Source organism: Micromonospora sp. NPDC050495 (assembly GCF_040655175.1).
Lineage (GTDB): Bacteria > Actinomycetota > Actinomycetes > Mycobacteriales > Micromonosporaceae > Micromonospora.
Genome location: NZ_JBFAJK010000003.1, coordinates 259820 through 314757, shown reverse-complemented (window position 1 = coordinate 314757; position 54938 = coordinate 259820). Strand labels below are relative to the sequence as shown.

Annotated in this window: 60 protein-coding genes, 4 tRNA genes and 1 pseudogene (2 of these 65 running past the window's edge); 59 read left to right on the top strand and 6 right to left on the bottom strand. The window is 71.3% G+C overall.

The annotated features are described in order from the left end of the window. Positions 1 to 600, top strand: the end of a protein-coding gene (locus AB0I11_RS06695; RefSeq protein ID WP_357314402.1) for a DUF2252 domain-containing protein. Its footprint begins 717 nt before the window's first position; 600 of the gene's 1317 nt are visible here — the last part of the coding sequence; its start codon lies beyond the left edge, outside the window; the stop codon is at positions 598 to 600. A 30-nt stretch (positions 601 to 630) separates the two neighbouring features. Here AB0I11_RS06695 and AB0I11_RS06690 read toward each other — a convergent pair whose 3' ends face one another. Continuing rightward, entirely contained in the window at positions 631 to 1677 is a 1047-nt protein-coding gene (locus AB0I11_RS06690; protein ID WP_357314400.1) for a glucose 1-dehydrogenase, read from the bottom strand. A 118-nt stretch (positions 1678 to 1795) separates the two neighbouring features. Between AB0I11_RS06690 and AB0I11_RS06685 the strand changes: the two genes are divergently transcribed. Further along, positions 1796 to 2608: an NADH-quinone oxidoreductase subunit C gene (locus tag AB0I11_RS06685; RefSeq protein WP_357314398.1), complete on the top strand. Its 813-nt coding sequence runs from the start codon at positions 1796 to 1798 to the stop codon at positions 2606 to 2608. Next, positions 2608 to 3570 (top strand): NADH-quinone oxidoreductase subunit NuoH, encoded by a 963-nt coding sequence (gene nuoH, locus AB0I11_RS06680; protein ID WP_357314396.1) that lies wholly within the window; start codon positions 2608 to 2610, stop codon positions 3568 to 3570. Before AB0I11_RS06685 ends, nuoH begins: the two co-directional genes overlap by 1 nt. Before the next feature lie 117 nt (positions 3571 to 3687). On the opposite strand, the gene AB0I11_RS06675 is transcribed toward nuoH, so the two are convergent. Beyond that, positions 3688 to 4734, bottom strand: a complete 1047-nt coding sequence (locus AB0I11_RS06675; RefSeq protein ID WP_357314393.1) for a glutathione S-transferase C-terminal domain-containing protein — start codon at positions 4732 to 4734, stop codon at positions 3688 to 3690. Positions 4735 to 4823: 89 nt separating this feature from the next. On the opposite strand from AB0I11_RS06675, the gene AB0I11_RS06670 reads away from it, so the two are divergent. Then, positions 4824 to 5246, top strand: a complete 423-nt coding sequence (locus tag AB0I11_RS06670) for an ester cyclase (protein ID WP_357314391.1) — start codon at positions 4824 to 4826, stop codon at positions 5244 to 5246. Here the strand turns inward: AB0I11_RS06670 and AB0I11_RS06665 are convergent. Continuing rightward, positions 5227 to 5802 carry a Uma2 family endonuclease gene (locus AB0I11_RS06665; protein WP_357314389.1) on the bottom strand — a complete coding sequence of 192 codons (576 nt, stop codon included), beginning with the start codon at positions 5800 to 5802 and terminating at the stop codon, positions 5227 to 5229. The genes AB0I11_RS06670 and AB0I11_RS06665 overlap by 20 nt on opposite strands. Positions 5803 to 5954: 152 nt before the next feature. Here AB0I11_RS06665 and AB0I11_RS06660 point away from each other — a divergent pair, with 152 nt between their 5' ends. From AB0I11_RS06660 to htpX, 7 genes are all read left to right on the top strand, one after another. Further along, a complete protein-coding gene (locus AB0I11_RS06660; RefSeq protein ID WP_357314386.1) occupies positions 5955 to 6539 on the top strand; it encodes an NADH-quinone oxidoreductase subunit I in 585 nt (194 codons plus the stop codon). Further along, positions 6536 to 7198, top strand: coding sequence for an NADH-quinone oxidoreductase subunit J (locus tag AB0I11_RS06655; protein WP_357314384.1), 663 nt, complete (start codon positions 6536 to 6538; stop codon positions 7196 to 7198). The genes AB0I11_RS06660 and AB0I11_RS06655 overlap by 4 nt, the downstream gene beginning before the upstream one ends. Further along, positions 7195 to 7617, top strand: coding sequence for an NADH-quinone oxidoreductase subunit NuoK (gene nuoK, locus AB0I11_RS06650; RefSeq protein ID WP_357314382.1), 423 nt, complete (start codon positions 7195 to 7197; stop codon positions 7615 to 7617). The genes AB0I11_RS06655 and nuoK overlap by 4 nt, the downstream gene beginning before the upstream one ends. Next, the gene (locus AB0I11_RS06645) at positions 7614 to 9530 is read left to right on the top strand and encodes an NADH-quinone oxidoreductase subunit L (RefSeq protein ID WP_357314380.1); all 1917 of its coding nucleotides are present in this window, start codon (positions 7614 to 7616) and stop codon (positions 9528 to 9530) included. Before nuoK ends, AB0I11_RS06645 begins: the two co-directional genes overlap by 4 nt. Continuing rightward, positions 9527 to 11032, top strand: a complete 1506-nt coding sequence (locus tag AB0I11_RS06640; protein ID WP_357314378.1) for an NADH-quinone oxidoreductase subunit M — start codon at positions 9527 to 9529, stop codon at positions 11030 to 11032. The genes AB0I11_RS06645 and AB0I11_RS06640 overlap by 4 nt, the downstream gene beginning before the upstream one ends. Positions 11033 to 11078: 46 nt before the next feature. Further along, entirely contained in the window at positions 11079 to 12542 is a 1464-nt protein-coding gene (locus tag AB0I11_RS06635; RefSeq protein ID WP_357314375.1) for a proton-conducting transporter membrane subunit, read from the top strand. Positions 12543 to 12694: 152 nt separating this feature from the next. After that, positions 12695 to 13573 carry a zinc metalloprotease HtpX gene (gene htpX, locus AB0I11_RS06630; protein ID WP_357314373.1) on the top strand — a complete coding sequence of 293 codons (879 nt, stop codon included), beginning with the start codon at positions 12695 to 12697 and terminating at the stop codon, positions 13571 to 13573. 66 nt (positions 13574 to 13639) lie between these two features. Here the strand turns inward: htpX and AB0I11_RS06625 are convergent, their stop codons facing one another. After that, positions 13640 to 14836 carry a hypothetical protein gene (locus AB0I11_RS06625; RefSeq protein WP_357314370.1) on the bottom strand — a complete coding sequence of 399 codons (1197 nt, stop codon included), beginning with the start codon at positions 14834 to 14836 and terminating at the stop codon, positions 13640 to 13642. Positions 14837 to 15108: 272 nt separating this feature from the next. On the opposite strand from AB0I11_RS06625, the gene AB0I11_RS06620 reads away from it, so the two are divergent. After that, positions 15109 to 16368, top strand: a complete 1260-nt coding sequence (locus tag AB0I11_RS06620) for an MFS transporter (protein ID WP_357314368.1) — start codon at positions 15109 to 15111, stop codon at positions 16366 to 16368. Between the two features lie 540 nt (positions 16369 to 16908). Next, positions 16909 to 17472, top strand: a complete 564-nt coding sequence (locus AB0I11_RS06615; protein ID WP_357314366.1) for a dihydrofolate reductase family protein — start codon at positions 16909 to 16911, stop codon at positions 17470 to 17472. A 68-nt stretch (positions 17473 to 17540) separates the two neighbouring features. Here the strand turns inward: AB0I11_RS06615 and AB0I11_RS06610 are convergent, their stop codons facing one another. Continuing rightward, on the bottom strand, positions 17541 to 18035 hold the full coding sequence (locus AB0I11_RS06610) for a YajQ family cyclic di-GMP-binding protein (RefSeq protein ID WP_357314364.1): 495 nt from the start codon (positions 18033 to 18035) through the stop codon (positions 17541 to 17543). 146 nt (positions 18036 to 18181) lie between these two features. Between AB0I11_RS06610 and AB0I11_RS06605 the strand changes: the two genes are divergently transcribed. The 3 genes and pseudogenes from AB0I11_RS06605 to AB0I11_RS06595 form a co-directional block, all read left to right on the top strand. Then, positions 18182 to 18265, top strand: a tRNA-Tyr gene (locus tag AB0I11_RS06605). 731 nt (positions 18266 to 18996) lie between these two features. Then, positions 18997 to 19641: a hypothetical protein gene (locus AB0I11_RS06600; protein ID WP_357314363.1), complete on the top strand. Its 645-nt coding sequence runs from the start codon at positions 18997 to 18999 to the stop codon at positions 19639 to 19641. 136 nt (positions 19642 to 19777) lie between these two features. Next, positions 19778 to 20127, top strand: a pseudogene (locus AB0I11_RS06595) (DoxX family protein); the annotation flags it as partial. Positions 20128 to 20213: 86 nt separating this feature from the next. Here AB0I11_RS06595 and AB0I11_RS06590 read toward each other — a convergent pair. Continuing rightward, positions 20214 to 20657, bottom strand: coding sequence for a DUF5990 family protein (locus AB0I11_RS06590; protein ID WP_357314360.1), 444 nt, complete (start codon positions 20655 to 20657; stop codon positions 20214 to 20216). Positions 20658 to 21114: 457 nt separating this feature from the next. On the opposite strand from AB0I11_RS06590, the gene AB0I11_RS06585 reads away from it, so the two are divergent. The 43 genes from AB0I11_RS06585 to rpsE all read left to right on the top strand — a co-directional run. Then, positions 21115 to 21282, top strand: coding sequence for a hypothetical protein (locus AB0I11_RS06585; RefSeq protein WP_357314358.1), 168 nt, complete (start codon positions 21115 to 21117; stop codon positions 21280 to 21282). 61 nt (positions 21283 to 21343) lie between these two features. Further along, the gene (locus AB0I11_RS06580; protein WP_357314356.1) at positions 21344 to 23872 is read left to right on the top strand and encodes an EAL domain-containing protein; all 2529 of its coding nucleotides are present in this window, start codon (positions 21344 to 21346) and stop codon (positions 23870 to 23872) included. 95 nt (positions 23873 to 23967) lie between these two features. Beyond that, positions 23968 to 24040 (top strand) — tRNA-Thr (locus AB0I11_RS06575). Positions 24041 to 24065: 25 nt separating this feature from the next. Further along, positions 24066 to 24138 (top strand) — tRNA-Met (locus AB0I11_RS06570). Between the two features lie 133 nt (positions 24139 to 24271). After that, positions 24272 to 24439, top strand: coding sequence for a 50S ribosomal protein L33 (gene rpmG / locus AB0I11_RS06565; protein ID WP_013288652.1), 168 nt, complete (start codon positions 24272 to 24274; stop codon positions 24437 to 24439). A gap of 122 nt (positions 24440 to 24561) precedes the next feature. Beyond that, the gene (locus AB0I11_RS06560) at positions 24562 to 25008 is read left to right on the top strand and encodes a MaoC family dehydratase N-terminal domain-containing protein (protein ID WP_357314352.1); all 447 of its coding nucleotides are present in this window, start codon (positions 24562 to 24564) and stop codon (positions 25006 to 25008) included. Between the two features lie 3 nt (positions 25009 to 25011). After that, on the top strand, positions 25012 to 25404 hold the full coding sequence (locus AB0I11_RS06555; protein WP_357314349.1) for a MaoC family dehydratase: 393 nt from the start codon (positions 25012 to 25014) through the stop codon (positions 25402 to 25404). Between the two features lie 128 nt (positions 25405 to 25532). Further along, positions 25533 to 25605, top strand: a tRNA-Trp gene (locus AB0I11_RS06550). 215 nt (positions 25606 to 25820) lie between these two features. Beyond that, positions 25821 to 26228, top strand: coding sequence for a preprotein translocase subunit SecE (gene secE, locus AB0I11_RS06545; protein ID WP_357314345.1), 408 nt, complete (start codon positions 25821 to 25823; stop codon positions 26226 to 26228). Between the two features lie 35 nt (positions 26229 to 26263). Next, positions 26264 to 26986 carry a transcription termination/antitermination protein NusG gene (gene nusG / locus AB0I11_RS06540; protein WP_357314343.1) on the top strand — a complete coding sequence of 241 codons (723 nt, stop codon included), beginning with the start codon at positions 26264 to 26266 and terminating at the stop codon, positions 26984 to 26986. A 184-nt stretch (positions 26987 to 27170) separates the two neighbouring features. Beyond that, the gene (rplK, locus tag AB0I11_RS06535) at positions 27171 to 27602 is read left to right on the top strand and encodes a 50S ribosomal protein L11 (RefSeq protein WP_357314341.1); all 432 of its coding nucleotides are present in this window, start codon (positions 27171 to 27173) and stop codon (positions 27600 to 27602) included. Between the two features lie 82 nt (positions 27603 to 27684). Then, on the top strand, positions 27685 to 28401 hold the full coding sequence (gene rplA / locus AB0I11_RS06530) for a 50S ribosomal protein L1 (protein ID WP_357314339.1): 717 nt from the start codon (positions 27685 to 27687) through the stop codon (positions 28399 to 28401). Positions 28402 to 28481: 80 nt separating this feature from the next. Next, positions 28482 to 29336, top strand: a complete 855-nt coding sequence (locus AB0I11_RS06525) for an ABC transporter ATP-binding protein (protein ID WP_357314336.1) — start codon at positions 28482 to 28484, stop codon at positions 29334 to 29336. Continuing rightward, complete coding sequence (locus tag AB0I11_RS06520) at positions 29333 to 30022, top strand: hypothetical protein (RefSeq protein WP_357314335.1); 690 nt, start codon at positions 29333 to 29335, stop codon at positions 30020 to 30022. Before AB0I11_RS06525 ends, AB0I11_RS06520 begins: the two co-directional genes overlap by 4 nt. Before the next feature lie 426 nt (positions 30023 to 30448). Next, positions 30449 to 30994 (top strand): 50S ribosomal protein L10, encoded by a 546-nt coding sequence (gene rplJ / locus AB0I11_RS06515; RefSeq protein ID WP_357314333.1) that lies wholly within the window; start codon positions 30449 to 30451, stop codon positions 30992 to 30994. Between the two features lie 54 nt (positions 30995 to 31048). Beyond that, positions 31049 to 31435, top strand: coding sequence for a 50S ribosomal protein L7/L12 (gene rplL, locus AB0I11_RS06510; protein ID WP_357314331.1), 387 nt, complete (start codon positions 31049 to 31051; stop codon positions 31433 to 31435). 573 nt (positions 31436 to 32008) lie between these two features. Then, complete coding sequence (locus AB0I11_RS06505) at positions 32009 to 35440, top strand: DNA-directed RNA polymerase subunit beta (RefSeq protein WP_357314329.1); 3432 nt, start codon at positions 32009 to 32011, stop codon at positions 35438 to 35440. 82 nt (positions 35441 to 35522) lie between these two features. Next, positions 35523 to 39410 (top strand): DNA-directed RNA polymerase subunit beta', encoded by a 3888-nt coding sequence (locus AB0I11_RS06500; protein WP_357314326.1) that lies wholly within the window; start codon positions 35523 to 35525, stop codon positions 39408 to 39410. A 156-nt stretch (positions 39411 to 39566) separates the two neighbouring features. After that, complete coding sequence (locus AB0I11_RS06495; protein WP_357314324.1) at positions 39567 to 39935, top strand: hypothetical protein; 369 nt, start codon at positions 39567 to 39569, stop codon at positions 39933 to 39935. Between the two features lie 809 nt (positions 39936 to 40744). Next, positions 40745 to 41125, top strand: coding sequence for a hypothetical protein (locus AB0I11_RS06490; protein WP_357314470.1), 381 nt, complete (start codon positions 40745 to 40747; stop codon positions 41123 to 41125). A gap of 535 nt (positions 41126 to 41660) precedes the next feature. After that, entirely contained in the window at positions 41661 to 42035 is a 375-nt protein-coding gene (rpsL, locus tag AB0I11_RS06485; protein ID WP_007465318.1) for a 30S ribosomal protein S12, read from the top strand. A 1-nt stretch (position 42036) separates the two neighbouring features. Further along, entirely contained in the window at positions 42037 to 42507 is a 471-nt protein-coding gene (gene rpsG / locus AB0I11_RS06480; RefSeq protein WP_357314322.1) for a 30S ribosomal protein S7, read from the top strand. 76 nt (positions 42508 to 42583) lie between these two features. Further along, entirely contained in the window at positions 42584 to 44680 is a 2097-nt protein-coding gene (gene fusA, locus AB0I11_RS06475) for an elongation factor G (RefSeq protein WP_357314320.1), read from the top strand. Between the two features lie 211 nt (positions 44681 to 44891). Beyond that, the gene (tuf, locus tag AB0I11_RS06470) at positions 44892 to 46085 is read left to right on the top strand and encodes an elongation factor Tu (RefSeq protein ID WP_357314318.1); all 1194 of its coding nucleotides are present in this window, start codon (positions 44892 to 44894) and stop codon (positions 46083 to 46085) included. A 357-nt stretch (positions 46086 to 46442) separates the two neighbouring features. Then, the gene (gene rpsJ, locus AB0I11_RS06465) at positions 46443 to 46751 is read left to right on the top strand and encodes a 30S ribosomal protein S10 (protein ID WP_007073037.1); all 309 of its coding nucleotides are present in this window, start codon (positions 46443 to 46445) and stop codon (positions 46749 to 46751) included. 11 nt (positions 46752 to 46762) lie between these two features. Then, positions 46763 to 47428, top strand: coding sequence for a 50S ribosomal protein L3 (rplC, locus tag AB0I11_RS06460; RefSeq protein WP_357314316.1), 666 nt, complete (start codon positions 46763 to 46765; stop codon positions 47426 to 47428). Next, on the top strand, positions 47425 to 48075 hold the full coding sequence (gene rplD / locus AB0I11_RS06455) for a 50S ribosomal protein L4 (protein WP_357314314.1): 651 nt from the start codon (positions 47425 to 47427) through the stop codon (positions 48073 to 48075). Before rplC ends, rplD begins: the two co-directional genes overlap by 4 nt. Further along, positions 48072 to 48374, top strand: a complete 303-nt coding sequence (gene rplW / locus AB0I11_RS06450; protein WP_357314312.1) for a 50S ribosomal protein L23 — start codon at positions 48072 to 48074, stop codon at positions 48372 to 48374. The genes rplD and rplW overlap by 4 nt, the downstream gene beginning before the upstream one ends. A gap of 12 nt (positions 48375 to 48386) precedes the next feature. Next, positions 48387 to 49226: a 50S ribosomal protein L2 gene (gene rplB / locus AB0I11_RS06445; protein ID WP_046567215.1), complete on the top strand. Its 840-nt coding sequence runs from the start codon at positions 48387 to 48389 to the stop codon at positions 49224 to 49226. A 12-nt stretch (positions 49227 to 49238) separates the two neighbouring features. Next, positions 49239 to 49520 carry a 30S ribosomal protein S19 gene (gene rpsS, locus AB0I11_RS06440; protein WP_007073032.1) on the top strand — a complete coding sequence of 94 codons (282 nt, stop codon included), beginning with the start codon at positions 49239 to 49241 and terminating at the stop codon, positions 49518 to 49520. Positions 49521 to 49560: 40 nt separating this feature from the next. Further along, a complete protein-coding gene (gene rplV, locus AB0I11_RS06435) occupies positions 49561 to 50034 on the top strand; it encodes a 50S ribosomal protein L22 (RefSeq protein ID WP_357314309.1) in 474 nt (157 codons plus the stop codon). After that, positions 50034 to 50921: a 30S ribosomal protein S3 gene (rpsC, locus tag AB0I11_RS06430; protein ID WP_357314307.1), complete on the top strand. Its 888-nt coding sequence runs from the start codon at positions 50034 to 50036 to the stop codon at positions 50919 to 50921. Before rplV ends, rpsC begins: the two co-directional genes overlap by 1 nt. A gap of 3 nt (positions 50922 to 50924) precedes the next feature. Continuing rightward, on the top strand, positions 50925 to 51350 hold the full coding sequence (rplP, locus tag AB0I11_RS06425; RefSeq protein ID WP_007465292.1) for a 50S ribosomal protein L16: 426 nt from the start codon (positions 50925 to 50927) through the stop codon (positions 51348 to 51350). Beyond that, positions 51350 to 51586 carry a 50S ribosomal protein L29 gene (rpmC, locus tag AB0I11_RS06420; RefSeq protein ID WP_007073028.1) on the top strand — a complete coding sequence of 79 codons (237 nt, stop codon included), beginning with the start codon at positions 51350 to 51352 and terminating at the stop codon, positions 51584 to 51586. The genes rplP and rpmC overlap by 1 nt, the downstream gene beginning before the upstream one ends. Next, entirely contained in the window at positions 51583 to 51864 is a 282-nt protein-coding gene (rpsQ, locus tag AB0I11_RS06415; protein ID WP_357314303.1) for a 30S ribosomal protein S17, read from the top strand. Before rpmC ends, rpsQ begins: the two co-directional genes overlap by 4 nt. Before the next feature lie 98 nt (positions 51865 to 51962). Further along, positions 51963 to 52331, top strand: a complete 369-nt coding sequence (gene rplN / locus AB0I11_RS06410; RefSeq protein ID WP_007465279.1) for a 50S ribosomal protein L14 — start codon at positions 51963 to 51965, stop codon at positions 52329 to 52331. Then, on the top strand, positions 52328 to 52648 hold the full coding sequence (rplX, locus tag AB0I11_RS06405; protein WP_357314299.1) for a 50S ribosomal protein L24: 321 nt from the start codon (positions 52328 to 52330) through the stop codon (positions 52646 to 52648). The genes rplN and rplX overlap by 4 nt, the downstream gene beginning before the upstream one ends. Further along, entirely contained in the window at positions 52648 to 53217 is a 570-nt protein-coding gene (gene rplE / locus AB0I11_RS06400) for a 50S ribosomal protein L5 (protein WP_357314297.1), read from the top strand. The genes rplX and rplE overlap by 1 nt, the downstream gene beginning before the upstream one ends. A 1-nt stretch (position 53218) precedes the next feature. Beyond that, positions 53219 to 53404 (top strand): type Z 30S ribosomal protein S14, encoded by a 186-nt coding sequence (locus AB0I11_RS06395; protein WP_007073023.1) that lies wholly within the window; start codon positions 53219 to 53221, stop codon positions 53402 to 53404. Positions 53405 to 53500: 96 nt separating this feature from the next. After that, positions 53501 to 53908 (top strand): 30S ribosomal protein S8, encoded by a 408-nt coding sequence (rpsH, locus tag AB0I11_RS06390; RefSeq protein ID WP_067301438.1) that lies wholly within the window; start codon positions 53501 to 53503, stop codon positions 53906 to 53908. A 16-nt stretch (positions 53909 to 53924) separates the two neighbouring features. Beyond that, entirely contained in the window at positions 53925 to 54467 is a 543-nt protein-coding gene (gene rplF / locus AB0I11_RS06385; protein WP_357314295.1) for a 50S ribosomal protein L6, read from the top strand. Further along, positions 54464 to 54853 (top strand): 50S ribosomal protein L18, encoded by a 390-nt coding sequence (gene rplR, locus AB0I11_RS06380; protein ID WP_357314293.1) that lies wholly within the window; start codon positions 54464 to 54466, stop codon positions 54851 to 54853. The genes rplF and rplR overlap by 4 nt, the downstream gene beginning before the upstream one ends. A 33-nt stretch (positions 54854 to 54886) precedes the next feature. Next, positions 54887 to 54938, top strand: the 5' end (the start) of a protein-coding gene (gene rpsE / locus AB0I11_RS06375; protein WP_091262790.1) for a 30S ribosomal protein S5. 563 nt of this gene lie beyond the right edge of the window; 52 of the gene's 615 nt are visible here — the first part of the coding sequence; the start codon lies at positions 54887 to 54889; the stop codon falls past the right edge of the window.

Here is a 54938-nt window from a genome sequence, read left to right as displayed (position 1 = left end):
GTCGCCACCAACATCAAGGACGTGGTGCTCCGCAAGGGCGTGGGCATCGGCTCGGCCGGGCTGCCGTCGTACAACCTCCTCCTGGAGGGGCACACCCAGGCACTGGAGAACGACGTCGTCATCTACATGAAGCAGGCCCAGGTGCCGGCCGTGGCGCGGCACATCGAGGACGAGCGGGTCCGGTCGTACTTCCGGCACCAGGGGCACCGGACGGCCGAGTCGCAGCGGGCGTTGCAGGCGCACGCCGACCCGTGGCTGGGCTTCACCGAGCTGGACGGGGTCGGCCAGCTCGTCGCCGAGGTCTCCCCGTACGCGGCCGACCTGGACTGGTCCGACGTGAACGAGCCGGAGGAGCTGCGCGGCGTGCTCACCGACCTCGGCCGGGCGGTGGCCCGGATGCACTCGGTGGCCGACGACGAGTCCAGCCACGACCTGGTCGACTACTCCACCGAGGAGTCGATCGTCGCCGCCGTCGACGCCGACGCGGACGGGTTCACCGGCTACCTGGTCGACTTCGCGCACGCGTACGGGATCCGGGCGCGCGAGGACCACCAGCTCTTCGTGGACCTGTTCCGCAACGGCCGGCTGCCCGGCATCTGAGCGTCGGGCGGGGCCGCGCCCCGCCCGGCCTCACGGCTCGAACTCCAGCACCACCTTGATGTCCTCGCCGCCGGTGGAGTACGCCTCGGCGTACGACGAGAGCGGCACCCGGCGGGTGATCAGCGAGTCGAGCCAGGCCTGGTCGGCCTGGGTGAGCGCCGCCGCGGCCAGGTCCCAGTGCCGCCGGCCGGCGTTCACCGAGCCGAACACCACGTTGTTCTCCAGCACCAGGGCGCGGTTGAGAGCGCCGGCGTCGAAGTCGAGGCTGCGGCCCCCGCTGGACACCCCGGTCAGGCAGACGATGCCGGTCGGGCCGACCTTGCACATCGCCGCGATCACCACCACCGGTGCCCCGGTGCACTCGACCACCACGTCCGGCTCGAAGTCCAACTCGTCCACGGTCGTGGTGTGGTAGGTGGCGCCGAGGGCCCGGACCAGCTCCGGCTTCGGCCCGGTGGTGTTCCGGTCCAGCACGTGCACCGACAGCCCGCGCTGGGTGGCCAGCAGCGCGGCGAGCAGGCCGATCGGCCCGGCCCCGGTGACCAGCACGCTCTCCGGCTTCCACTCGGCCCGGCGGCCGATCCGCTCGATGTGGTCCCACGCCTTCGCCACCACACTGGTCGGCTCCAGCAGTACGCCCACCGGGGCGAGCGCCCGGTCCATGCCCACGGCGAACTTGGGCTGCACCCGCCACCGCTCCCGGGCGAAGCCCGGCAGCCCCTTGATGCCGTGCTCGGTGTACCGGCCGTTGCGGCACATGTCCCACTGGTCCACCGCGCAGTTCCGGCAGGGCACCGGGTCGGGGTGCCGGACGACGCCGGCCACCAGGTCGCCGGGCTGCAGGGTGCCGGTCGGGTCCTCCAGCACCCGGCCCAGCGACTCGTGTCCCAGCACCAGCCGCTCCTGGCCGGGTGGCGCCTCACCGTAGTGGCCGGCGATGATCTCCTGGTCGGTGCCGCAGATCCCCACCGCGAGGGCCTGGACCAGGATCGCCCCCTCCTCGGCGGCCGGCTCCGGCCAGTCCTCGGTCAGTTGCAGCGAGTCGGCCACCCCTGGGGTCACAGTCACAGCGCGCACGAGACCCATCCTTACCCGGTCCGGCGTCGTCCGCCGGGGAAAGCGGCGGATCCCGGCCGGCCCGGTGGGCCCGGCTCGCCCGGGCGGGCCCGGCCGGGCAGGCCCTAGGATCAGCGGCATGACTCCGGACCAGGTCGGCCAGCGGGTGCTCGCGCTGCTCGCCCCCGTCGAGGTCGCCGCGTCGGTCTCCGGCGGCCAGGGGTACGCCCGGGCCACCGTCGACGTACCCCCGTCGAGCTGGCGGGACGCGGTGCGCGCGGTCCGCGACGACGCCGAGCTGGACCTCGACTTCTTCGACTGGCTGTCGGCGGTGGACGAGTTGGTCGACGGCTTCGACGTGGTGGCCCACCTGTGGTCCACCCGGGCCCGGCACGGGCTGCTGCTGCGCACCCGGGTGCCCCGCGCGGCGCCCACGGTGGCGTCGGTCGTCGACCTCTTTCCCGGCGCGGGCTGGCACGAGCGCGAGACGTACGAGATGTTCGGCATCGGGTTCGACGGGCACGGCGAGCTGCGCCCGCTGCTGCTGCCGGCGGAGTTCGAGGGACATCCGCTGCGCAAGGAGTTCGTGCTCGCCTCCCGGGTGGCGAAGCCCTGGCCGGGCGCCAAGGAGCCGGGCGAGTCCGAGGCCGGCGGCGGCCGCCGCCCGATCCGGCCGCCGGGCGTACCGGCGCCGGGGGAGTGGGGCACGACCCCCACGCCGGCCGGCGCGGCCGGGGTGGGCGAGGGCCCGCGCGGCGGTACGCCCGCCCGCCCGGCCCGGGAACGTCCCGCGCGTCCCGCCCCGGGCGACCGTCCCGCGCGCCCGGCCTCGGGCGACCGTCCCGCGGACGCGGCGGAGCGGCCCGTGCGGCCCACGCCGGGTGAGCGCCCGACCGGCCCGGCTCGGCAGGAGCCGGCCGGGGAGGCCGGGCCCGAGGCGGAGGAGTCCTGATGCCCGCCTGGTTGGAGGTGGTGCTGCGGGTGGCGGGCGTGTTGGTCGCCTTCCTCGTCCTGCCGCTGATCGTCGGCCAGACCGAGCACAAGGTCATGGCGCACATGCAGGGCCGGCTCGGCCCGATGTACGCGGGTGGCTTCCACGGCTGGGCGCAGCTCGTCGCCGACGGGATCAAGTTCGTGCAGAAGGAGGACGTCACGCCGCGCGACGCGGACCGGCCGGTGTTCCGGCTGGCGCCCGCGGTGGCGCTGGTGCCGTACCTGCTCGCCCTGCTGGTGATCCCGCTCGGTCCGGGCGACCTGGTCGGGCAGCCGCTGGACATCGGGCTCTTCTTCGTGCTGGCCGTGGTCGGCATCGGGGTGCTCGCGGTGCTCATGTCGGCGTGGGCCTCGGCCAACAAGTACAGCCTGCTCGGTGGGCTGCGCGGCGCCGCCCAGCTGCTCGGCTACGAGCTGCCGCTGGTGCTGGCCGCCGCCTCGGTGGCGATGGCCGCCGGCACGCTCAGCCTCTCCGGCATCGTCGAGGCGTGGCGGCCGTGGTGGCTGCTCTGGCAGGCGCCGGCCATGGTGATCTTCTTCGTCGCCGGGTTGGCCGAGATCCGGCGGCCGCCGTTCGACATGCCGGTGGCCGACTCCGAGCTGGTCTTCGGCTACATGACCGAATACACCGGCCTGCGTTTCGCGTTCTTCCTGCTCGCCGAGTACGTCGGCATCGTGGTGATCTCGGCGTTGACCACCGTGCTCTTCCTCGGCGGCTGGCAGGGCCCGTTCGCCGACGCCCAGCTCGGCTGGCTCTGGACCCTGATCAAGGTGTTCGCCGTCGCGTTCGTGATCATCTGGCTCCGGGTCAGCTATCCGCGCCTGCGCGAGGACCAGCTCCAGCGCCTCTGCTGGCTGGTCCTGGTCCCCCTCGCCCTGGCCCAGCTCGTCCTCACCGCCGCCGTCCGCCTGGCGATGTAGGCGGTCCCCGCCGTCCGGCTGGCGTCGCGAGGGCGGTCCCCGCCGTCCGGCTGGCGTCGCGAGGGCGGTCCCCGCCGTGCGCGTTCGGCAGCGGCGGGGACCGCCCGACCCGTGGTCTCAGCGCAGCGGCGTGTGCGCCGGGTCGACCCGTTCGGCGGGTGGGGGCGGCGGGGGCGGGGTGCCGTCGCCGAACGGGCGGCCGCCGAGCTGCTCCCGCCCGTGCGGGGTGAGCCAGTTGGACAGGTCGGGGCCGAGCGGCACCACACCGGTCGGGTTGATGTCCCGGTGCACCTCGTAGTAGTGCCGCTTGATGTGGTCGAAGTCGATCGTGTCGCCGAAGCCCGGGGTCTGGAACAGGTCCCGGGCGTACGCCCACAGCACCGGCATCTCGCTGAGCTTCTGCCGGTTGCACTTGAAGTGCCCGTGGTAGACCGGGTCGAAGCGGACCAGCGTGGTGAACAGCCGCACGTCCGCCTCGGTGATCGTGTCGCCGACCAGGTAACGCTGCCCGGCCAGCCGCTCGCTCAGCCAGTCCAGCCGGTCGAAGAGCCGGTGGTACGCCCGCTCGTACGCCTCCTGGTGGCCGGCGAAGCCGCACCGGTAGACCCCGTTGTTCACGTCGGCGAAGACCACCGCGTTGACCTCGTCGATCTCGTCGCGCAGCGGTTCCGGGTAGAGGTCCGGCGCGCCCGGCCGGTGGTACTGCGTCCACTCGGTGGACAGGTCCAGGCTCATCTGCGCGTAGTCGTTGGTGACCACCTGCCCGGTCGGCACGTCCACCAGCGCCGGCACGGTGATGCCCCGCTCGTACCCGGGGAACCGTCGGAAGTAGGCGTCGGCCAGCCGCTCGATGCCGAGCACCGGGTCCCGGCCGTCCGGGTCGAGGTCGAAGGTCCAGCTCCGCTTGTCGTGGGTCGGGCCGGCCACCGCCATCGAGATGGCGTCCTCCAGCCCGAGCAGCCGGCGGACGATGATCAACCGGTTCGCCCACGGGCAGGCGCGGCTCACCGCCAGCCGGTAGCGGCCCGGCTCCACCGGCCAGCCGTCGCGCCCGTCGGCGGTGATCCGGGTGGCGATGTAGCGCTGGTCCCGGGTGAACTCGCCGCCGGGCTCGACGTACTTGCCGCCGGTCCGGTCGAGGATCTCGTCGCCCTTGTCGCTCACGCCGCCTCCCGAGGTTGTCGTCGGCTCCCATCATGGCCGCTGTCGCGACCGCCGGCAGGCCGAGTGGGCCGGCCGGCTACGCTGCCGCGGTGACCGACCTGGAGGCGGCGGCCCGACGCTTCATCGCCGACGTGTGGAACGCCGGCCGCGAGGAGAGCGCGTACGACCTGGTCGCCGGGGACTGCCCAGGGCTGGGCGGGACCGGGCCGGCCGCCGCGCTGGCCTGGCACCGGGAGCGGCGGGCGGCCTTCCCCGATCTCCGCTACAAGATCGTCGAGCTGGTCGCCGCCGGTGACCGGGTGGCCGTGCACTGGCGGGCCGCCGGCACCCAGGCCGGCCAGTTCGGCCCGGTGCCGCCGACCGGCCGGGTGGTCAGCTACTCGGGCGCGTCGTTCCTGCGCTTCGACGACAGCGGCCGGATCGTGGACGTGTGGAGCGTCAACGAGCTGTTCCAGGTGCTCCAGCAGCTCGGCGTGGAGATGCTGCCCCCGCTCACACCCGGCGAGGCGTGATCCGGCTGATCGGCAGGTTCACCGGAAAGGGCTCGCCGGTGTCGACGAACTTGGTCCACCGGCCGGTCTCCGCATAGACCTCGTGCACCGGATCGATCTTGTAGGTGTAGACGACGAGACCCTCGTCCTCGATCTCGATCCGCCAGTAGAACGGGATCCCGGCCTGCGCGTAGAGCGCCGGCTTGAGGACGCGGTCGATGGACCGGGTGCTGGGCGAGACGATCTCCACGGCGAGCGCCACCTCGTGCGGCTCGTACCGGGACGGCTCGCGGGCGGCCGCGGCCGCGGTGGTGACCAGCACGTCCGGGATGAAGGAGCGGGTTCGGTTGATCCGCACCCCGACCGCCTGGGTCACGTCGTACCCGTCGGGGCAGTCCTCATCGAGCGCCACCATGAGCAGGGCAGCGATGCTCTGGTGCATCCGGGTGGGGGAGGGGGACATGAGCAGCACTCCATCGAGCAGTTCGCGGCGGCGACCGTCCTCCGGCAGCGCGTCCAGATCGTCGGTCGTCCACTCGCGCTCCGGCGGGTGATCGCTCTCCAGCGCGGCGGTCATCGGTGAGCCCTTCCCGGTGCGTCGTTCTCCCCGCGCTCACGATACCGCCGCCAACAGTCCGGGTGGTGGTCGCGCGCGCCGGGGGCACAGGGCAGGATGGGCGGCATGAGCGAGCGCAGCGAGCGAACCAGCCGGCGCAGCGGGGCGACGGCGTGAGTGAGCGCGGCGGCGGCCACGGCGAGGGGCTGGTCAAGGGCCTGGCGGTCACGCTGAAGACGATGACCCGCCGCTCGACCACCCAGCAGTACCCGGACGTCGCGCCCGAGCTGCCGCCGCGCTCGCGGGGCGTGATCGCGCTGCTGGCCGAGAACTGCACGGTCTGCATGCTCTGCGCCCGCGAGTGCCCGGACTGGTGCATCTACATCGACTCGCACAAGGAGGAGGTGGCGGTGCCCGGCGCCGCCCGCCCCCGCCAGCGCAACGTGCTCGACCGGTTCGACATCGACTTCTCGCTCTGCATGTACTGCGGCATCTGCGTCGAGGTCTGCCCGTTCGACGCGCTCTACTGGTCCCCGGAGTTCGAGTACGCCGAGTACGACATCAAGAACCTGCTGCACGACAAGGACCACCTGGGCGAGTGGATGGGCACGGTCCCGCCGCCGCCGGCGCACGACCCGCACGGCGACCCGTCCAAGGAGGAGACCACCGCGGCCCGCAAGGCCGCCGCACCCACCGCCCGGCCGACCGGGGTACGCCCCGAGCCCGGCGCGGGGCAGGGCGGGGGCGCGCCGTCATGACGGGTGCGGACGTGCTGCTGCTCGCCCTCGGCGCGGTGGCGGTGGGCGCGGGCGCCCTGGTGGTCGGCACCCGGCACCTGGTCCGGGCCGGCCTCTGGCTGGTGGTCTGCCTGGGTGCGCTGGCCGGCGACTACCTGGTGCTCAGCGCCGAGCTGGTGGCCTGGGTGCAGGTGCTCATCTACGTCGGCGCGGTGGTGGTGCTGCTGCTCTTCGCGGTGATGCTCACCCGGGCTCCGATCGGCGTCTCCGACGACCTGGACCGGCCCGGCTGGCCGGCCGCGCTGATCGGCGGGGGCAGCGCGCTGGGCCTCGCGGTGCTGCTGGTGGACGCGTTCCGCTGGTCCCGGGTGGACCTGCCTGCCGCGGGCACCGCCGAACGCCTCGGTGAGCAGGTGTTCCGCTCCTGGGTGCTGCCGTTCGAGGTGCTCTCGGTGCTGCTGCTCGCCGCCCTGGTCGGCGCGATCGTGCTGTCCCGCCCGGACATCGGCCGCCCGGGCACCGACCCGGCGGCCGCGCCGGCCGACCCCGGCCGCCCCGGCCCGCGCCCGGCCACCGCCGCCACCGGCCCGACCCCGGCCGGCCCGGGGACCGCCGCGCCGGGCGGCGGACCGGCGGCGGTCGCGGCCGGTGGGAGCAGCGAGGAGGGCGGGCGCCGGTGAGACCCGTCATCCCGTACGTCACCGCCGCGCTCCTGTTCGGCCTCGGCGCGTACGGCGTGCTGCGCCGCCGCAACGCCGTGCTGGTGCTGATGGCCGTCGAACTGATGTTGAACGCGGTCAACCTGATCCTGGTCACCGCCGACACCACGGTCCGGGCCCAACTGCCGCAAACCGGGCAGGTCTTCGCGCTCTTCGTGATCGTGCTCGCCGCCGCCGAGATCGGCGTCGGGCTGGCCATCGTGCTCCAGCTCTACCGGCTGCGGGCCAGCGTCACCGTCGACGACGTGCCGCTCACCGAGGCGCCCGTGCCGGCCACCGCCGCAGCCGCCGCCAGCGGCAGCACGCCGACCGCAGGCGGGAGCGCACCGACCACCAGCGGTGGGAGCGCGGGCGACGACCGGGCGGAGGAGGCGAGGTGACCGGGCTGCTCGCGGTGGCGCTGCCGGGCGTACCCCTGCTCGTGGGTCTGCTCGGGTTGCTGCTGCCGGCGGGCGCGGCGACCGGGGCGGACCGGGCCCGGCGGGCGGCGATCACGCTCGGCGTGGCCGGCGCGGCGGTCGCGCTGGTCGTCGCGGTGCTGCTGGTGCTGCGGGTGGACGGCCCGGTCGAGGGCTCGACCACCTGGGTCGACCTGGGCGGGTTGCCGGTCACCCTCGGGTACCGGCTGGACGGGGCGGCGCTGCTGGTCGCCGTGGCGGTCAGCGCGGTGGCCCTGGCCGTGCAGGTCTACTCGATCGGCTACCTGCGGCGCGGGCCGCACGACGACGTCGACGTCGACCACCGTTACCCGCCGTACGCGGCGCAGATCAGCCTCTTCACCGCCGCGATGCTGACCGTGGTGGTCTCCGGTGACCTGATCCTGCTGCTGGTCGGCTGGGAGGTGATGGGCATCTGCTCGTACCTGCTGATCGCCCACGACCGCCGGCTGCCCGAGGCCCCGGCCGCCGCGATGAAGGCGTTCCTGGTCACCCGGGTGGGTGACGTCGGCTTCCTGCTGGGCATCGCGCTGCTCGGCGTCGGCGCGGGCAGCTTCCGGATCGCCGACGTGCTGGCCCACGACTACCCGGCCGGCACGCTCACCGTGGCCTGCCTGCTGCTGCTCGCCGGGGTGGCCGGCAAGAGCGCCCAGTTCCCGCTGCACACCTGGCTGCCGGACGCGATGGCCGGCCCCACCCCGATCTCCGCGCTGATCCACGCGGCCACCATGGTCGCCGCCGGTGTGTACGCGGTGGCCCGGCTCTACCCGCTCTTCGCGCAGGCCCCGGCCGCGCTCGCCGTGCTCGGCGTGCTGGCCACCGTCACCCTGCTGCTCGGCGCGTTCGCGGCCACCGCCCAGGACGACATCAAGCGGGTGCTGGCCTGGTCGACCGTCTCCCAGATCGGCTACATGACCGGCGCGCTCGCCGTCGGGGCGCCCGCCGCGGCGCTGTTCCACCTGCTCACCCACGCCGCGTTCAAGGCGCTGCTCTTCCTCGCCGCCGGCGCGGTGATCCACGCCGTCGGCACCACCCTGATGTCCCGGATGGGCGGCCTGCGCCCGGCCATGCCGGTGACCTTCTGGTGCATGGTGGTCGGGCTCGGCGCGCTGGCCGGCGTGCCGCCGCTGGCCGGCTTCTGGAGCAAGGACGGGGTGCTCGCCGCCGCCGAGGCCGCCGCACTGGACGGCACCGGCCCCGCGCCGGCCTGGGTGGCCTGGCTGGTCTGGCTGGGCGGGCTGCTCGGCGTCGCGGTCACCGCCTGGTACGCCACCCGCCTGCTGCTGCGTACCTTCCTCGGCACCGCCCGCATGCCGCTCGCCCGGCCGCACGACCCGCCGGCCCTGCTGCGCTGGCCGGTGCTGCTGCTCGCCGTCCCGGCGGCGCTGCTCGGGCTGGCCGCGTTCGCGCCCTGGTTCGCCGACCGGCTCCGGGTGCCCGCCGACGACAGCGGGCCCGCCGTCGAGCTGGTCCACCTCGCACCGAACCTGCTCCTGCCGTTCCTGCTGCTGCTGGTCGGGGCGGGCGTCGCCTGGGCCGGCTGGCGCCGCGACCCGGCCGCCGACCCGGCCCGCTTCCTAGGTCCGCTGCGCCCGCTCTTCGCCCGGGCGTTCCGGCTCGACGACGTCCAGCACGCCCTCGTGGTACGCCCGGCCACCGGGCTGGCGCGGGTGGTGCGGGCCGGTGACGAGCTGGGGGTGGACGGCCTGGTGGAGGGGAGCGGGCGCGCGGCGATGGCGCTCGGTGGCGGGCTGGCCGGGCTGCACCGGGCGGCCCTGCCCCGGGCCGCGGCGGCGGTGCTGGCCGGCGCCCTGCTGATCGGGATCGCCGTCGCGCTGATCGGGGTGGCCGCATGACGTGGGGACAGTTCCTGCTCGTCGCGGTGCTCGCGCTGCCGGCCCTGGGCGCGATCGCGGCGGCCCTCGTCCCGGGCGACCGCGCCGGCCGGCTGGTCGGCACGGTCGCCGCCGGCCTGACCCTGCTGGCCACCGTGGCGCTGGTCGGCGGCGACCACGGCTGGTTCGGCTACGGGCCGAGGCCCGCCGTCCAGCCCTGGCACCAGCTCGACCTGCCCTGGGTGCCCGGCCTGGACCTGCGCTTCCACCTCGGGGTGGACGGCATCTCCTGGCCGTTGGTGGTGCTCACCGCCCTGCTCACCGTGCTCTGCTGCGGGTACTCGCTGTGGCGGGTGCCTGCCGGCGGCAGCGGGCGGGCCCTGGTGGCGCTGCTGCTGGTGGTCGAGGTGGGCATCCTGGGCACCTTCCTCGCCCTCGACCTGGTGCTCTTCTTCCTCTTCTTCGAGGTCGTCCTGCTGCCGATGTACGCGGTCATCGCCGGCTGGGGCGGCGCGGACCGGCGGCGGGCGGCCCGCAAGTTCGCGCTCTACACCCTCTTCGGCTCGGTGCTGCTGCTGGTGGGCGTCTACGTCGTGGTGGCCGCCGCCGGCACCGCCGACCTGATGGTGCTGACCGGCGGCGCCGGGCTGTCCCGGGGCACCCAACTGGCCGCGTTCACCCTGCTGGCGCTCGCCTTCGCGGTGAAGAGCCCGCTCTGGCCGCTGCACTCCTGGCTGCCCGACGCGCACACCCAGGCGCCCACCGTGGGCAGCGTGATCCTGGCCGGGGTGCTGCTCAAGATGGGCACGTACGGCCTGATCCGGGTGGCGGTCGGGGTGGCCCCGGAGGGTGCCCGCTGGGCCGCCCCGGTGCTCGGGGCGCTCGCCGTCGCGGCGATCCTGGTCGGCGCGCTGGTCTGCCTGGCCCAGGACGAGCTGAAGCGGCTGATCGCGTACTCCAGCGTCGGGCACATGGGTTTCGTGCTGCTCGGCGTCGCCACGCTCACCGCCACCGGCCTGCAGGCCGCGCTGATCGGCAACATCGCGCACGGCGTCCTCACCGGGCTGCTCTTCTTCCTGGCCGGGGCGATCAAGGACCGGGCCGGCACCGGGTCGCTCGCCGAGCTGTCCGGGCTGCGGGAGAGCGCGCCCCGGCTGGCCGGGCTGCTCGGCTTCGCGGCGATCGGCTCCCTCGGGCTGCCCGGCCTGGCCGGCTTCTGGGGCGAGGCGTTCGCCGTGGTGGCCGCCGTCCAGCGGGGCGGCGGGCTGTGGACCACCCTGGCCGTGCTGGCCGCGCTGGGCGGGGCGTTGACCGCCGCGTACGTGCTGCGGCTGCTGCGGCGGGTCACCCACGGCCGGCCCAGCCCGGCGGTGGGCCGGCTCGGCCCGGGGCTGGCCGGGGCGGAGTTGACCGCCTGGACGCCGCTGGTGCTGCTCGCTCTCGCCGTGGGGCTGGTCCCCGCGCTCGTCCTGTCCTACGCCGCCGGCCCGGTCGCGGCCCTGCTGGGGGTGGTCACCCGATGATCAGCGAGCGTCGGCGAGCGGCGTGCCAGCGTGGCGAGGTGCCGGCATGAGCCTGGTGCAGAGCGTGGACCACGTGGCGCTGCTGCCGGCGTACCTGGCCGGCGGCACGGCCGTCCTGGTGCTCCTGGTCGACCTGCTGCCGGCCCGGCCCGCGGCGACCGTGGCGGTGGCGGCGACCGGGTCGGCGGTCACCGCGCTGGGCGCGGGCCTGGCCGGTACGGGCGGCACCCGCCGCACCTTCTGCGTCGGCGCCGACTGTTCCTGGCTGTACGGCGGCCGGGCGGCCCTGGTCGCCGTGGTCTTCGCGCTGCTCACCCTCGGGGTGCTGGCGCTCTCCGGTCCGCTGCTGCGCTCCGGCCGGGTGCCGGTGGGGGAGTACTGCTTCCTCCTCGCCTGCGCGCTGACCGGTGGCGTGGTGCTCGGCGCGGCCGGCGACCTGATCACTCTGATCGTCGCGCTGGAGACGCTCACCCTGCCGCTGTACGTGCTGGTCGGCCTCCGCCGGGGCAGCCTGGCCGGGGCGGAGGCGGCGGTCACCTTCTTCGTGGTCAGCGTGGTCGCCACCACGCTCACCCTGCTCGGCGCGGCGCTGCTCTACGCGGTCGCCGGGACCCTGCACCTGGACCGGCTCGGGGCCACCCTGGCGGCCCGGGACGACCTGCTCGACCTGCCGCTGACCACGGTCGCGGTGGCGCTGGTGGTGGCCGGGCTGGCCTTCAAGGTCGCCGCGGTGCCGTTTCACGCCTGGGCGCCGGCCACCTACGACGGGGCGCCGTTGCCGGTCGCCGCGTACCTCTCCACCGCCTCGAAGCTGGGCGGCGTGGTGGCCGTGCTGGCGGTGGTCGAGCGGGCGCTGCCGGCGAGCGTCACCGGGCCGGTGCTGGCGGCGCTGGCCGTGTTGACCATGACGGTGGGCAACCTGGTGGCGCTGCGGCAGCGGCGGACGGTCCGGCTGCTCGCCTGGTCCTCGGTGGCCCAGGCCGGTTACATCCTCGCCCCGCTCGGCGCGCTGGCGCTGGCCGGCGGTCGCACCGCCGACGCCCGGTCGGGCGCGTACGCGGCGGCCGTGGCGTACGCCGTCTTCTTCGTGCTGCTGGAACTGGCCGCGTTCGCCGGGGTGGTGGCGTTGCGGCCGGCGGACGGCGACGGCGGCACCCTGGCCGACCTGTCCGGCGCGGCCCGCCGGCACCCCTGGGTGGGTGGCGCCTTCGCGCTCGCGCTGATCGGGCTGGCCGGCCTGCCGCCCGGCCTGGCCGGGCTGTTCGCGAAGGTCACCGTGGTCCGTGCGCTGCTCGCCGGGCACGCCGGCTGGCTCGCCCTGGTGGTGGCGGTGAACGCGGTCCTCGGGTTGGCCTACTACCTGCGGCTGGCGGCCACCCTGTACGCGGCGCCGGGCCCGGCGACCGCCCGGCCGGCGCGGGTGGTGGCGCTGGCGCTCGGGGTGGCCACCGCGCTGGCGGTGCTGCTCGGCTTCGCCCCGCAGGTGGTGCTGGAGGTGGCCGGCCGCTGAGGGGGCGGTTCGTCCCCCGGTGCTCGGCCTGCACAGCCGGCACACAGGATTCCTCAGCCAACTTTCAGCCATGGGCCGGATGGTTGACGGGTACCGGTGTGTTGAACCGGTCAGCGGGTCCCCGCGCGGGCCCGCGCACCGAAGGAGCGATCGTGCATCACAACCGTTTCAAGACCGCAGCGCTGCTCGGCCTGCTGACCGCGCTCATCCTCGCGGTCGGCTACTGGTTCGGCGGGAGCGGCGGGCTCGTCATCGCCGTCGTCATCTCGTTGCTGATGAACGGCGTGACCTACTTCTACTCCGACAAGCTCGCGCTGCGCTCGATGCGGGCGCAACCGGTCAGCGAGGCACAGTTCCCCGAGCTGTACCGGATGGTGCGGGAGCTCTCCACCCAGGCGGGCCAGCCGATGCCCCGCCTCTACGTGAGCCCGACGGCGCAGCCGAACGCGTTCGCCACCGGGCGGAACCCGCAGCACGCGGCGGTCTGCGTCACCCAGGGCATCGTGGAGGTCCTGGACTACCGGGAGCTGCGCGGCGTGATCGGGCACGAGCTGTCGCACGTCTACAACCGGGACATCCTGATCTCCAGCGTGGCGGCCGGCCTGGCCGGCATCATCACCATGCTGGCCAACCTGGCCTGGTTCATCCCGCTGGGCTCCTCCGACGACGAGGACGGCCCGAACCCGGCCGTGCTGCTGCTCACCCTGATCCTCGGCCCGATCGCGGCCACCCTGATCCAGTTGGCGATCAGCCGGAGCCGCGAGTTCCAGGCCGACCAGTCCGGGGCCGAGCTGAGCCGGGATCCGCTGGCGCTGGCCAGCGCCCTCCGCAAGATCCACGCGGGTACGCAGCTGCGCCCGCTGCCGGCGCAGGGCAACCTCACCAGCACCGCGCACCTGATGATCGACAACCCGTTCAAGCGGGGCGGCGGCATCGCCGCGATGTTCGCCACCCACCCGCCGATGGAACAGCGGGTGGCCCGCCTGGAGCAGATGGCCGGCAACGCCGGTCCGGTGCAGTTCCAGCGCTGATCCCAGCGACCTCCGCCCGCGTCCGCCCGGACGCGGGCGGAGTCGTGTCGCAACCGGAACGGTGTCTCAGGCGGTGGCCCCGGGCAGCCGGTCGGGGCGGGTGACCAGCACCGCGACCAGCAGCACCACCCCCGCGGCCAGGTACGCGGCGGCCGGGCCGAACAGCTCGGCGGTGCTGCCGAGCAGGAAGATCCCGCAGCCGGCGACGACGATGTTCGAGGCCACGATGGTCGCCTCGACCTGCCCCATCCGCTCCTTCGGCGCGAGCCGGGCGAAGGTCGCCTGCGCCCCGATCAGCCAGCCGCCGCCCGCGCCGATCAACGCGTTCGCCGCCGCCAGCGCCCACACCGGCGCGTGCCCGGCGACCAGCGCCGAGGCCAGCAGGAACGCCCCGCCGAGCGCCCCGACCGCGACCACCTGACCGCCGACCCGGCCCAGCCACGCCCGCCGCCCGGCGACCAACACGAAGATCGCGCCGCCGAGCGGCGCGGCGGCCAGCACGATGGGGCGCCAGCCGCCGCCGGCCAGGTCCGGGGCGAGGGTCTCGGGCAGCGCGCCGGAGAGCACCGTGCCGAGGGTGAGCACCGCGACGCCGCGCAGCACCGGATGGCCGGCGATGGTGCGTACGCCCGCGGTGGCCGGGGGCCGCGCCGTCCGGTGCTTCCCCCCGCCGGCCGGCAGCCCGGCCAGAATGACCGCGGCGATCAGGAAGGACACGAGGTCCGCCAGGAGCGCCACCCGGGGGCCGAGCGCCACGGTCACGCTGGCCCCGGCGAGCAGGCCGGTCACCTGGCCGACCTGGTTGGCGAAGGCGGAGAGGCCGAAGAGCGGCAGCCGCAGCGGGGTGTCCACGGCCTCGGCGGCGATCGCCACGTTCACGCTCGAGTACGCCGCCCGGACCGCGCCCAGCAGGCCGGCCGCCACGATCGCCGGCAGCGCCCGGGGGGTCACCGTGGGGACGGCGATCAGCGCCGCCCCGGCCAGCGACAGCCCGACCAGCATGGTGCGCCGGGCCGGCACGTCCAGCCAGCCGCTGAACACGGTGGCGACCAGCAGGGCGGGCAGCGCGCGGGCGGCGTACACGGCGGCCGGGCCGAGCACCGACTGCGTCTGGTCATAGGCGAGCAGCAGCAGCGCGGCCAGCCCTACGAAGTCGCCCAATTCGGACACGCCGCGGGCGATGACCAGCCGGGACGCGACCGGGTGGCGGAACAGCGCCCGGTAGCCGGGGGGTGGCGCGAGCCGTTCGTCGGCGTCGGTCATCGGCTCGGCTGGTCCGCTTTCCCGCCGTGCCGGGGCCCAGCCCCGACCGGTGGCGACTCGACAGCGGTGCCGGTCATCAAACCTCCGTACGGCGTCGGGCGGAGTCTGCGGAGCCATGGACCCAGTTCGATCAGCAACCTACCCTTTCCGCGCCGTCGAAGCACCCCCGCCCCGGACGGTGGTGTGAGGCAGCCGACCATCTCCCCGGCGACCTGCGGCGTTAGGGTCGGAGGGAAATCCACTCGTTACCACTCCGTACCGGAGGTGCACCCTTGGCCGCACTGCGCCAATACCTCGGCGTCTGGCGGATCCCCGGCGCGCCGATGCTGCTCGTGCTCGGCATCGTCGGCCGGCTCGGGATCGGCATGACCCCGTTGGCGCTCCTGCTCGTGGTCGAGGACGTGACCCACCGGTACGCGCTGGCCGCCGTCGCCGGCGGCGTCTACGCCCTCTCCGGGGCCGCGCTCAGCCCGGTGGCCGGCCGGATCGCCGACCGGGTCGGCCCCACCCCCGTGCTGCTGGCCACGGCGGTCGCCCACCCGCTCGCCCTGTTCGGGCTGCTCGGGGCCAGCCGTTCCGGGTCCGACAACCTGGGCCTGATCTACCTGGCCGCCGGCGTCGCCGGCGCCACCTACCCGCCGCTCACGGCCGCCATCCGGGGCGCCTGGAACGACCTCACCGCCCCGGTCTCCGGCCGGGCCCACCTGCGCAACACCGCGCTCGCCGCGGAAACCTCGCTCTTCGAGGTCGTCTTCGTTCTCGGCCCGCTGCTGGTGGCCGCGTTCGTGCTGCTCGCCGACGCCGCCGCCGCGTTGGTCGGCGCCGCCGTGGTCACCCTGGTCGGCACCAGCGCCGTCGCGCTCGGCCGGGTGATGCGCGGCTGGCGGCCGCACCCGCGCGAGCACCACGCCAAGGGCCTCGGCCCGCTGCGGGTCGGCGGCTTCCCGGCCCTGCTGTTCTGTATCGCCACCATCGGCATCGCGTTCGGCGCGGCCGGCGTGATCGTCCCGGCCTTCGCCGGGACCGCCGGCACCGGCGACCCGGAAAGCCTGGCCGGCGTGCTGCTCGCGGTCTGGGGCATCGGCAGCGCCGCCGGTGGCTTCTGGTTCGGCGTACGCCCGCCGGCCGCCAACATGACCCGCCAGTTCGCCTGGCTGCTCGGCGCCGTGGCGGCCAGCTTCGGCGTCTTCGCGCTGATGCCCGGCCCGGTGGCGCTCGGCGTCGCCCTGGTGATCGGCGGGGCCACCATCGCCCCCGCGCTGACCCTGGAGAACACCCTGGTCGGCCGGATCGCCCCGACGGGCATGCTGAACGAGGCGTACACCTGGGTGGTCACCATGTCGGTGGCGGCCAGCGCCGCCGGCGGCGCGGTGGCCGGCCTCATCGTCGACCATGCCGGCGGCGTGCCGTGGGCCTTCGTCTTCGCCGGCGCGGCGGTCGCCGTCGGGGCCGCGGTCGCCGCGCTCCCCACCGGTCCGATCGCCCGCGCCGAGGCCGCCGCGGTCCGCGCCGAGCAGCCGGTGGCCGCCTGACCGGGACGGATCACATCCGTTCCGATGGGTACCCGGGCGGGATGTTCCTCTTCTTCTCGAACCGGATCGGCTGCCTCGGGTCGATCCTGATCAGCGCGATCCTGACCGTGGTGCTGCTGCTGATCTTCACCCGCTGACCGGCTCCCCGCACGGATCGTCCGGGGAGCCGGCGGCGGTGGGCCGGACCGCCGCCGCAGCATCGTCGGGCTCCAGTCGATCCGCTACACATCAGCTTCACCCGAGGGGTGCCAGTTGGCTGCCGCTCCGGCTCGGCTGTCACAGCGCGTAACTGGGCGGGCCGCCGGTCGCTGGGCATGCCATCCTTGAGCCGCTCACGACACCGCTCAGCGACAGCAGCGGAGTCAGTGGAACTTTCTCTCCGGATGGCGTCGGATCCGGGCCGAGTCGTTCGTAGCACCGGCGAGGGCGGCGAGGTCTGCCCGGTCCCGGAACGGACGTGACGCTCAGCCAGCCAGCCAGCCAGCCAGCAGGCGAGGGTGACGTCCCGAACGGGTCCTACGCGCACCGGGAGGCAGAGGTATGGCAAAGCTGATCTACGTGACCAATGTGTCGCTCGACGGCTACATCGAGGACGAAAACGGGGACTTCGCCTGGTTCCCGCCCGACGACGAGGTATTCACGTTCACCACCGACCTCCTGCGGTCGGTGGGCACGCTCCTGTACGGGCGGCGCCTGTACGAAAAGATGGCGGTCTGGGAGACCGACCCTTCCCTGGCCGCGCGGTCCAGCCTCATGGCTGACTTCGCGAGCGTCTGGCAAGCGGCGGACAAGGTCGTCTACTCCACGACCCTCACCGCGGTGTCAACGGCCGCCACCAGCGTGGAGCGCACTTTCGACCCCGCCGTCGTACGCCAGTTGAAGGCCACGGCCAGCAGCGACATCGCCATCGGAGGCGCCAACCTGGCGGCACAAGCCATCCGGGCCGGACTGGTCGACGAGTGCCAGTTGTTGGTCTGGCCCACGGCGGTCGGCGGCGGCAAGCCGGGGCTGCCCACCGACGTGCGCACCGACTTCGCGCTCCTCGACGAGCGCCGCTTCGGCAACGGCGTCGTCCACCTCCGGTACCGCCCGCTCGGCCACTGACCACGCTGATCTGGGCGCCCGGGTGACAGGGCCTGGCCGGCCTCGTCCTGAGGCCGGCCGGAGCCGACTTACCGGTAGTTGGTGAACTGCAGGGCGACGCCGAAGTCCTCACCCTTGAGCAGCGCGATGACGGCCTGCAGGTCGTCCTTCTTCTTGCCGGTGACCCGGAGTTGGTCGCCCTGGATCTGCGCCTGGACGCCCTTGGGGCCCTCGTCGCGGATCTTCTTGCTGATCGCCTTGGCCTTGTCCGAGTCGATGCCCTGGATCACCTTGGCGTCGACCTTGAAGATCTTGCCGGAGGAACGCGGGTCGCCGGCGTCCAGCGACTTGAGGGAGATGTTCCGCTTGATCAGCTTCTCCTTGAAGACCTCCAGCGCGGCCCGGACGCGCTCCTCGGTCTCCGCCTGGAGGCTGATCGCCTCCTCGCCCGACCAGGAGATCTCCGCACCCGTCCCGCGGAAGTCGAACCGCGTCGCGAGCTCCTTCTCCGTCTGGCGGACGGCGTTGTCGACCTCCTGCCGGTCGACCTTGCTCACGATGTCGAAGGACGGGTTCGCTGCCATGCTCATGCTCCTGCTGTCCGGCGGTCTGTCCTGTTCCATCCCACCCTGACCGGGTGGGACCCCCTGACGGTACCCGCTTGCGGCGGCCCGGGGGACAACCGCTATCCTTGCTTCCGCCGCCGCGTTGCGACGCGGTGGTGTGCCCTGGCGGGTTGCCCGAGCGGCCAATGGGAGCGGACTGTAAATCCGTCGCGAAAGCTACAGAGGTTCGAATCCTCTACCCGCCACCAGGTGCATAAAGCGGCCCCTGACCAGCGAAAACGCCGGTCAGGGGCCGCTTTCGTGAGTCCAACTCCAACCCGCTCGATCTCGCTGGCCATGTCACCTGATCGGGTTGTCGAGCGCACTGTCTCGATCAACGGCGACCCTCGACGATCTGGGCAAGGACGTGCCGCTGTTTCGCTCCGCGGTGACCGACGCCGAACCTCGCGGCGCAAGGGCGAGCGTCTGAAGCCAGGCCGGCGTTCATCACCGCGTACGCGGGCAACGTCCCGCCCGGCCACACGTTCGCGTCCATCGCCGAGATCGACGCTGCCATCGGCATCGAATTCCGGCCGGCTGCTCGCCACCGAACCGGTCCGCCGAACCGGCGGCGCGGCCGTGGTCGGCCGCTGGGGTCGCCCCAAACCCGATGTCGACGCCGCCGCCCGCCGGCCCGGCCCCCGTACCGGGACCGGGCCGGCGGACGGTCAGCGGCGGCTGCGCAGGTACATGATGGCGACCAGGGCCACCACTACCAGGACAAAGAACGCGACCATGACGGGTGCCGGCATCGGAGAGCGGGCGGCGAGAGTGATCATTTCGAGGTCCCCTATGGACGGCTGACCGACGCCTCACCGGTACCCGTCGCCGATACCGCTGAACCCGGATCGCCCTGCCCCGGCGGATGCCCGGCCGGACCGGACCGCCCGCGCCTTCCACGGGTGCGGGCAGGTGGTGGTCGCGTGGTTCGATGTCGCGCATGACGTGGCGGTGGACTCGTTCGGTGGCGGTCATCTCGGCGGCCGTCCTGACGGTGGTGGCCGTCGGGGCCTGGCGCTGGTGGCACAACCATCCGCCGTACGGGCCGGAGGCGCTGGCTCTCACGTCGTCGCTCAGCCTCGTGACCTATGCGGAGGCTCAGGCCGCGCTCGGCGAGGAGGCGCACGCCCCGTTCGCCTCCGGACGAGATCAGTTGGTGCTCGGCCGGGTCTCCTGGCAGGCCCCGCCCGAGCCGCTCGACGGCGGCTATTTCGCGGTCTTCCTCATCGACAAGCGCACCGACCGCAAGCCGGAGGTCTTCGGCGTGCCGGCGCCGCAGGAGAGGGCCGTCGGCGTCGGGAGCGCGGGCGTCGAGAACCGGATCGTGGAGCGCTATTCCTGGCTGCACGGCGCGGGTGATGTCCGGGTGGGGGAGAACGAGTGGCGGAGCAACGGCAACAGACTGTACGTGTCTGACGAGAAGGCCTCACCGCTCACGTTCGTCGCGCTCTTTCCGTACGTGGCGGAGCCGGATCCGGAGCTGCCGGTGGTCAGCGCGCCGGTTGCGCTGGCCGACCTGCTGCTGGCCCTGGCCTACCTGGGCCCGGACGGGCAGGTGTACTGGGCGCAGCGGCTCCAAGGGTAGGCAGCGGCCCGCCCCCACGATGCCCAGAGACGCCGCTGACGGTTCACCGGCTGGTGCTCGCGGTCATCCCGGTCGACGACGGACCGTCACACCTGGCGGGCTGGCTCGTCCTTGCGGCAGTCAACCGGGAGGCTTCATGTTCGCCGCATACGTCACGGTCACCATCCTCGGCTCGGTCCTGTCCTCAATGGCATCGCGGCCGTCACCTACCTGATCGGCCACGACTATCCGAAGGCCCGGGCGGACCTGAAGCGCGTACTCCGGTCGTGGGTGCCGGTGCTGGGCACGCTGCTGGCGGCCGGCGCGCTGGGGCTGCTGGCCGGGTTCGCCGCGCCGCTGCTGGGGACGCTCGCCGCCGCCGGCCTCGTGCTGTACTTCGTCGGCGCCCTCCCGGCCCACCTGCGGGTGGGCTCCCGCCAGCTGGCGGGCTGGGCGGTGTTCTTCGCCTCCGCGGTGGCCGCGTTGGTGGTGCATCTCGCCCAGCACCGTTGGTGGTCAGCCGGGCCGGCCGGCGGGGTGGAGGACCGACGACCGGATCGGGGGTACGCGCGGCACGGACCTGCCGCGCGGCGTCACTGCACGGACCAGGTGATGTCGGGCGGGCGGACCCGGGCGCAGACCGGGCCGCCGTCGGCGTCGGTCAGCCGGAGCCGGCCGACCAGCGTCCCCGCCCCGTCGTGCGCGGCGCGCAGCAGTTCCGTCGGTACGTCGCCGAACAGCAGCTTCGCCCGCCGGAACATGTCGAACCGGTCGTCGGTCACGGCACCCCAGCTCAGGTAGAGGAATCGCGCGCCGGGGCGGCCGTGCACCCACGGCCCGCCCACGTCCAGCAGCCCGTCGACCTCGCGGCTGGTGACCTCGAACCGCCAGGTCGCCTCCGGCGCGTCTGCCGGTACCCGCTCGACCACCTCGGCCCTGCGCTGCACGCCCACCTGTACGTTGCCGAGCCGCAGCCGGTCGGCCTCGGCGCCGGCGCGCCGCCCCGGCAGGTCCTCGCCCTCGAGCCGGATCCGCATGCCCCGACTCTAGGCCGGCAGGGGCGCGGCCCGGGAGACCGGCGACACCACCCGGCGACCGCCTCGGCCGCGGGAGACGGGCGGAGCGGGCGGCCGACTCGCGTCGCGGACTGTCAGTTACGAGTCATTCACGGACCCCGGCCTTGCCCGCTACGCCAGGTGAGTTATGGTGGTCGATGGGTCGCCTCGCGGGGCCATGGACCGGCGTCCCGTTGGTCGGACCCAAGGTGATCTCACCGGTTTTGCGGTGTTGGTGAGATTGAGCGGTTGGTGAGGTCGGCCGCGCTGGCCCGCCCGGCAGGCTAGCTGACACGACGAGATGGTGAGGCCTGGGCCGAACGGCGGAACCTGGCGGCTAGTCGTGCCGTGGGCGCCGTCTCGGCTTTCCTGCCCCTGCCCTGTGTGGCAGGATCGTGGCACCTCCAACCCCTATGAGACTTCCTCGACAGGAGCAATCATGTCTGGTCGAAGGTTGGGCCGACTGCTTGGCTCGCTCCTCGCGATCGCGGCCGCGGCGGCGATTGCGTTCAACGCCGGCGCGGTGATCGGCGCCGTCCACGACTATCAGGCCCAGGACATCATCTGGACGCTCGGCCCCAATTCATCCGCCGACGACGGGCTCTGACCGACGCGAGGACAGACCTGACGGGGGCAGGAGTCGGTACACCTCAGCCAGTAGGAGTCCCATGGCCCGGCGTGGACGCGCGTGGCGCAGATCGACCGATCACGCCTGGTTCATCACGGCACCGCTGGCCATGCTCGCGATCGTCTGCGCCACCATCACCGGGCTGATCGCCGACCCGGTCTTCGGCCACTGGCCGCTGGCGGCAGCGCTGCTGGTCGCCATGGTGTGCGTCGGCATGCCCGTGCTCAACTTCGTGATCCGGCGCCAGTCCTTCGGCGTGACGCTGACCGAGATTCCGCTCGTCCTGGCGCTCTTCCTGCTGCCGCCGCTGACCGTGGTGGTGATCTACACCATCGCGTCGATGCTCACCCAGACCCGGCACCGCTTCGCGCCGGCCAAGTTCTGGTTCAACGTGGCCAAGGCGGCGGCCGGCACCTCGCTCGCGGTGCTCGTGCTCCAGGGCCTGCCGCCGATGCGCGGGGTGGGCCCGGGCACCTGGCTGATCCTGTTCACCGGGGTGGCTTCGGTGATCGTGGTGAGCCTCGCCGCCGTCGTCGGTGTCCACACTCTCCTGCAGAGCTGGCACGCCGGGCGGGACGCGCTCCGCTCGGCTCCGCCCGCCCTGCTCACCGCCGCGATCAACGCCTCGATCGGCCTGATGATCCTGATCGCGGTCCGCACCACGTGGTGGTCGCTGGTGCTGGTCGGCGCGCTGGCGGCGGCGCTCGTCCTCGTCTACCGGTCCTACGCCCAGTTCTTCCGCCAGCACCGCACCCTGTCCCAGATGTACGACCTGACCCGGGCGATCGGGGAGCGTGGCCAGGACGGCACGCTGGTGGACGCGCTGCTGGGCCGGGTGCGCGGGCTGATGCAGGCCGAGTACGCCACCCTCTGGTTGCCGGCGCAGGGCCGGCACCCCGAGGTGCTGCTCACCGCTCGGGTCGACGACCCGGGTCTGCTGGACGTGGTCCACACGCCGGCCGCGCTGCGGGAGTCCGCCGCGAAGGAAGGCCGCACGGTGGCCGTCGGCCGGGTGTTCGGCGTCGAGCCCGGCCAGCGCCGGGCGGCCAACGAGGCGAAGGTCAAGGACGCCATCGTGGTGCCGCTGCGCTCCGGGCAGGCGGTGATCGGCACCCTGGAGGTGGCCAACCGGCTCAGCGACGTCGGCCACTTCGCGCCCAGCGACATCCCCGTCTTCGAGACGGTCGCCGCGCACGCCGCCGTCGCCCTGGAGAATTCCCGGCTGGTCGACCGGCTGCGGCACGACGCCAACCACGACGCGCTCACCAAGCTGCCCAACCGGCGGCGGGTCACCGCGGCGGTGGTGGAGGCGGTCAAGATCGCGGCACCGGGCGAGGTGGTGGCCCTGCTGCTCTTCGACGTGGACCGGCTGCGCCAGGTCAACGAGTCGCTGGGCCACGCGGCCGGGGACAAGGTCCTGGTCGAGGTGGCCGAGCGGCTGCGCGCCTGCGTGCCCTCCTCGGCGCTGGTCGGCCGCGCCGGCGGCGACGAGTTCCTGGTGACGCTCCGGCTGGAGAGCGCCGACGCGGCGCTGGAACTGGCCGGGCAACTGCGGGAGCAGATCCGCGACGAGATGGTCTTCGACGCGCTCACGCTGGACGTGGACACCGCCGTGGGGGTGGCCGTGCACCCGGACCACGGCAGCGACGCGGTGACCCTGCTCCAGCGGGTCGACCTGGCGGCGACCGCGGCCAAGTCGGTCCCCGGCAGCGTCCAGCTCTACAACCCCGCGCTGGAGTCGCGCTCGCTGCGCCGGCTCGGCCTCGCCGCCGATCTGCGCCGCGCCCTGGACGACGGCGAGCTGGAGGTCTACTTCCAGCCGAAGGTGACGCTGCGGGACCGGCGGCTGGTCGGGGTCGAGTGCCTGGCCCGCTGGGAGCACCCCGCGCACGGCACGGTGGCCCCGGAGGACTTCGTCGCGGTGGCCGAGCACACCGGCCAGCTCGGGCGGCTCACCGAGTTCGTGCTCCGGGAGAGCCTGCGGCGCAGCCGGGACTGGTCGCACGGCGAGCAGCCGCTGGCCGTCGCGGTGAACCTCGCCGCGCGTACCCTCACCGACCAGCACTTCCCGGCCCTGGTGCAGGACCTGCTCGACGAGTACGGCGTACCGGCGCAGCGGCTCACCCTGGAGATCACCGAGGCCGGCGTGCTGGACGGCACCGAACGCCCGATACCGACCCTGTTGCGCCTGCGCGACCTCGGGGTCCGGCTCTCGGTGGACGACTTCGGCACCGGCCGCTCCTCGCTGGCCCAGCTGCGCCGGCTGCCGGTGGACGAGGTCAAGGTCGACCGCTCCTTCGTGCAGGGGATGGCGACCGATCCCGGCGACCTGGCGATCGTGAACGCCGTGGTGACCCTCTCCCAGCAGTTCGGCCTCACCGTGGTGGCCGAGGGCGTGGAGAGCGAGTTGACCCTGGAGCTGCTCCAGGACATCGGCTGCGAGATCGGCCAGGGCTTCCTGTTCAGCCGGCCACTGCCGTACGAGCGGTTGGAGGCCTGGTTCGGCGCCCAGGTCGACCCCGAGACGATCTCCGCCGGCGAGCTGCCGCGCCTGCGTGTCGTGCCCTGAGCTGGGCGGATAGGGTCAGGGGGGATCCGATTTCACCTCGGCGGCGGGGTCGTGTACTGTTTCCTCTGCGCGACACCCCACGGGTGATCGGGCAGGCCCCCTTAGCTCAGTCGGCAGAGCGTCTCCATGGTAAGGAGAAGGTCTACGGTTCGATTCCGTAAGGGGGCTCAGAGGGTCCGGCTGGACCCGCCACGGCGGTGTAGCTCAGATGGCAGAGCAAGCGGCTCATAATCGCTGTGTCGCCGGTTCAAGTCCGGCCACCGCTACTCTCGTCCTCCGGGCTGACGCCCGGTGGCCGGTGGGATGGGCGCCACAGGCGCCCACTTTGCATGTCTGCGTCATCAGCGCGTAGGCTGATGCGCCGTAGTTGTTACCCGTTAGCGAGGAAGGCACTCCGCCGTGGCGAAGGCGACCGATGTCCGGCCGAAGATCACTCTGGCGTGTGTGGAGTGCAAGGAGCGCAACTACATCACGCGCAAGAACCGTCGTAACGACCCGGACCGCATCGAGCTGAAGAAGTTCTGCCCCCGGGACGGCAAGCACACCGTGCACCGCGAGACCCGCTGATCCGCGGCCGGCTCGGCCGGCCCGGTCCCCCAGCATCCCGAACGCCGATCCGCACGGAAGGCGGCCCCCGCGCCGGCCGACCGTACGGATCGGCGTTCGTGCTTTCCGTGTAGGTTCGCGGCATGTCCCTGGACCCGTCCTTCGTCGGCCGGAGCTATCCGCCGACCGCCCCCTACCAGGTGGGCCGAGAAAAGATCCGCGAGTTCGCCACCGCCATCGGGGCCACCGACGCGGCCTACCACGACCCGGCGGCGGCCCGGGCGCTCGGGCACCCCGACGTGGTGGCCCCGCCCACCTTCCCGATGGTCCTCAGCATGGCCGCCAACCGGCAGATCATCGAGGATCCGGCGCTGGGCGTCGACTACAGCCGGGTGGTGCACGGCGACCAGCGCTTCGCGTACACCCGGCCGGTGGTGGCGGGGGACGAGCTGGTCTGCGTGAGCACCATCGAGGAGATCATCAACCGGGGCGGGCACGGCTTCCTGACCACCCGCACCGACGTGAGCACGACCGCCGGCGACCCGGTGGTCGCCGTCTGGTTCAAGATCGTCGTACGCGGGGAGGCCTGAGCCATGGAACTGCCCACCCAGACCTTCCGGGTGACCCGGGCCGACCTGGTCCGCTACGCCGGCGCCTCGGGGGACTTCAACCCGATCCACTGGAGCGACCGCACCGCCACCAAGGTGGGCCTGCCCGGCGTGATCGCGCACGGCATGTTCACCATGGCGCTGGTCGGCCGGGCGGTCACCGCCTGGGCCGGCTCGCCGGACGCGGTGGTCGACTTCGGGGTCCGGTTCACCCGCCCGGTGGTCGTCCCGGACACCGACGAGGGCACCGAGATCGAGGTCAACGCGGTGGTCAAGGAGGTCACCGAGGACGGCCTGACCAGGCTTGACGTGACCGCGACCTGCCTCGGCGAGAAGGTGCTGTCGCAGGCTCGGGCGACCGTCCGGTTAGCGCGCTGACCGGCCCGTCGATCTGCATGGGGCAGACCGGTTGGGAAAGTCGCACGACTACCCGTACACTGGTCCGCCGTGGGGCAAGTGACCCCTGCTCGGCACTGTGTGCTCGGGTGGGGCGAACGTCGCCGCACAGGGGTGTAGCTCAATTGGCAGAGCAGCGGTCTCCAAAACCGCAGGCTGCAGGTTCAAGTCCTGTCACCCCTGCGCCTCAGGCCTGACCGTTCCCGTGGGTCGCGCCGCCCAGATGGCGGCGTCCGGCCCGTGGTGGTGGCACCGGCGGGGTGGTTCCCGAGGCATTCGGGGCCCTCCCGGTCGGTCCGCCGGCCGCGGCCCGTCGCGGGACGGTTGGTCCGGCCGGCGTGACCACACGCCGCGCACGCCCATCGGCGTGCGACCCAATATCCCGCACGGAGGGCGAAGTGGCCGAGAGCAAGCGGCGCGGCGAGGACGCCGGCGACGAGCGTCTGGACGACGACGCGACCGTCGACGGCGTGGCCGACGACGGCGTGGCCGACGACGACGCCACCGAAGCGGAGGAGCCGGTTTCCCGGGGTGGCACCGCCACCCGCAAGCGGGCTCGCGCGGAGTCGACCGAGGGTCGGAAGACCCGGAAGGACACCGAGCGGATCGGGCTCTTCGCCCGCATCGCGCGTTTCTTCCGCGAGGTCGTGGCTGAGCTGCGTAAGGTCATCTGGCCGACCCGCAAGGAGCTGTTGACCTACACGGCAGTGGTGGTCACCTTCGTCGCGGTGATGCTGGCGATCGTGGCCGGCCTGGACTTCGGCTTCGCAAAGGCGGTGCTGTTCGTCTTCGGCAACAACAGCTGACGGGCCAACAGCGATAGTGACGGAAGTGAGCGAGCGTGCCTGAGTACGACGAGACCGCCGAGACCCCGGACGAGCAGTCCACGGTGGCGACGGCGGCCAATGACGAGTCGGTCGAGGCCGCCAGCGAGCCGGAATTCCCGACCACCGAGCCCGCCCCCGACGAGGACTTCGACCCGGTCGCCGAGCTGCGCCAGAAGCTGCGCTACGCCCCCGGCGACTGGTACGTGGTGCACTCCTACGCCGGCTACGAGAACAAGGTCAAGACCAACCTCGAGACCCGGATCACCTCCCTCGACATGGAGGAGTTCATCTACCAGGTCGAGGTGCCGACCCGGGAAGAGGTCGAGGTCAAGAACGGCAAGCGGTCGCAGGTCCAGGCGAAGGTCTTCCCGGGCTACATCCTGGTCCGGATGGAGCTGACCGCCGAGTCCTACTCCTGCGTCCGGAACACCCCGGGCGTGACCGGCTTCGTCGGGGCGACCGACCGGGCCGACCGCCCGGCGCCGCTCAGCCTCGACGAGGTGCTCAAGTGGCTGGCCCCGGCGGTGGAGACCGAGCAGAAGAAGGCCAAGCCCGAGGTCAAGGTCCTCGACTTCGAGGTCGGCGACTCGGTCACCGTCACCGACGGTGCCTTCGCCTCGCTGCCGGCGACGATCAGCGAGATCAACGCCGACCAGCAGAAGCTCAAGGTGCTGGTGTCGATCTTCGGCCGGGAGACCCCGGTCGAGCTGAACTTCAACCAGGTCGCCAAGATCTGACGTGACGGCCGCACCGGCGGTGGGCTCCGGCCCGCCGCCGGTGCGCTGTTTCGCCGCCCCGACGGACCTCGGCCGAGAGGGCGGCGGAAGGCTGCGCTACCCTAGAACGTCGGCTGTCCGCACGCGCTGACCGTGCGTGCCCGCGGACCGCCGAAAATCCCGGTTCCAAGCCCCAGGAAGAGACATGCCTCCGAAGAAGAAGCTCGTCAAGACTTTCACGCTTCAGCTGAAGGCGGGCCAGGCGACCCCGGCGCCGCCGGTCGGCCCGGCGCTCGGCCAGCACGGCGTGAACATCATGGAGTTCTGCAAGTCCTACAACGCGCAGACCGAGTCGCAGCGGGGCGACATCGTCCCCGCCGAGATCAGCGTCTACGAGGACCGGACCTTCACCTTCGTCCTGAAGACCCCGCCCGCCGCCCGGCTGCTGCTCAAGGCCGCCGGTGTGGAGAAGGGCTCCGGCGTCCCGCAGAAGGACAAGGTCGGCTCCGTGTCCATGACCCAGGTGCGTGAGATCGCCGAGCAGAAGATGGTCGACCTCAACGCCAACGACATCGACCAGGCTGCGAAGATCATCGCCGGGACCGCCCGGTCGATGGGCATCATCGTCAACGACTGACGTCGGTCAGCACTTCCCTGATCAGTACGTGGGAGGGCGCGCGGTGACCGCGGCCCGCCAGAGACCACAGGAGTAACCAGAAATGCAGCGCAGCAAGAGCTACCGCAAGGCCGCCGAGGTCATCGACCGGTCGAAGCTCTACTCTCCCGCCGAGGCCGTCAAGCTCGCCAAGGAGAACACCAACGTCAAGTTCGACGCCACGGTCGAGGTCGCGATGCGCCTCGGCGTCGACCCCCGCAAGGCGGACCAGATGGTCCGCGGCACGGTCAACCTGCCGCACGGCACCGGTAAGACCGCCCGCGTGATCGTCTTCGCCGCCGGCGCGAAGGCCGAGGAGGCCGCCGCCGCCGGTGCGGACGAGGTGGGCACCGACGAGCTGGTCGCCCGTATCCAGGGCGGTTGGCTGGACTTCGACGCGGCGATCGCCACCCCGGACCAGATGGCCAAGATCGGCCGGATCGCGCGGATCCTGGGCCCGCGCGGCCTGATGCCGAACCCGAAGACCGGCACGGTGACCATGGACGTCACCAAGGCCGTCTCGGACATCAAGGGCGGCAAGATCACCTTCCGGGTGGACAAGCACTCGAACCTTCACCTGATCATCGGCAAGGCCTCGTTCTCCGAGTCGCAGCTGGTCGACAACTACGCGGCGGTGCTGGACGAGGTGCTCCGCTCGAAGCCGTCCGCGGCCAAGGGCACGTACCTCAAGAAGGTCACCCTCACCACCACCATGGGCCCGGGCGTCCCGGTCGACCCGAAGGTCGTGAAGAACCTGCAGGACGGTCAGGCCGAGGCCTGAGCACCACTGCCCTGACGGGGCCCCGCCACCACGCCGGTGGCGGGGCCCCGTCCGTCTGTCCGGTGTGGCAGGCTCGGCGCATGCGGCTGGAGGACGTCTGGCTGCGGTACCACCGGCGCGGTCCGTGGGTGCTGCGGGAGATCGACGTGCGGATCGAACCGGGTGAGGTGGCGGTCGTGCTCGGCCGCAACGGAGTCGGCAAGTCCACCCTGCTGCAACTCGCCGCGGGCGTGCTCCGACCCAGCCGGGGCCGGGTCGTCGACCGACCCCCGGTGGTCGGCTGGGTGCCCGAGCGGTTCCCCGCCGACCAGCCGTTCACCGCCGGGGCGTACCTCGCCGCGATGGGCCGGGTCGCCGGCCTGCCCGGCCCGGAGGCCGACCGGGCGGTCCGGCGCTGGGTCGACCGGCTCGGGCTGGGCCGGTTCCACGACGTCCGGCTGCCGCAGCTGTCCAAGGGCACCGCACAGAAGGTGGGCCTGGCCCAGGCCCTGCTGCGCCCACCCGGCCTGCTCGTCCTCGACGAACCCTGGGAGGGGCTGGACGCGGCCGCCCGCGACCTGGTGCCGGAGGTGATCGAGGAGGTGCTCGCCGGCGGCGGTGCGGTGCTGGTCAGCGACCACCGCGGCGAGACCGTGCGGCTGCCGGGAGCCCGGCAGTGGTCGGTCGCCGGCGGCACCGTGACCGAGCAGCCGCTGACCGGGGGCCCGGCCCTCGCGGTGGTCGAGCTGGCGGTCCCGGCCGCCGCCGTCGCCGCCGCCGTCGCCCGGTTGCGCGCCGACGGCCACCACGTCCTGCGGGTACGCGACCACCCCGTCCCGCCCCCGGCCACCCGACCCGGGTCGCCCTCGCCGGCCGACCCGCCCCCGCCCACCGCGGAGCACCCGGACGGCTCGGTGGCCGGCAGCGCTGGTCCGGCGCCGGAGGTGACCCGGTGATCGCGCTGGTCCGGCTGCGGCTGGCCGGCTTCCTGCGTACCGGCCGGGCGCTGGCTCCCGCGCTGGCCGGCCTGCTGGCCCTCGGCGTCCTCTACGGCGGCGGCCGGGCCCAGCCGGCGGAGGCGTACGGCGTCTCGGCGGTGGTGCTCTTCCCGGTGCTGGCCTGGCAGACCAAGATCCTGCTGGACGTGGAGCCGGACGTGCAGCGCCGGCTGGCCCAGGTGGTGCTGGGGCCGACCCGGGAGCGGGCCGCCGGCCTGCTCGCGGCGGCCGTGGCCGCGCTGGGCACGGTGGCGGTCGCGCTGGTCCTGCCGTGGCTGGTCGGCGGGGTGGCCGGGCCGGCCGCGCCGGGGGACCGGTCGGTGCTGGCCGGGGTGCTCCTCGGCCTCTGGGCGCACCTGCTGGCCCTGCCCGGGGCGGTGGCGCTGGGCGCCCTGGCCAGCCGGGCGGTCACCCGCACCGCCGGGTACGGCGTCGCCGTGCTCGCCCTGGGCGCCGTCGGCGTGCTGGTTCTGGGCCTGTCCGGCTCGGTGGTGCCCTGGCTGGTGCCGCCGCTGCTGCCGGCCGCCCGGGCGCTGGCCGGCCACCTGGAGCCGGCCACCGGACTGCTGCTCAGCGGCTGGGCCGTGGCCTGGTCCGCCGTGACGCTCACCGGCTACGCCTGGGCCAGACGCTCCCGCGCCTGACCCCGTACCCGCCCCGGTCTCGGTGCTGATCGACTCCGGTTGCGGCAGGTTGGGGCTTCCGGGCGGCGGGTAGGCCCGGTTTGCCGCAGCCCGAGTCGGTCACGGCCGGCCGGGGTGACCGGGCGCACGCGGGGGCCGATTTGGCGCTCGACCGGCGGTCGCGTAACCTTGTGCCGTAGTTCCACCCAAAGACCGCTGGTCACCGTGCCTCGGCACGGTCGAAGGTCCCGCGATGACGGGCGACCCGCGCAGGGCGGCAAGCGAAAATCGGTGTGGTCCACGGTCCGCCGACCGTGATCCTGATGCCGGCCCTCGCCCCGTGCGCCCTGCGCCGGGGCTTTTCTCGTTGTCGTGATGCCTCCGCCGCCGTCGCGAGCCTTCGCTCGTCGCCGGCGTACCAGCTCCGAGCAACGAGAGAGGAGGGACATGGCGGACAAGCCGATCCGGGCCGACAAGGCCACGGCCGTCGCCGAGCTGACCGAGAGCTTCCGCAACGCGGGAGCCACCGTGCTGACCGAGTACCGCGGGCTCACGGTTTCGCAGCTCACTCAGCTGCGGCGCTCGCTCGGCAAGGAGACCAGCTACACGGTCGCGAAGAACACGCTGGCCAAGCGTGCTGCGACCGATGCGGGCATCTCCGGCCTCGACGAGCTGTTCACCGGTCCTACCGCGCTGACTTTCGTTTCGGGCGACGTCGTCGAGGCGGCGAAGGGGCTTCGCGACTTCGCGAAGGCCAACCCGAAGCTCGTCATCAAGGGCGGTGTCTTCGAGGGCAAGGCCATTTCCGCGGCCGAGGTCACGAAGCTCGCCGACCTGGAGTCCCGTGAGGTGCTGCTGGCCAAGCTGGCCGGCGCCATGAAGGGCAACCTGAGCAAGGCCGCGGCCCTGTTCCAGGCTCCGCTCTCCAAGGCCGCCCGTGCGGCGGCCGCCCTGGCGGACAAGCGCGAGAAGGAGGGCGCCGAGGCGGCCTGAGGCTCCGCGGCGCACCCACGTTCTTAGTTAATCATTCAGGAAAGGACGCCAGACATGGCGAAGCTCAGCACCGAAGAGCTGCTCGACGCGTTCAAGGAGATGACGCTGATCGAGCTCTCGGAGTTCGTGAAGCAGTTCGAGGACACCTTCGAGGTCACCGCCGCCGCTCCGGTCGCCGTCGCCGGCGCCGCCGTCCCGGGTGCCCCGGCCGCCGAGGCCGAGCCGGAGAAGGACGAGTTCGACGTCATCCTCGACGCCGACGGTGGCAAGAAGATCCAGGTCATCAAGGTCGTGCGCGAGCTGACCGGCCTGGGCCTCAAGGAGGCCAAGGACCTGGTCGAGGCCGCTCCGAAGGCCGTCCTGGAGAAGGCCAACAAGGAGACCGCCGAGAAGGCCAAGGCCAAGCTCGAGGGCGAGGGTGCCAAGGTCACCCTCAAGTGACCTTGCACCACCCCTGACGCGCGTCCGGCTCACGTGAGCCGGGGCACAACAGCGTCGCGGCGGGCGGCGATCCGGAAGCGGATCGCCGCCCGCCGTGTTGGTGGTACCGGTGGCAGCGGCGTGAGCAGGGCGGACGCGCCGGTCGCCGGGGGCGGGCCGGGTGGGGTGCCGGTAGCCCGACGGTGGGAAAGACACCCCGAGCGGTAACCGGCCCTTGACGCGGCACCGGCCCGACAGGCACGCTGACACCAGCAAGACCTTCCGCGCTTGCAACGGCCACCACTTGGGTAAGAGGAGCGGCAGCACCACCGCCGTGACACCTGAGCGGCCCGGCAGGAGCGTCGCGTTCCGAGCGGCCCGGTTGACCTGTTTTCCGCAGGTCCCGAGGCAAGTTCCGCGACGACCTGCGGGGTGGGCTGGACAGCGGTTAGCCTCTCGGCTACACTGCTAGTTTGCGCTGCCTTCCGTCTTGACCCCTGCTCAGAAATGTCCGATTCCGGCTATTTCTGGTGGGGTCATTGGAGTGCACGCGTACCAGCCGTTCTGCAGCACCGGTCCTCGGAAGGACGCATCTTGGCAGCTTCCCGCCCTGCGAAGACCAGTCGTACGTCGAGCGCATTCGCGCCCCGCCGAGTTTCTTTCGGTCGGATCACCGAACACCTCGAGGTCCCCAACCTCCTCGCCATTCAGAACGAGTCCTTCGACTGGCTCGTCGGCAACGAGGCTTGGCAGGGCCGGTCGGCGGACGACCCGCACGCACGCTCGGGTCTCGCGGAAATCCTCGACGAGATCAGTCCCATTGAGGACTTTTCTGGCACCATGTCGCTTTCCTTCTCGGCGCCGCGCTTCGACGAGGTCAAGGCCTCGATCGAGGAGTGCAAGGAGAAGGACCTGACCTACTGCGCCCCGCTGTTCGTGACCGCGGAGTTCACCAACAACACCACTGGCGAGATCAAGAGCCAGACGGTGTTCATGGGTGACTTCCCGATGATGACGCCGAAGGGCACCTTCATCATCAACGGCACCGAGCGCGTCGTGGTCAGCCAGCTCGTCCGCTCGCCGGGCGTCTACTTCGACAAGCAGCCGGACAAGACCTCCGACCGCGACCTCTCCAGCGTCAAGGTCATCCCGAGTCGGGGTGCCTGGCTGGAGTTCGACATCGACAAGCGCGACACGGTCGGCGTCCGCATCGACCGCAAGCGCCGGCAGGCCGTTACCGTCCTGCTCAAGGCCATCGGGTGGTCCGCGGAGCGGATCCGCGAGAAGTTCGGCTGGTCCGAGCTCATGATGACCACCCTGGAGAAGGACCACATCGCCGGGCAGGACGAGGCGCTGCTGGACATCTACCGCAAGCTCCGTCCGGGCGAGCCGCCGACCCGCGAGAACGCCCAGACCCTGCTCGACAACCTCTTCTTCAACCCGAAGAGGTACGACGTCGCCAAGGTCGGTCGGTACAAGTTCAACAAGAAGCTCGAGCTGGACGTGCCGATCACCACCGGCACGCTGACCGAGGACGACATCGTCGCCACCGTGGAATACCTCTGCCGGCTGCACGCCGGTGAGGAGGGCTACGAGGCCGACGACATCGACCACTTCGGCAACCGGCGCCTGCGGACCGTGGGCGAGCTGATCCAGAACCAGGTCCGGGTCGGCCTGTCCCGGATGGAGCGGGTCGTCCGCGAGCGGATGACCACCCAGGACGTCGAGGCGATCACGCCGCAGACCCTGATCAACATCCGCCCGGTGGTGGCGGCGATCAAGGAGTTCTTCGGCACGTCGCAGCTGTCCCAGTTCATGGACCAGACCAACCCGCTGGCGGGCCTGACCCACCGGCGCCGGCTGAGCGCGCTCGGCCCGGGTGGTCTGTCCCGGGAGCGGGCCGGCTTCGAGGTCCGGGACGTGCACCCGTCCCACTACGGGCGGATGTGCCCGATCGAGACGCCGGAAGGCCCGAACATCGGTCTGATCGGCGCGCTCTCCACCTTCGCCCGGGTCAACCCGTTCGGCTTCATCGAGACGCCGTACCGGAAGGTCATCGACGGTCGGGTCACCGACCAGATCGACTACCTGACCGCGGACGAGGAGGACCGGTTCGTCAAGGCGCAGGCCAATGCCCCGCTGAAGTCCGACGGCACGTTCGCCGAGGACCGCGTGCTCGTCCGCCGTAAGGGCGGCGAGACCGAGGACGTCGCGCCCGGCGCCGTGGACTACATGGACGTCTCGCCGCGCCAGATGACCTCGGTCGCGACCGCGATGATTCCGTTCCTCGAGCACGACGACGCCAACCGCGCGCTGATGGGCGCGAACATGCAGCGCCAGGCGGTGCCGCTGGTCAAGGCCGAGTCGCCGCTGGTCGGCACGGGCATGGAGTACCGCGCGGCCGTGGACGCCGGCGACGTGGTCGTCGCCGAGGTCGGCGGTGTGGTCGAGGACCTGTGCGCGGACTACATCACCGTCCACCAGGACGACGGCCACCGCCGGACGTACCTGCTGCACAAGTTCCGCCGCTCCAACGCCGGCTCCTGCGTCAACCAGAAGCCGGTCGTCTTCGAGGGCGACCGCGTCGAGGCCGGCCAGGTCATCGCCGACGGTCCGTGCACCGACGAGGGCGAGATGGCGCTCGGGCGCAACCTGCTCGTGGCGTTCATGTGCTGGGAGGGCCACAACTACGAGGACGCGATCATCCTGTCGCAGCGCCTCGTGCAGCAGGACGTGCTCACCTCGATCCACATCGAGGAGCACGAGGTCGACGCGCGGGACACCAAGCTCGGCCCGGAGGAGATCACCCGGGACATCCCGAACGTCAGCGAGGAGATGCTCGCCGACCTCGACGAGCGCGGCATCATCCGGATCGGCGCCGAGGTCGTCCCCGGCGACATCCTGGTCGGCAAGGTCACGCCCAAGGGCGAGACCGAGCTGACCCCGGAGGAGCGGCTGCTCCGCGCGATCTTCGGCGAGAAGGCGCGCGAGGTCCGGGACACCTCGCTGAAGGTGCCGCACGGCGAGACCGGCACGGTCATCGGTGTGCGTACCTTCTCCCGCGAGGACGGCGACGAGCTGCCCCCGGGCGTGAACGAGCTGGTCCGGGTCTACGTGGCGCAGAAGCGCAAGATCCAGGACGGTGACAAGCTCGCGGGCCGGCACGGCAACAAGGGCGTCATCTCCAAGATCCTGCCGATCGAGGACATGCCGTTCCTGGAGGACGGCACCCCGGTCGACATCGTGCTGAACCCGCTCGGTGTGCCGTCCCGGATGAACATCGGTCAGGTCCTGGAGACCCACCTCGGGTGGGTGGCCAAGACCGGCTGGAGCGTGGACGGCGACGACGCCGAGTGGAAGCGCCAGCTCCGCTCGATCAACGCGCACGAGTCCGAGCCGGACACCAACGTGGCCACCCCGGTCTTCGACGGTGCCCGCGAGGAGGAGATCTCCGGTCTGCTCGAGTCGACCCTGCCCAACCGGGACGGCAAGCAGCTGATCGGGCGTACCGGCAAGGCGCAGCTGTTCGACGGTCGCTCCGGCGAGCCGCTGCCGGATCCGATCGCGGTCGGCTACGTCTACATCCTCAAGCTCAACCACCTGGTCGACGACAAGATCCACGCCCGGTCGACCGGCCCGTACTCGATGATCACGCAGCAGCCGCTGGGTGGTAAGGCGCAGTTCGGTGGCCAGCGCTTCGGCGAGATGGAGTGCTGGGCCATGCAGGCGTACGGCGCCGCCTACGCCCTGCAGGAGCTGCTGACCATCAAGTCCGATGACGTCCTCGGCCGGGTGAAGGTCTACGAGGCGATCGTCAAGGGCGAGAACATCCCCGAGCCGGGCATCCCGGAGTCGTTCAAGGTGCTGCTCAAGGAGCTGCAGTCGCTGTGCCTCAACGTCGAGGTGCTCTCCAGCGACGGCGTGGCCCTGGAGATGCGCGAGACCGACGACGAGGTGTTCCGGGCGGCGGAGGAGCTGGGCATCGACCTGTCCCGGCGCGAGCCGAGCTCGGTCGAAGAGGTCTGAGGTTGGTGGTTCGGGGGCCGGTTCGCCGGCCCCCGACCCCGCCCGTTAGCTAGGCAGTACAGACGACGACATAGGGGACATAGTGCTCGACGTCAACTTCTTCGACGAGCTGCGCATCGGCCTCGCCACCGCTGACGACATCCGTCAGTGGTCCCACGGCGAGGTCAAGAAGCCCGAGACCATCAACTACCGCACCCTCAAGCCGGAGAAGGACGGGCTCTTCTGCGAGAAGATCTTCGGTCCGCAGCGGGACTGGGAGTGCTACTGCGGTAAGTACAAGCGGGTCCGCTTCAAGGGCATCATCTGCGAGCGCTGCGGCGTCGAGGTGACCCGCTCCAAGGTTCGCCGGGAGCGGATGGGTCACATCGAGCTGGCCGCTCCGGTGACCCACATCTGGTACTTCAAGGGCGTGCCGAGCCGGCTGGGCTACCTGCTGGACCTCGCCCCCAAGGACCTCGAGAAGATCATCTACTTCGCCTCGTACGTCGTGACGAGCGTGGACGCCGAGGCGCGTCACCGCGACCTCTCGACCATCGAGAACGAGATCCTGGCCGAGAAGCGGCAGGCCGAGAACAGCCGCGACTCGGAGATCGAGAAGCGGGCCGCCAAGCTCGAGGCCGACCTGGCCGAGCTGGAGGCCGAGGGCGCGAAGGCGGACGTCCGGCGCAAGGTCAAGGAGGGCGGAGAGCGCGAGATGCGCCAGATCCGCGACCGGGCCCAGCGCGAGATCGACCGGCTCGACGAGGTCCTCGACACCTTCCGCAAGCTCGAGCCGAAGCAGTTGGTCACCGACGAGCTGCTCTACCGCGAGCTGCGCGACCGCTTCGGCGAGTACTTCACCGGCAGCATGGGCGCCGAGGCGATCAAGGCGCTGGTCCAGAACATGGACCTCGACGCCGAGGCCGAGAGCCTGCGCGAGACCATCCGTTCCGGCAAGGGCCAGCGGAAGATCCGGGCGCTCAAGCGACTGAAGGTCGTGGCGGCGTTCCAGAACACCCGCAACTCGCCGCTCGGCATGGTGCTGGACTGCGTCCCGGTCATCCCGCCGGACCTGCGCCCGATGGTGCAGCTCGACGGTGGCCGCTTCGCGACCTCCGACCTGAACGACCTGTACCGCCGTGTGATCAACCGGAACAACCGGCTCAAGCGGCTGATCGACCTCGGCGCGCCCGAGATCATCGTCAACAACGAGAAGCGGATGCTCCAGGAGGCCGTCGACGCGCTGTTCGACAACGGTCGTCGCGGTCGTCCGGTCACCGGTCCGGGTAACCGGCCGCTGAAGTCGCTCTCCGACATGCTCAAGGGCAAGCAGGGCCGGTTCCGCCAGAACCTGCTGGGCAAGCGCGTCGACTACTCGGGCCGTTCGGTCATCGTGGTCGGCCCGAAGCTCAAGCTGCACCAGTGCGGCCTGCCCAAGCAGATGGCGCTGGAGCTGTTCAAGCCGTTCGTGATGAAGCGGCTGGTCGACCTCAACCACGCGCAGAACATCAAGTCCGCCAAGCGGATGGTCGAGCGGCAGCGGCCGGTCGTGTGGGACGTGCTGGAAGAGGTCATCGGCGAGCACCCGGTCCTGCTGAACCGGGCGCCGACCCTGCACCGACTGGGTATCCAGGCGTTCGAGCCGCAGCTGGTCGAGGGCAAGGCCATCCAGATCCACCCGCTGGTCTGCACCGCGTTCAACGCCGACTTCGACGGTGACCAGATGGCGGTCCACGTGCCGCTGTCCGCCGAGGCCCAGGCCGAGGCGCGGATCCTGATGCTGTCGTCGAACAACATCCTCAAGCCGGCCGACGGCAAGCCGGTCACCATGCCCACCCAGGACATGGTCATCGGCCTGTACCACCTCACCCACCTCACTCCGGGGGGCAAGGGCGAGGGCCGGGCGTTCAGCTCGGACGCCGAGGCGCGGATGGCGTACGACAACGGCGAGCTGCACCTGCAGACCCCGGTCAAGATCCGGCTGCGGGACGTCGTCGGGGTCGACAACGGCGCCGGCGCCGAGCCGTGGGTCGCGCCGGAGGGCTGGACCGAGGGCGACACGGTCACGGTGGAGACCACCCTGGGCCGGGTCCTGTTCAACGAGACGCTGCCCCCGGGCTACCGCTTCGTGAACTACGAGATCCGCAAGGGTCAGCTCTCCGCGATCGTCAACGACCTCGCCGAGCGCTTCCCGAAGGTGGCCCTCGCGGCCACCCTGGACGGGCTCAAGGAGGCCGGCTTCCACTGGGCCACCTGGTCCGGCGTCACCATCGGCATGGAGGACGTCATCGCGCCGCCGCGCAAGGCGGAGATCCTGGCCCGGTACGAGGCGGAGGCCGACCGGATCGACAAGCAGTACCAGCGTGGTCTGATGACCGCCGAGGAGCGTCGCGGCGAACTCATCGAGATCTGGACCAAGGCGACCAACGAGGTCGCCAAGGAGATGGACACCGCGCTGCCGCAGGAGAACCCGCTGTGGAAGATGATCAACTCGGGTGCCCGCGGTAACCTGCTCCAGCTCCGGCAGATCGCGGCGATCCGTGGTCTGGTGGCCAACCCCAAGGGCGAGATCATCCCGCGCCCGATCAAGGCGTCGTACCGCGAGGGTCTCTCCGTGCTGGAGTACTTCATCTCCACGCACGGCGCCCGCAAGGGTCTCGCCGACACCGCGCTGCGGACCGCCGACTCGGGTTACCTGACCCGGCGTCTGGTGGACGTGTCGCAGGACGTCATCATCCGCGAGGAGGACTGCGGCACCGACCGCGCCATCCCGATGCAGATCGGCGAGCGGATCGACGGCAAGCTGGTCGTGCACACGCACGCCGAGACCAGCGTGCACGCCCGGACCCTGGCCGACGACATCAAGGGGCCGGACGGCACCGTGGTCGCCGAGCGGGGTCAGGACATCAACTCGATCGGCGTCGACAAGATCGTCGCCGCCGGGGTGGAGACCGTCCGGGTGCGCAGCGTGCTCACCTGCGAGTCGAAGCTGGGCGTCTGCGCGGCCTGCTACGGCCGTTCGCTGCCGACCGGCAAGTCGGTCGACATCGGTGAGGCCGTCGGCATCATCGCCGCCCAGTCCATCGGTGAGCCGGGTACGCAGCTGACGATGCGTACCTTCCACACCGGTGGTGTCGCGGGTGAGGACATCACCCAGGGTCTGCCCCGGGTCCAGGAGATCTTCGAGGCCCGGGTCCCGAAGGGTAAGGCGCCCATCGCCGACACCCCGGGCCGGATCCGGATCGAGGACGGCGAGCGGTCCCGGAAGATCGTGGTGATCCCGGACGACGGCAGCGACGAGATCGTGTACGACAAGATCTCGAAGCGGGTGAAGCTGCGGGCCCACGACGGCGACCACGTCGAGGTCGGCGAGAAGCTCACCGAGGGCACCATCGACCCGCACGAGCTGCTGCGCATCCTCGGCCCGCGCGCGGTCCAGGTCCACCTGACCCAGGAGGTCCAGGAGGTCTACCGCTCGCAGGGTGTGCTCATCCACGACAAGCACATCGAGATCATCATCCGCCAGATGCTCAAGCGGGTTACGGTCATCGACTCCGGCTCGACCGAGTTCCTGCCGGGTGTGCTGGTCGACCGGGCGCTGTTCGAGTCGGAGAACCGCCGGCTCGTCTCCGAGGGCGGCGAGCCCGCCGCGGGTCGCCCGGTGCTGATGGGTATCACCAAGGCCTCGCTGGCCACGGACTCCTGGCTGTCGGCGGCCTCCTTCCAGGAGACCACCCGGGTGCTGACGGACGCGGCGATCCACGCCCGCAGCGACTCGCTGATCGGCCTCAAGGAGAACGTGATCATCGGTAAGCTCATCCCGGCCGGTACGGGCATCAGCAAGTACCGCAACGTCCGGGTCGAGCCGACCGAGGAGGCGAAGGCCAAGGTCTACTCGATGACCGGCTACCCGGAGACCGACTACGGCTTCGGACCGGCCAGCGGCCAGGCGGTGCCGCTGGACGACTTCGACTTCGGGTCGTACCGCTAAGCAGTAGGAAACGACGAGGCCCCCGGCGTCTGCCGGGGGCCTCGTCGCGTATCCGGGTGCCCCATATGAAGAGAAGTCTCTCGAGCGCCGCGGTGCCGGCGCCGGTCCGTGCGTCGGCGGGACCGGGCGCGGCCACGCCGGTGCATGATGGTGGGCATGACGACCGCGCCCGGGCAGGTGCCCGTCGCCCAGCAGGGGCCGCGCCATCCGCTCGACCCTGAGCCGGTCCGGTCGACGAAGGCCCGCGCGGTCTTCGCCCTCGGGCTGATCGGAGCGCTGACCGGGTTCTTCATCGGTGGCGTGGTGCCGTCGACCATCGCGCTCATCCTGGCCCGGCAGGCCCGTCGGGAGGCGTACGCCTCGGGCGGTTTCCTCACCGGCGGGGACCGGCTGCGCCGGGGGGAGCGGCTGGCGTGGACCGGCCTGGTGCTGGCCGCCGCCGCGGTGGTGGCGGCGCTGGTGATCGGGGTGCTCCGGCTCGCCGGCACCCCCTTCGGTCACGACTACGCCCCGAACGTCGACTGATCGCGCGGGGGAGCGTCCCGCGCCCGGCCCCGCCCGCGGCACGCGCGACGGTAGCCTGGCCCGTGTCCGCCCCCGTGGCGGGTGAGTCACATCGACAGGAGGACCCCGTGACCGAACCGGCCCCACCGCCGGGAGGCGACCCGACCCGGTCCGGCGCCGGACCGGACGCCGCGCCGCCGCCGGGCGCCGACCCGGCCGGCTCGGCGGCCGCCGGCACGTCTCCGGCCGCCAGCCCGTGGGCGCCGCCGGGGGCCGGGTCCGAGCAGGGGCCGGACACCCGCATGGCCACCCCGACGGGGTACGACCCGTCGCCGGTCACCCCGCAGCCCGGGTCGGCCGGGCCCTGGCCGCCCGCCGGGCCGTACCCGCCGGTCCCGTCGTCGAATGCCGGGCCGTACCCGCCGGTCCCGTCGTCGAATGCCGGGCCGTACCCGCCGAACCCGCCGGCCCCGCCACCGAGCGCCGTGCCGTCGCCGCCCGGGGTCCCGCCGCATCACCTCGGCCCCGGCCCGGCCGCCGGACCCGGGCCGCACCCCGGCTTGACGCCGCCCGGCTGGACGGCGCCCGGGGGGTACCCGGGAAGTCCGGCAGGCCCCGGGGGGCACCCGTATCCGGCGGCGCCCGGCGCGCATCCCGGCGGGCAGTCGCCGTCCGGGGCGTACCAGGGAAGTCCGCCGGCGTCCGGCGGTGGGTGGGCGGACCGGGGGAGCGCGCCGGTCGGCGGTGGCTGGGGTGGCCCGCCACCCATGGGACCCCGGCCGGCCGCGGTGCCGCCGCCCCCGCGGGAGGCTTCCCGCCCGCCGAAGCGGGTGGATCCGGTGCCGGGCACCCCGTTCGGCGTGGTCCACCTCGACGTGCCCCCGGTGACCTCCGGGCTGGCCGTCGGGGCGCTGACCGCCGGGATCGCCTCGATCCTGGTCTCGCTGCTGGTGTTCTGCTTCGGGATCGCCGGGCCGAACTACGGCGGCGCCTGGGCGGCGGGGGCGTTCACCCTGCTCGGCGGGCTCGCCGGGACCGGCGCGGTGGTCGCGGGGCTGCTGGCCCGCCGGCAGATCCGGCGCCCGGCACCGCCGCCGGCAGTCCGCTTCGCCGGCCGTGGCCTGGCCGTGGCGGGCCTGGTGTGTGGGGCGGTGGGCCTGCTGCTGAGCCTGCTGGGGCTGGCGGTGGCGTTGGTGGTGCAGATCACCTGATCGGTTGCCGGCCGTCCGGTGGCGGGGGTGAACAGGTGTGACGCCGGTGGCCGGCGGGTCGCTGCGCGGGCGGAAGCAGGGCTGCCGGGCCGGCCACGGCCGAAGCCGGTACACTGGTGACTGTAGGTGCCCATCGTGGGCGGGCAGGCACGAGACGATCGGCCGGGGCTGCGACGCAGCTCTCCCGGGCCGCTCCGTTTTGACCTGCGCGGCTGTGGTAGGTACTCTTTCCCCTTGTGCCCGGGCAAGCCCGGGCAATGCGTGCGTGCGCCGGAACCGGTCAGCCGGTGATCGCGCCGCCGCACGACACAGCCCCAAAGATCCGGCGTCGGAGCAGTCCTGTGCCGGTGGAGCAACACCCGGTACGGCGTGCGAACGACGCACCGGAAACCGTGATCCGGGCGACACGCCCGACCGCGGGTGCTGGGACCCCCGTGAGGTGGCCCTGGTTGGAATGTACGAGAGCCGTCCATCAGGCCGGCTAGAGCAGACGGCGCGGTCGCTTCGCAGCGGCCGAAGGGAGCGGAGAAACCCGGTGCCCACCATTCAGCAGCTGGTCCGAAAGGGCCGCCAGGCCAAGACGACCAAGACCAAGACCCCGGCGCTCAAGGGGTCCCCCCAGCGTCGCGGCGTGTGCACCCGCGTGTACACCACCACCCCGAAGAAGCCGAACTCGGCGCTGCGCAAGGTCGCTCGTGTCAAGCTCAGCAGCCAGATCGAGGTGACCGCCTACATCCCGGGCGTCGGCCACAACCTGCAGGAGCACTCGATCGTGCTCGTTCGCGGTGGTCGTGTGAAGGACCTCCCCGGCGTGCGGTACAAGATCGTTCGCGGCTCGCTGGACACCCAGGGTGTCCGCAACCGCAAGCAGGCGCGCAGCCGTTACGGCGCGAAGAAGGAGAAGAGCTGACATGCCGCGTAAGGGACCCGCTCCGCGGCGGCCGCTGGTCGCTGACCCGGTGTACAACTCGCCGCTGGTCACCCAGCTGGTGAACAAGATCCTCATGCGCGGCAAGCGCCAGCTCGCCGAGCGCATCGTGTACGCCGCCCTGGAGGGCTGCCGCGAGAAGTCCGGCACCGATCCCGTCGTCACGCTGAAGCGCGCGATGGACAACGTGAAGCCGACGCTCGAGGTGCGCAGCCGCCGGGTCGGTGGCGCCACCTACCAGGTGCCGGTCGAGGTCCGCCCGGCCCGCGCGACCACCCTCGGCCTGCGCTGGCTGGTGACCTACTCCAAGGCCCGCCGCGAGAAGACCATGGTCGAGCGGCTGATGAACGAGCTGCTGGACGCGAGCAACGGCCTCGGTGCCGCCGTGAAGCGGCGCGAGGACACCCACAAGATGGCCGAGTCCAACAAGGCCTTCGCGCACTACCGCTGGTAACACCTGAGGTTCCGGCGCCCACCAGGCGCCGGAACCGCCACCAGTTGTGTCTAGACGACGATAAGTAGGGATTGAAGTGGCCGCCGCAGACGCGCTCGCCAACGTACGCAACATCGGCATCATGGCGCACATCGATGCCGGTAAGACCACTACCACCGAGCGGATCCTGTTCTACACCGGCATCACGTACAAGATCGGTGAGGTCCACGAGGGCGCTGCCGTCATGGACTGGATGGAGCAGGAGCAGGAGCGCGGTATCACCATCACTTCCGCCGCCACGAAGTGCGAGTGGAAGGGCCACACGATCCAGATCATCGACACGCCCGGCCACGTCGACTTCACGGTCGAGGTGGAGCGGTCGCTGCGCGTTCTGGACGGTGCGGTCGCGGTCTACGACGGTGTCGCCGGCGTGGAGCCGCAGACGGAGAACGTCTGGCGCCAGGCGGACAAGTACCACGTCCCCCGGATGTGCTTCGTCAACAAGCTCGACCGGACCGGCGCCGACTTCTTCCGCTGCGTGCAGATGATGATCGACCGGCTCAACGCCACCCCGCTGGTGCTTCAGGTGCCGATCGGCGCCGAGTCCGACTTCATCGGCGTCGTCGACCTGATCGGCATGCGCGCCCTCACCTGGCGCGGGGAGACCCAGAAGGGTGAGGACTACGCGATCGAGGAGGTGCCGGCCGACCTGGTCGACATCGCCAACGAGTGGCGCGAGAAGCTGCTCGAGACGCTGGCCGACGTCGACGACTCGGTGATGGAGAAGTACCTCGAGGGCGAGGACATCTCGGTCGAGGACATCCAGGCCGCGATCCGCCGCGCCACCATCGGTGGCAAGGCCAACCCGGTGCTCTGCGGTACCGCGTTCAAGAACAAGGGCATCCAGCCCATGCTCGACGCGGTGGTCGCCTACCTGCCGTCGCCGCTGGACATCCCGGCCATCGAGGGCACCGCGACCGACGGCGAGACCCCGCTGCAGCGGAAGCCGTCCATCTCGGAGCCCTTCTCCGGCCTGGCCTTCAAGATCCAGACCGACAAGCACCTCGGCAAGCTCACCTACGTCCGGGTCTACTCCGGCGTGGTCGAGTCCGGGTCCCAGGTGGTCAACTCCACCAAGGACCGCAAGGAGCGGATCGGCAAGATCTACCAGATGCACGCCAACAAGCGGGAGGAGCGCAGCTCCGCCAAGGCTGGCGACATCATCGCGGTCCAGGGTCTGAAGCAGACCACCACCGGTGACACCCTGTGCGACCCGGCGAACCCGGTCATCCTCGAGTCGATGACCTTCCCGGAGCCGGTCATCGAGGTGGCCATCGAGCCGAAGACCAAGGCCGACCAGGAGAAGCTCAGCACCGCCATCCAGCGGCTGGCCGAGGAGGACCCGACCTTCCGCGTCAAGCTGGACGAGGAGACCGGCCAGACGGTCATCTCCGGCATGGGCGAGCTGCACCTGGACATCCTGGTCGACCGGATGCGCCGCGAGTTCAACGTCGAGGCGAACATCGGTAAGCCGCAGGTGGCGTACCGCGAGACCATCCGCCGCAAGGTGGACAAGGTCGAGTACACCCACAAGAAGCAGACCGGTGGTTCCGGCCAGTACGCCCGGGTCATCATCAGCCTGGAGCCGCTGCCGCTGGACAACGACTCGCCGACCTACGAGTTCGCGAACGCCGTCACCGGTGGCCGTATCCCCCGGGAGTTCATCCCGTCGGTGGACGCGGGCGCCCAGGACGCCATGCAGTACGGCATTCTCGCCGGCTTCCCGCTGGTGGGTGTCAAGCTGACGCTGGTGGACGGTCAGTACCACGAGGTCGACTCGTCCGAGATGGCGTTCAAGATCGCCGGCTCGATGGCGATGAAGGAGGCGGCCCGCAAGGCCGACCCCGCGCTGCTCGAGCCGATGATGGCCGTTGAGGTCACCACTCCTGAGGAGAACATGGGTGACGTCATCGGCGACCTCAACTCCCGCCGCGGCATCATCCAGGCGATGGAGGAGCGCAGCGGCGCCCGCATCGTCCGGGCCCTGGTGCCGTTGTCGGAGATGTTCGGCTACGTCGGCGACCTGCGGTCGAAGACCCAGGGCCGGGCTAGCTACAGCATGCAGTTCGACTCCTACGCCGAGGTTCCGCAGAGCGTCGCGAAGGAGATCATCGCCAAGGCAACGGGCGAGTAGCGCCCTGAGCAGGTGATTCGTGGTTGGTCGCGGGGGGTTCGCCCGCCCGCGGCCACCACGATCGGATCGCGTGAGACCGGGCCTGTAGGCTTCATCGCCGCAGAACCCACCAAGGCTCTCCGGCCGTCAGGCCGGAAAGGCTGTCGACAGAGTCCTAAGCGCCGACCGGCGCGCCGGGCGTACGAACCAAGAAGTCCACAGGAGGACACCAGTGGCGAAGGCTAAGTTCGAGCGGACTAAGCCGCACGTCAACATCGGCACCATTGGTCACATCGACCACGGTAAGACGACGCTGACGGCGGCCATCACCAAGGTCCTGCACGACCAGTACCCGGACCTGAACCCCTACACGCCGTTCGACGAGATCGACAAGGCGCCGGAGGAGAAGGCCCGCGGCATCACGATCTCGATCGCGCACGTCGAGTACCAGACCGAGGCGCGGCACTACGCGCACGTCGACTGCCCCGGTCACGCCGACTACATCAAGAACATGATCACCGGTGCCGCGCAGATGGACGGCGCGATCCTGGTGGTGGCGGCGACCGACGGCCCGATGCCGCAGACCCGCGAGCACGTGCTGCTGGCCCGTCAGGTTGGTGTGCCGTACATCGTCGTGGCGCTCAACAAGAGCGACATGGTCGACGACGAGGAGCTCCTGGAGCTCGTCGAGCTCGAGGTCCGCGAGCTGCTCTCCTCGCAGGAGTACCCGGGTGACGACCTGCCGGTCGTCCGGGTCTCGGCGCTGAAGGCCCTCGAGGGCGACCCGGAGTGGACCACGAAGCTCCTGGACCTGATGAACGCTGTCGACACCGCGATTCCGCAGCCGGAGCGCGAGACCGACAAGCCGTTCCTCATGCCGATCGAGGACGTCTTCACGATCACCGGCCGCGGCACCGTGGTCACCGGTCGCGCCGAGCGCGGCATCCTCAAGCCGAACGAGGAGGTGGAGATCGTCGGTATCCGCGAGAAGTCGCAGAAGACGGTCTGCACCGGCATCGAGATGTTCCGCAAGCTGCTCGACGAGGCCCGCGCGGGTGAGAACGTCGGTCTGCTGCTGCGCGGCATCAAGCGCGAGGACGTCGAGCGCGGCATGGTCGTCATCAAGCCGGGCACCACGACCCCGCACACGGAGTTCGAGGCGACGGTCTACATCCTCTCCAAGGAGGAGGGCGGCCGGCACACCCCGTTCTTCCAGAACTACCGTCCGCAGTTCTACTTCCGGACCACGGACGTCACCGGCGTCGTCACGCTGCCCGAGGGCACCGAGATGGTCATGCCGGGCGACAACACCACGATGACCGTGAAGCTGATCCAGCCCATCGCGATGGAGGAGAACCTCAAGTTCGCGATCCGGGAGGGTGGCCGTACGGTCGGCGCGGGTCGCGTCACCAAGATCATCAAGTGAGCTGGGTAACCCCGATTAGCGTCGCCGCCGGTCGTGCGGCATACTAGTCAGGTTGCGTAACGACGGTTAGTCGCCTGCGTCCGGTGCAAGCTGGACCTCCGGGCCGACAAACAGTCGCGCGTCGGGTGGTTGATCGCCCAAGGGCGGTCAACCACCCTCGCACGGCGTTCAGGTCGCGGTGATCGCGGCCGGCGCCATGACCCACCGCGTGGTCAGAGAATCGCTCCGGAGTCCCGGGGCGGAGCCTGGCCCACGGGCGCGACACGCCCGACCGCGGGGGTCGGCGGAAGTGGGCCTGTGCCAGCCGGTACAGGTGCCCGCAACACAGCGGCATCGAGAGAAGGAACAGAAGCCACCATGGCGGGACAGAAGATCCGCATCCGGCTCAAGGCCTATGACCACGAGGTCGTCGACTCCTCGGCTCGGAAGATCGTCGAGACGGTGACGCGTACCGGGGCGCAGGTCGCTGGCCCGGTGCCGCTGCCCACGGAGATCAACCGTTTCTGCGTCATCCGCTCGCCGCACAAGTACAAGGACTCGCGCGAGCACTTCGAGATGCGTACGCACAAGCGTCTGATCGACATCATCGACCCGACCCCGAAGACGGTCGACTCGCTCATGCGCCTCGACCTGCCGGCTGGCGTCGACATCGAGATCAAGCTGTAGGGACCGGACAAATGGACAGGCAAGTCAAGGGGATCCTGGGCGCAAAGCTCGGCATGACCCAGGTCTGGGACAACAACAAGGTTGTCCCGGTGACCGTGGTTCAGGCCGGCCCCTGCGTCATCAGCCAGGTTCGTAGCGCCGAGAAGGACGGTTACTCCGCGGTCCAGCTGGCGTACGGCACGATCGACCCGCGCAAGGTCAAGAAGCCGATCAGCGGGCACTACGCGAAGGCGGACGTCGCGCCGCGCCGGCACATCGTCGAGCTGCGGACCACGGACGCCGCGGACTACTCGCCGGGCCAGGAGGTCACGGTCGAGGAGTTCCCGGCCGGCGTCACCATCGACGTCACCGGCAAGACCAAGGGCAAGGGCTACGCCGGCCCGATGAAGCGGCACGGCTTCCACGGTCTGCGCGCCAGCCACGGTGTGGAGCGCAAGCACCGTTCGCCGGGCTCCATCGGCGCCTGCGCGACCCCGGGTCGCGTCTTCAAGGGCACCCGGATGGCGGGTCGGATGGGTGGCGTGCGCTACACCGTCCAGAACCTGACGGTCCAGGCGGTCGACACCGAGAACAACCTCCTGCTCGTCCGCGGTGCCATCCCCGGCCCCAAGGGCGCGCTGGTCCTGGTCCGTACCGCGGCCAAGGCCAAGGTGAAGAAGGGCGGTGCGGCCAAGTGACCACCGTTGACGTCCGCAACGTCGAAGGCGCCAAGAGCGGCTCCGTCGAGCTGCCGGCCGACATCTTCGACGTCCAGGCCAACATCGCGCTGATGCACCAGGTCGTGGTGGCTCAGCTCGCGGCGGCCCGGCAGGGCACGCACAAGGTCAAGACCCGCGGCGAGGTCTCCGGTGGAGGCAAGAAGCCGTACAAGCAGAAGGGCACCGGTCGGGCCCGCCAGGGTTCGATCCGCGCGCCGCAGTTCGCCGGCGGTGGCGTGGTCCACGGCCCGGTGCCGCGCGACTACAGCCAGCGCACCCCGAAGAAGATGAAGGCCGCCGCCCTGCGTGGCGCCCTCTCCGACCGGGCGCGCGCCGGCCAGGTGCACGTCGTCGAGGCGTTCGTCTCGGGCGAGAAGCCGTCGACCAAGGCCGCGCTGGCCACGCTGGCGAAGCTGACCGAGGCGCGGCGCGTCCTGGTCGTGCTGAGCAGCACCGACGAGCTGAACTGGGTGTCGCTGCGCAACGAGCCGCGGGTGCACCTGATCGAGGCCGGCCAGCTCAACACGTACGACGTGCTGGTGGCCGACGACGTGGTCTTCACCAAGGAGGCCCTGGACGAGTTCCTGGGCGTTCCCGCCGAGACCACCGAGGAGGGTGGCAAGTGAGCACGATTGCCGATCCGCGCGACATCATCGTGGCGCCGGTCGTCTCGGAGAAGAGCTACAGCGAGCTGAACCGGAACTGGTACACCTTCCTGGTGCACCCGGACGCGAACAAGACCCAGATCAAGATCGCTATCCAGCAGATCTTCAACGTCCGCGTCCTGACGGTGAACACGCTCAACCGCGAGGGCAAGCGCAAGCGCACCAAGACCGGCTTCGGTCAGCGCAAGGCCACCAAGCGGGCGATCGTGAAGCTGGCTGACGGTGACCGTATCGAGGCCTTCGGCGGCCCGGTCAGCTGAGGGGTGTAGACAATGGCTATCCGTAAGTACAAGCCGACGACGCCGGGCCGGCGTGGCTCGAGCGTCGCCGACTTCGCTGAGATCACCCGGTCGACGCCCGAGAAGTCGCTGCTGGCTCCGCTGCCGAAGAAGGGCGGACGCAACGCCCACGGCCGGATCACCACCCGGCACCACGGTGGCGGCCACAAGCGCCAGTACCGTCTGATCGACTTCAAGCGGGTCGACAAGGACGGCGTGCCGGCGAAGGTCGCCCACATCGAGTACGACCCGAACCGCACCGCGCGTATCGCGCTGCTGCACTACGCCGACGGCGAGAAGCGCTACATCATCGCGCCGAAGGACCTGAAGCAGGGCGACGCCGTCGAGTCGGGCCCGGGCGCCGACATCAAGCCGGGCAACAACCTGCCGCTGCGCAACATCCCGGTGGGTACCACCATCCACAACGTGGAGCTGCGTCCGGGCGGCGGCGCCAAGCTGGCCCGCTCGGCCGGCGTCGGCATCCAGCTGCTCGGCCGCGAGGGCGCGTACGCGACCCTGCGCATGCCGTCCGGTGAGATCCGGCGCGTGGACGTGCGCTGCCGCGCCAGCATCGGCGAGATCGGCAACGCCGACCAGTCGAACATCAACTGGGGTAAGGCCGGCCGGATGCGGTGGAAGGGCAAGCGCCCGACCGTCCGTGGTGTCGCCATGAACCCGGTCGACCACCCGCACGGTGGTGGTGAGGGTAAGACCTCCGGTGGTCGCCACCCGGTGAACCCGCAGGGTAAGCCCGAGGGCCGCACCCGTCGTAAGGGCCAGCCGAGCGACCGGCTGATCGTCCGCCGCCGCTACGCCACGCGTAAGCGCGGCTGAGGGAGATAGAGCATGCCTCGCAGCCTGAAGAAGGGCCCGTTCGTCGACGACCACCTGCTCAAGAAGGTGGAGACGCAGAACGACAAGGGTTCGAAGAACGTCATCAAGACCTGGTCGCGGCGCTCGACGATCATCCCCGAGATGTTGGGGCACACGATCGCCGTGCACGACGGACGCAAGCACGTCCCGGTGTTCGTGACCGAGGCCATGGTCGGGCACAAGCTCGGCGAGTTCGCGCTGACCCGCACGTTCAAGGGTCACGAGAAGGACGACCGGAAGAGCCGCCGGCGCTGACGCCGCGGGCATACGGATAGAGGAACAAGGGGTTACAGCGATGCCAGGAAAGGGCGACGCTCCGGTGCTTCCGGGCGCGCGGGCGGTTGCGCGGCACGTGCGCATCTCGCCGATGAAGGCGCGCCGGGTGGTCAACCTCGTCCGCGGCCTGCCCGCGAAGGAGGCGCTCACGGTGCTGCAGTTCGCGCCGCAGGCTGCGAGCGAGCAGGTGTACAAGGTGCTCGCGAGCGCGATCGCCAACGCGGAGAACAACGAGCGGCTGGACCCCGACGCGCTGCTCGTCAGCGAGGCGTTCGTCGACGAGGGCCCGACGATGAAGCGGTTCCGGCCGCGGGCGCAGGGCCGGGCGTACCGGATCCGCAAGCGGACCTGCCACATCACCGTGGCGGTCGAGGCGGTGGCGCCGGCCGCGCCGAAGAAGTCGGCCAAGAAGGCCGCGCCGGCGAAGAAGGCCGAGTCGGCCAACCAGGCCGGGACGGCTGAGGGGCAGAGCACGACGGAGGGTGCCGAGTAATGGGTCAGAAGGTTCACCCCACTGGGTTCCGGCTCGGCATCTCGACCGACTGGAAGTCCCGCTGGTTCGCGGACAAGCTCTACAAGGACTACATCGGCGAGGACGTCAAGATCCGCCGGATGATGTCCAAGGGCCTGGAGCGCGCGGGCATTTCCAAGGTCGACATCGAGCGCACCCGGGACCGGGTCCGGGTCGACATCCACACCGCCCGGCCGGGCATCGTCATCGGCCGGAAGGGTGCGGAGGCCGACCGGATCCGGGGCGAGCTGGAGAAGCTCACCGGCAAGCAGGTCCAGCTGAACATCATCGAGGTGAAGAGCCCCGAGTCGGACGCGCAGCTGGTCGCCCAGGGCGTCGCCGAGCAGCTGTCCAGCCGGGTCAGCTTCCGTCGGGCCATGCGCAAGGCGATGCAGTCCGCGATGAAGAACCCGGTCTGCAAGGGCATCCGGGTCCAGGTCTCGGGTCGCCTCGGCGGCGCCGAGATGAGCCGGACCGAGTTCTACCGCGAGGGCCGAGTTCCGCTGCACACGCTGCGGGCCAACATCGAGTACGGCTTCTTCGAGGCCCGTACCACCTTCGGCCGGATCGGCGTGAAGGTCTGGATCTACAAGGGCGACGCCGTCCCGGGCCGTGATGCCCAGGCCGAAGCCGCCCCGTCGCGCGGCCCGCGCCGCGACCGCGGTGACCGGCCGGAGCGGCCGCGCCGTGGCCGGTCGGGCTCGTCCGGTACGACCGCTGGTGGCACCGAGGCCGGCCGCGCTGCCGCGACCACCATCGCGCAGCAGGCGGAGACGCCGGCCGGTGAGCCGGTCGACGGCGCTGCGGTCGCCGCGGCAGCCTCGGCTCCGGCGGCTACCCAGCCGGCAGAAACGCAGCAGGAGGGCTGACAGATGCTGATGCCGCGCAAGCCCCCGAAGGGCTTCCGCAAGCCGCACCACCCGGACCGCAGTGGCGCGTCCAAGGGTGGTAACCGGGTGGTGTTCGGCGAGTTCGGGATCCAGGCTCTCGAGCCGGCGTACGTGACCAACCGACAGATCGAGTCGGCGCGTATCGCGATGACCCGGCACATCAAGCGTGGTGGCAAGGTCTGGATCACGATCTTCCCGGACCAGGCCCTCACCAAGAAGCCGGCGGAAACCCGGATGGGTTCCGGTAAGGGTTCGCCCGAGTGGTGGGTCGCCAACGTCAAGCCGGGGCGGGTCCTCTTCGAGATGTCCTTCCCCAACGAGCAGATCGCGCGAGAGGCGATGCGTCGCGCGATCCACAAGCTCCCGATGAAGTGCCGCATTGTTACGCGCGAAGTGGGTGAATCCTGATGGCAGCGGGCGTCAAGGCCTCCGAGCTGCGTGAGCTCTCCGAGGAGGAGCTGGTCACGAAGCTGCGCGAGGCGAAGGCGGAGCTGTTCAACCTCCGCGTGCAGGCCGCAACCGGGCAGCTGGACAACAACCGGCGGCTGCAGGTCATCCGTCGGGAGATCGCCCGGATCTACACGATCATGCGTGAGCGTGAGCTGGGTCTCTCGGCCGCGCCGACTGAGGTGACTGCATCATGAGTGAGAACACCACCACTACCGCCGCCGCGCGGGCCCGCCGCAAGGTGCGTGAGGGCCTCGTGGTCAGCGACAAGATGGACAAGACCGTCGTGGTCGAGGTCGAGGACCGGGTCAAGCACGCGCTGTACGGCAAGATCATGCGCCGGACCCGCAAGCTGAAGGTGCACGACGAGCAGAACTCGGCCGGCATCGGCGACCGGGTCCTGATCATGGAGACCCGGCCGCTCTCCGCCACCAAGCGGTGGCGGCTCGTGGAGATCCTCGAGAAGGCCAAGTAGCGAAGGCTCGAGCTCGGCCGGGATCGGTCGGGCGCAGGTTCCGCCAGGCTCCGGCCGCCCCCGGGCGGCCGGAGAACCGGCAGACATAGGAGATAGACGTGATTCAGCAGGAGTCGCGACTGCGCGTCGCCGACAACACGGGTGCCCGGGAGATCCTGTGCATCCGCGTTCTCGGTGGCTCCGGTCGGCGCTACGCGAGCATCGGCGACGTCATCGTGGCCACGGTCAAGGACGCGATCCCCGGTGCCGGTGTGAAGAAGGGCGACGTCGTCAAGGCGGTCGTCGTTCGCACCGCCAAGGAGAGGCGGCGGCCGGACGGGTCGTACATCCGCTTCGACGAGAACGCCGCCGTCATCATCAAGGACGGCGGGGACCCGCGCGGTACCCGCATCTTCGGCCCGGTGGGTCGTGAGCTGCGGGACAAGCGGTTCATGAAGATCATCTCTCTCGCGCCGGAGGTGTTGTGACCGTGAAGGTCAAGAAGGGCGACACGGTCGTCGTCATCGCCGGCAAGGACAAGGGTGCCAAGGGCAAGGTCATCGCGGCCTACCCGCGGCAGGACAAGATCCTGGTCGAGGGCGTGAACCGGGTCAAGAAGCACACCCGCATCAGCACCACCCAGCGTGGCGCCAAGACCGGTGGCATCGTCACCCAGGAGGCCCCGATCCACGTCTCGAACGTGATGGTCGTGGACTCCGACGGCAAGCCGACCCGTGTCGGTTACCGGATCGACGACAACGGCCAGAAGGTCCGCATCGCGCGTAGCACCGGTAAGGACCTGTGATGACCACGGCTACCGAAACCAAGACCATGCCGCGCCTCAAGGAGCGGTACCGCAACGAGATCGTGGCCCAGCTGCGCGAGCAGTACCAGTACGGCAACGCCATGCAGGTGCCGCGGCTGGTCAAGATCGTCGTCAACATGGGTGTCGGCGAGGCCGCTCGGGACGCCAAGCTCATCGACGGCGCCGTCCGCGACCTGGCCACCATCACCGGCCAGAAGCCGCAGGTGCGGCGGGCGACCAAGTCGATCGCGCAGTTCAAGCTGCGCGAGGGCATGCCGATCGGCGCGAAGGTCACCCTGCGCGGCGACCGGATGTGGGAGTTCCTGGACCGGCTGCTGTCCATCGCGCTGCCGCGTATCCGCGACTTCCGCGGCCTGGACGGGCGCAAGCTCGACGGGCACGGCAACTACACGTTCGGTCTGACCGAGCAGTCGGTGTTCCACGAGATCGACCAGGACAAGATCGATCGCCAGCGGGGCATGGACATCACGGTGGTCACGACCGCCACGACCGACGACGAGGGCCGGGCGCTGCTCAAGCTCCTGGGCTTCCCGTTCAAGGAGAACTGAGATGGCCAAGAAGGCGCTGATCCTCAAGGCGGCCGCGAAGCCGAAGTTCTCGGTTCGCGCGTACACCCGCTGCCAGCGGTGCGGGCGTCCGAAGGCGGTCTACCGCAAGTTCGGTCTCTGCCGGGTGTGCATCCGGGAGATGGCCCACCGCGGTGAGCTGCCCGGCGTGTCCAAGGCTTCCTGGTAATAGCCCGGCGCGCTCCGCGCGTCAGCTGAACTGTCTCTTCGCCGTAGGCCCCGGGCCTGGCCCGGGGAACCCCGGCGAGAAAGGTTGACGAGTTTCATGACGATGACCGACCCGATCGCAGACATGCTCACGCGTCTGCGCAACGCCAACCAGGCGTACCACGACCGGGTGACGATGCCCTACTCGAAGATCAAGGCGAACATCGCCGAGGTCCTCAAGGCCGAGGGTTACATCGCCACCTGGTTGGTCGAGGAGCCCGAGGAGGGCGCCGTCGGCAAGCGACTGGTCGTCGAGCTGAAGTACGGCCAGAACCGGGAGCGGAGCCTGGCCGGCATCAAGCGCGTGTCCAAGCCCGGTCTGCGGGTTTACGCCAAGTCGGACGGGCTCCCGCGGGTGCTCGGCGGGCTGGGCGTGGCGATCATTTCGACGTCCCAGGGGCTGCTCACCGACCGGCAGGCCCGCAAGCGGAGCGTTGGCGGGGAAGTCCTCGCCTTCGTCTGGTAACGGGAGAACGGTAGAAATGTCGCGAATTGGACGTAAGTCGATCCCGGTGCCCGCCGGCGTCGAGATCACGATCGACGGCCAGACCGTCAAGGTCAAGGGCCCGAAGGGCGAGCTGAGCCACGTACTGGCCGAGCCGATCAAGGCGGAGCGGGGCGAGGACGGTGCGCTGCACGTCAACCGGCCCAACGACGAGCGCAAGGCCAAGGAGCTGCACGGCCTGAGCCGGACGCTGGTGGCCAACATGATCGTCGGGGTCACCGAGGGCTACCGCAAGAGCCTGGAGATCGCCGGCACCGGTTACCGGGTGACCGCCAAGGGCAAGGACCTCGAGTTCGCGCTCGGGTTCTCGCACCCGGTGCTCGTGCCCGCCCCGGACGGCATCACCTTCACGGTGGAGAGGCCGACCCTGTTCCACGTGGCCGGCATCGACAAGCAGCAGGTCGGCGAGGTCGCCGCCAACATCCGGAAGATCCGCCCGCCGGAGCCCTACAAGGGCAAGGGCGTCAAGTACCAGGGCGAGGTCATCCGCCGTAAGGCTGGAAAGGCAGGTAAGAAGTGAGCGCCACGCTGCTCAAGCGCCGCCGCGGCGTCGCCGCCAAGCGCGCCGTCGGGCGTGCGCGCCGGCACTTCCGGGTCCGCAAGAACATCAGCGGTACCACCGAGCGTCCCCGCCTGGTCGTCACCCGGTCCCTGCGGCACATCGTCGCCCAGATCGTGGACGACACCAAGGGTCACACCCTGGCGTCGGCCTCGACCATGGACGCCTCGCTGCGCGGCTCCGAGGGCGACAAGAGCGCCCTGGCCGGCAAGGTCGGCGCCCTGCTCGCCGAGCGAGCCAAGGCCGCCGGCGTCTCGAAGGTCGTCTTCGACCGCGGTGGCAACCGGTACGCGGGGCGGGTCGCCTCGCTTGCCGACGCCGCCCGCGAAGCCGGGCTCGAGTTCTAGAAACCCCGTCACGAGAGAGAAGGAAGGCTGCTGATGCCAGGTCAACAGCGCCGTGGCGGCGGGTCCGGTGGCAACGAGGGTGGTC

Excerpts from the sequence above, each read along its gene's own strand:
- AB0I11_RS06685 (WP_357314398.1), top strand. The coding sequence starts at position 1,796 with ATGACTCCGGACCAGGTCGGCCAGCGGGTGCTCGCGCTGCTCGCCCCC.
- nuoH (WP_357314396.1), top strand. The coding sequence starts at position 2,608 with ATGCCCGCCTGGTTGGAGGTGGTGCTGCGGGTGGCGGGCGTGTTGGTC.
- AB0I11_RS06665 (WP_357314389.1), bottom strand. The coding sequence starts at position 5,802 with ATGACCGCCGCGCTGGAGAGCGATCACCCGCCGGAGCGCGAGTGGACG.
- AB0I11_RS06655 (WP_357314384.1), top strand. The coding sequence starts at position 6,536 with ATGACGGGTGCGGACGTGCTGCTGCTCGCCCTCGGCGCGGTGGCGGTG.
- AB0I11_RS06640 (WP_357314378.1), top strand. The coding sequence starts at position 9,527 with ATGACGTGGGGACAGTTCCTGCTCGTCGCGGTGCTCGCGCTGCCGGCC.
- AB0I11_RS06635 (WP_357314375.1), top strand. The coding sequence starts at position 11,079 with ATGAGCCTGGTGCAGAGCGTGGACCACGTGGCGCTGCTGCCGGCGTAC.
- AB0I11_RS06625 (WP_357314370.1), bottom strand. The coding sequence starts at position 14,836 with ATGACCGACGCCGACGAACGGCTCGCGCCACCCCCCGGCTACCGGGCG.
- AB0I11_RS06615 (WP_357314366.1), top strand. The coding sequence starts at position 16,909 with ATGGCAAAGCTGATCTACGTGACCAATGTGTCGCTCGACGGCTACATC.
- AB0I11_RS06610 (WP_357314364.1), bottom strand. The coding sequence starts at position 18,035 with ATGGCAGCGAACCCGTCCTTCGACATCGTGAGCAAGGTCGACCGGCAG.
- AB0I11_RS06600 (WP_357314363.1), top strand. The coding sequence starts at position 18,997 with ATGACGTGGCGGTGGACTCGTTCGGTGGCGGTCATCTCGGCGGCCGTC.
- AB0I11_RS06590 (WP_357314360.1), bottom strand. The coding sequence starts at position 20,657 with ATGCGGATCCGGCTCGAGGGCGAGGACCTGCCGGGGCGGCGCGCCGGC.
- AB0I11_RS06585 (WP_357314358.1), top strand. The coding sequence starts at position 21,115 with ATGTCTGGTCGAAGGTTGGGCCGACTGCTTGGCTCGCTCCTCGCGATC.
- AB0I11_RS06580 (WP_357314356.1), top strand. The coding sequence starts at position 21,344 with ATGGCCCGGCGTGGACGCGCGTGGCGCAGATCGACCGATCACGCCTGG.
- AB0I11_RS06560 (WP_357314352.1), top strand. The coding sequence starts at position 24,562 with ATGTCCCTGGACCCGTCCTTCGTCGGCCGGAGCTATCCGCCGACCGCC.
- AB0I11_RS06555 (WP_357314349.1), top strand. The coding sequence starts at position 25,012 with ATGGAACTGCCCACCCAGACCTTCCGGGTGACCCGGGCCGACCTGGTC.
- rplK (WP_357314341.1), top strand. The coding sequence starts at position 27,171 with ATGCCTCCGAAGAAGAAGCTCGTCAAGACTTTCACGCTTCAGCTGAAG.
- rplA (WP_357314339.1), top strand. The coding sequence starts at position 27,685 with ATGCAGCGCAGCAAGAGCTACCGCAAGGCCGCCGAGGTCATCGACCGG.
- AB0I11_RS06525 (WP_357314336.1), top strand. The coding sequence starts at position 28,482 with ATGCGGCTGGAGGACGTCTGGCTGCGGTACCACCGGCGCGGTCCGTGG.
- rplJ (WP_357314333.1), top strand. The coding sequence starts at position 30,449 with ATGGCGGACAAGCCGATCCGGGCCGACAAGGCCACGGCCGTCGCCGAG.
- rplL (WP_357314331.1), top strand. The coding sequence starts at position 31,049 with ATGGCGAAGCTCAGCACCGAAGAGCTGCTCGACGCGTTCAAGGAGATG.
- AB0I11_RS06495 (WP_357314324.1), top strand. The coding sequence starts at position 39,567 with ATGACGACCGCGCCCGGGCAGGTGCCCGTCGCCCAGCAGGGGCCGCGC.
- rpsG (WP_357314322.1), top strand. The coding sequence starts at position 42,037 with ATGCCGCGTAAGGGACCCGCTCCGCGGCGGCCGCTGGTCGCTGACCCG.
- rpsJ (WP_007073037.1), top strand. The coding sequence starts at position 46,443 with ATGGCGGGACAGAAGATCCGCATCCGGCTCAAGGCCTATGACCACGAG.
- rplC (WP_357314316.1), top strand. The coding sequence starts at position 46,763 with ATGGACAGGCAAGTCAAGGGGATCCTGGGCGCAAAGCTCGGCATGACC.
- rplB (WP_046567215.1), top strand. The coding sequence starts at position 48,387 with ATGGCTATCCGTAAGTACAAGCCGACGACGCCGGGCCGGCGTGGCTCG.
- rpsS (WP_007073032.1), top strand. The coding sequence starts at position 49,239 with ATGCCTCGCAGCCTGAAGAAGGGCCCGTTCGTCGACGACCACCTGCTC.
- rplV (WP_357314309.1), top strand. The coding sequence starts at position 49,561 with ATGCCAGGAAAGGGCGACGCTCCGGTGCTTCCGGGCGCGCGGGCGGTT.
- rpsC (WP_357314307.1), top strand. The coding sequence starts at position 50,034 with ATGGGTCAGAAGGTTCACCCCACTGGGTTCCGGCTCGGCATCTCGACC.
- rplP (WP_007465292.1), top strand. The coding sequence starts at position 50,925 with ATGCTGATGCCGCGCAAGCCCCCGAAGGGCTTCCGCAAGCCGCACCAC.
- rpmC (WP_007073028.1), top strand. The coding sequence starts at position 51,350 with ATGGCAGCGGGCGTCAAGGCCTCCGAGCTGCGTGAGCTCTCCGAGGAG.
- rpsQ (WP_357314303.1), top strand. The coding sequence starts at position 51,583 with ATGAGTGAGAACACCACCACTACCGCCGCCGCGCGGGCCCGCCGCAAG.
- rplE (WP_357314297.1), top strand. The coding sequence starts at position 52,648 with ATGACCACGGCTACCGAAACCAAGACCATGCCGCGCCTCAAGGAGCGG.
- AB0I11_RS06395 (WP_007073023.1), top strand. The coding sequence starts at position 53,219 with ATGGCCAAGAAGGCGCTGATCCTCAAGGCGGCCGCGAAGCCGAAGTTC.
- rpsH (WP_067301438.1), top strand. The coding sequence starts at position 53,501 with ATGACGATGACCGACCCGATCGCAGACATGCTCACGCGTCTGCGCAAC.
- rplF (WP_357314295.1), top strand. The coding sequence starts at position 53,925 with ATGTCGCGAATTGGACGTAAGTCGATCCCGGTGCCCGCCGGCGTCGAG.